This is a genomic window from Streptomyces sp. NPDC005423 (assembly GCF_040606415.1).
Taxonomy (GTDB): Bacteria; Actinomycetota; Actinomycetes; order Streptomycetales; family Streptomycetaceae; genus Streptomyces.
On the sequence record NZ_JBEXET010000026.1, the window covers coordinates 56,314 to 111,736 of the forward strand.

56 protein-coding genes and 1 pseudogene (1 of these 57 cut by a window edge) are annotated in these 55,423 nt (G+C 73.0%); 28 read left to right on the top strand and 29 right to left on the bottom strand.

The features are described 5' to 3' along the window. Positions 1–57: 57 nt before the first annotated feature. From ABZT12_RS25125 to ABZT12_RS25140, 4 genes are all read right to left on the bottom strand, one after another. Entirely contained in the window at positions 58–933 is an 876-nt protein-coding gene (locus tag ABZT12_RS25125) for a PhzF family phenazine biosynthesis isomerase (RefSeq protein ID WP_356388534.1), read from the bottom strand. Positions 934–1,051: 118 nt separating this feature from the next. Then, on the bottom strand, positions 1,052–2,059 hold the full coding sequence (locus tag ABZT12_RS25130; RefSeq protein ID WP_356388536.1) for a pentapeptide repeat-containing protein: 1,008 nt from the start codon (positions 2,057–2,059) through the stop codon (positions 1,052–1,054). Positions 2,060–2,081: 22 nt separating this feature from the next. Continuing rightward, positions 2,082–2,387, bottom strand: coding sequence for a hypothetical protein (locus ABZT12_RS25135; protein ID WP_356388538.1), 306 nt, complete (start codon positions 2,385–2,387; stop codon positions 2,082–2,084). Continuing rightward, positions 2,384–2,815, bottom strand: a complete 432-nt coding sequence (locus ABZT12_RS25140; protein WP_356388540.1) for a DUF6313 family protein — start codon at positions 2,813–2,815, stop codon at positions 2,384–2,386. The genes ABZT12_RS25135 and ABZT12_RS25140 overlap by 4 nt, the downstream gene beginning before the upstream one ends. Positions 2,816–3,380: 565 nt before the next feature. Between ABZT12_RS25140 and ABZT12_RS25145 the strand changes: the two genes are divergently transcribed. From ABZT12_RS25145 to ABZT12_RS25170, 6 genes are all read left to right on the top strand, one after another. After that, positions 3,381–4,133 (top strand): HipA family kinase, encoded by a 753-nt coding sequence (locus ABZT12_RS25145; RefSeq protein ID WP_356388542.1) that lies wholly within the window; start codon positions 3,381–3,383, stop codon positions 4,131–4,133. Then, on the top strand, positions 4,130–4,546 hold the full coding sequence (locus tag ABZT12_RS25150) for a DUF3037 domain-containing protein (RefSeq protein ID WP_356388544.1): 417 nt from the start codon (positions 4,130–4,132) through the stop codon (positions 4,544–4,546). Before ABZT12_RS25145 ends, ABZT12_RS25150 begins: the two co-directional genes overlap by 4 nt. 127 nt (positions 4,547–4,673) lie before the next feature. Continuing rightward, positions 4,674–5,435: a 3-oxoacyl-ACP reductase FabG gene (gene fabG / locus ABZT12_RS25155; protein WP_356388546.1), complete on the top strand. Its 762-nt coding sequence runs from the start codon at positions 4,674–4,676 to the stop codon at positions 5,433–5,435. An 11-nt stretch (positions 5,436–5,446) separates the two neighbouring features. Next, a complete protein-coding gene (locus ABZT12_RS25160; protein WP_356388548.1) occupies positions 5,447–6,208 on the top strand; it encodes an SDR family oxidoreductase in 762 nt (253 codons plus the stop codon). Between the two features lie 174 nt (positions 6,209–6,382). Beyond that, the gene (gene ung, locus ABZT12_RS25165) at positions 6,383–7,066 is read left to right on the top strand and encodes a uracil-DNA glycosylase (protein WP_356388550.1); all 684 of its coding nucleotides are present in this window, start codon (positions 6,383–6,385) and stop codon (positions 7,064–7,066) included. Positions 7,067–7,184: 118 nt separating this feature from the next. Continuing rightward, positions 7,185–7,718: a hypothetical protein gene (locus ABZT12_RS25170; protein WP_356388552.1), complete on the top strand. Its 534-nt coding sequence runs from the start codon at positions 7,185–7,187 to the stop codon at positions 7,716–7,718. 16 nt (positions 7,719–7,734) lie between these two features. On the opposite strand, the gene ABZT12_RS25175 is transcribed toward ABZT12_RS25170, so the two are convergent. Then, on the bottom strand, positions 7,735–8,169 hold the full coding sequence (locus ABZT12_RS25175; RefSeq protein WP_356388554.1) for a hypothetical protein: 435 nt from the start codon (positions 8,167–8,169) through the stop codon (positions 7,735–7,737). A gap of 113 nt (positions 8,170–8,282) precedes the next feature. After that, positions 8,283–8,795: a DinB family protein gene (locus ABZT12_RS25180; protein WP_356388556.1), complete on the bottom strand. Its 513-nt coding sequence runs from the start codon at positions 8,793–8,795 to the stop codon at positions 8,283–8,285. Between the two features lie 140 nt (positions 8,796–8,935). Between ABZT12_RS25180 and ABZT12_RS25185 the strand changes: the two genes are divergently transcribed. Continuing rightward, positions 8,936–9,847 (top strand): Gfo/Idh/MocA family oxidoreductase, encoded by a 912-nt coding sequence (locus tag ABZT12_RS25185; protein ID WP_356388558.1) that lies wholly within the window; start codon positions 8,936–8,938, stop codon positions 9,845–9,847. On the opposite strand, the gene lnt is transcribed toward ABZT12_RS25185, so the two are convergent. Next, complete coding sequence (gene lnt / locus ABZT12_RS25190; RefSeq protein WP_356388560.1) at positions 9,765–11,339, bottom strand: apolipoprotein N-acyltransferase; 1,575 nt, start codon at positions 11,337–11,339, stop codon at positions 9,765–9,767. The genes ABZT12_RS25185 and lnt overlap by 83 nt on opposite strands. A 70-nt stretch (positions 11,340–11,409) precedes the next feature. Beyond that, complete coding sequence (locus tag ABZT12_RS25195) at positions 11,410–11,904, bottom strand: nuclear transport factor 2 family protein (protein ID WP_356388562.1); 495 nt, start codon at positions 11,902–11,904, stop codon at positions 11,410–11,412. Positions 11,905–12,093: 189 nt separating this feature from the next. Here ABZT12_RS25195 and ABZT12_RS25200 point away from each other — a divergent pair, with 189 nt between their 5' ends. Then, a complete protein-coding gene (locus tag ABZT12_RS25200; protein ID WP_356388564.1) occupies positions 12,094–12,834 on the top strand; it encodes an SDR family oxidoreductase in 741 nt (246 codons plus the stop codon). Positions 12,835–12,941: 107 nt separating this feature from the next. Here ABZT12_RS25200 and ABZT12_RS25205 read toward each other — a convergent pair whose 3' ends face one another. The 4 genes from ABZT12_RS25205 to ABZT12_RS25220 all read right to left on the bottom strand — a co-directional run bounded on the left by ABZT12_RS25205 (position 12,942) and on the right by ABZT12_RS25220 (position 17,289). After that, on the bottom strand, positions 12,942–13,511 hold the full coding sequence (locus ABZT12_RS25205) for an AAA family ATPase (RefSeq protein WP_356388566.1): 570 nt from the start codon (positions 13,509–13,511) through the stop codon (positions 12,942–12,944). Between the two features lie 38 nt (positions 13,512–13,549). Then, a complete protein-coding gene (locus tag ABZT12_RS25210) occupies positions 13,550–13,729 on the bottom strand; it encodes a hypothetical protein (protein ID WP_356388568.1) in 180 nt (59 codons plus the stop codon). 423 nt (positions 13,730–14,152) lie between these two features. Beyond that, positions 14,153–15,586, bottom strand: a complete 1,434-nt coding sequence (locus ABZT12_RS25215; protein WP_356388570.1) for a hypothetical protein — start codon at positions 15,584–15,586, stop codon at positions 14,153–14,155. A gap of 827 nt (positions 15,587–16,413) precedes the next feature. Continuing rightward, a complete protein-coding gene (locus ABZT12_RS25220) occupies positions 16,414–17,289 on the bottom strand; it encodes an undecaprenyl-diphosphate phosphatase (RefSeq protein ID WP_356388572.1) in 876 nt (291 codons plus the stop codon). A gap of 240 nt (positions 17,290–17,529) precedes the next feature. On the opposite strand from ABZT12_RS25220, the gene ABZT12_RS25225 reads away from it, so the two are divergent. Genes ABZT12_RS25225 through ABZT12_RS25235 form a run of 3 tightly spaced genes read left to right on the top strand, consistent with a single transcriptional unit; the run spans position 17,530 to position 20,347 of the window. Continuing rightward, the gene (locus ABZT12_RS25225; RefSeq protein ID WP_356388574.1) at positions 17,530–18,708 is read left to right on the top strand and encodes a Gfo/Idh/MocA family oxidoreductase; all 1,179 of its coding nucleotides are present in this window, start codon (positions 17,530–17,532) and stop codon (positions 18,706–18,708) included. Then, on the top strand, positions 18,705–19,631 hold the full coding sequence (locus ABZT12_RS25230) for a PmoA family protein (protein ID WP_356388576.1): 927 nt from the start codon (positions 18,705–18,707) through the stop codon (positions 19,629–19,631). Before ABZT12_RS25225 ends, ABZT12_RS25230 begins: the two co-directional genes overlap by 4 nt. Continuing rightward, positions 19,625–20,347, top strand: a complete 723-nt coding sequence (locus ABZT12_RS25235) for a cupin domain-containing protein (protein ID WP_356388578.1) — start codon at positions 19,625–19,627, stop codon at positions 20,345–20,347. Before ABZT12_RS25230 ends, ABZT12_RS25235 begins: the two co-directional genes overlap by 7 nt. A gap of 53 nt (positions 20,348–20,400) precedes the next feature. On the opposite strand, the gene ABZT12_RS25240 is transcribed toward ABZT12_RS25235, so the two are convergent. Then, positions 20,401–21,195, bottom strand: a complete 795-nt coding sequence (locus tag ABZT12_RS25240) for a TVP38/TMEM64 family protein (protein ID WP_356388580.1) — start codon at positions 21,193–21,195, stop codon at positions 20,401–20,403. A 319-nt stretch (positions 21,196–21,514) separates the two neighbouring features. On the opposite strand from ABZT12_RS25240, the gene tuf reads away from it, so the two are divergent. From tuf to ABZT12_RS25255, 3 genes are all read left to right on the top strand, one after another. Further along, the gene (gene tuf, locus ABZT12_RS25245; RefSeq protein WP_356388582.1) at positions 21,515–22,696 is read left to right on the top strand and encodes an elongation factor Tu; all 1,182 of its coding nucleotides are present in this window, start codon (positions 21,515–21,517) and stop codon (positions 22,694–22,696) included. A 121-nt stretch (positions 22,697–22,817) separates the two neighbouring features. Beyond that, complete coding sequence (locus ABZT12_RS25250; protein ID WP_356388584.1) at positions 22,818–23,657, top strand: patatin-like phospholipase family protein; 840 nt, start codon at positions 22,818–22,820, stop codon at positions 23,655–23,657. Between the two features lie 92 nt (positions 23,658–23,749). Continuing rightward, on the top strand, positions 23,750–24,598 hold the full coding sequence (locus ABZT12_RS25255) for a fused MFS/spermidine synthase (RefSeq protein WP_356388586.1): 849 nt from the start codon (positions 23,750–23,752) through the stop codon (positions 24,596–24,598). 33 nt (positions 24,599–24,631) lie between these two features. Here the strand turns inward: ABZT12_RS25255 and ABZT12_RS25260 are convergent, their stop codons facing one another. Next, positions 24,632–25,648, bottom strand: coding sequence for a hypothetical protein (locus tag ABZT12_RS25260; RefSeq protein ID WP_356388588.1), 1,017 nt, complete (start codon positions 25,646–25,648; stop codon positions 24,632–24,634). Between the two features lie 216 nt (positions 25,649–25,864). On the opposite strand from ABZT12_RS25260, the gene ABZT12_RS25265 reads away from it, so the two are divergent. Next, complete coding sequence (locus ABZT12_RS25265; RefSeq protein WP_356388650.1) at positions 25,865–26,302, top strand: DUF4442 domain-containing protein; 438 nt, start codon at positions 25,865–25,867, stop codon at positions 26,300–26,302. Between the two features lie 28 nt (positions 26,303–26,330). On the opposite strand, the gene galU is transcribed toward ABZT12_RS25265, so the two are convergent. Both galU and ABZT12_RS25275 read right to left on the bottom strand, forming a co-directional pair. Further along, the gene (gene galU / locus ABZT12_RS25270; RefSeq protein WP_356388590.1) at positions 26,331–27,338 is read right to left on the bottom strand and encodes a UTP--glucose-1-phosphate uridylyltransferase GalU; all 1,008 of its coding nucleotides are present in this window, start codon (positions 27,336–27,338) and stop codon (positions 26,331–26,333) included. Positions 27,339–27,390: 52 nt separating this feature from the next. After that, positions 27,391–27,588, bottom strand: a complete 198-nt coding sequence (locus tag ABZT12_RS25275) for a hypothetical protein (RefSeq protein ID WP_356388592.1) — start codon at positions 27,586–27,588, stop codon at positions 27,391–27,393. A gap of 10 nt (positions 27,589–27,598) precedes the next feature. Here ABZT12_RS25275 and ABZT12_RS25280 point away from each other — a divergent pair, with 10 nt between their 5' ends. Next, positions 27,599–27,736: a hypothetical protein gene (locus ABZT12_RS25280; RefSeq protein WP_356388594.1), complete on the top strand. Its 138-nt coding sequence runs from the start codon at positions 27,599–27,601 to the stop codon at positions 27,734–27,736. Between the two features lie 172 nt (positions 27,737–27,908). Continuing rightward, on the top strand, positions 27,909–28,559 hold the full coding sequence (locus tag ABZT12_RS25285; RefSeq protein ID WP_356388596.1) for a DedA family protein: 651 nt from the start codon (positions 27,909–27,911) through the stop codon (positions 28,557–28,559). On the opposite strand, the gene ABZT12_RS25290 is transcribed toward ABZT12_RS25285, so the two are convergent. Continuing rightward, the gene (locus ABZT12_RS25290) at positions 28,486–29,433 is read right to left on the bottom strand and encodes a helix-turn-helix transcriptional regulator (protein WP_356388598.1); all 948 of its coding nucleotides are present in this window, start codon (positions 29,431–29,433) and stop codon (positions 28,486–28,488) included. The two genes, ABZT12_RS25285 and ABZT12_RS25290, sit on opposite strands and share 74 nt — an antisense overlap. 139 nt (positions 29,434–29,572) lie before the next feature. On the opposite strand from ABZT12_RS25290, the gene ABZT12_RS25295 reads away from it, so the two are divergent. Next, positions 29,573–30,298, top strand: coding sequence for an alpha/beta hydrolase family protein (locus ABZT12_RS25295; protein WP_356388600.1), 726 nt, complete (start codon positions 29,573–29,575; stop codon positions 30,296–30,298). A 30-nt stretch (positions 30,299–30,328) separates the two neighbouring features. Here the strand turns inward: ABZT12_RS25295 and ABZT12_RS25300 are convergent, their stop codons facing one another. Then, entirely contained in the window at positions 30,329–30,856 is a 528-nt protein-coding gene (locus ABZT12_RS25300; protein ID WP_356388602.1) for a gamma carbonic anhydrase family protein, read from the bottom strand. 82 nt (positions 30,857–30,938) lie between these two features. Between ABZT12_RS25300 and ABZT12_RS25305 the strand changes: the two genes are divergently transcribed. Then, a complete protein-coding gene (locus ABZT12_RS25305; RefSeq protein ID WP_356388604.1) occupies positions 30,939–31,760 on the top strand; it encodes an acyltransferase in 822 nt (273 codons plus the stop codon). Between the two features lie 33 nt (positions 31,761–31,793). Here ABZT12_RS25305 and ABZT12_RS25310 read toward each other — a convergent pair whose 3' ends face one another. Continuing rightward, complete coding sequence (locus ABZT12_RS25310) at positions 31,794–32,651, bottom strand: DMT family transporter (RefSeq protein ID WP_356388606.1); 858 nt, start codon at positions 32,649–32,651, stop codon at positions 31,794–31,796. A 136-nt stretch (positions 32,652–32,787) separates the two neighbouring features. Between ABZT12_RS25310 and ABZT12_RS25315 the strand changes: the two genes are divergently transcribed. Both ABZT12_RS25315 and ABZT12_RS25320 read left to right on the top strand, forming a co-directional pair. Further along, positions 32,788–33,372 (top strand): XRE family transcriptional regulator, encoded by a 585-nt coding sequence (locus tag ABZT12_RS25315; RefSeq protein WP_356388607.1) that lies wholly within the window; start codon positions 32,788–32,790, stop codon positions 33,370–33,372. A 31-nt stretch (positions 33,373–33,403) separates the two neighbouring features. Further along, positions 33,404–33,961 carry a YbaK/EbsC family protein gene (locus tag ABZT12_RS25320; RefSeq protein ID WP_356388608.1) on the top strand — a complete coding sequence of 186 codons (558 nt, stop codon included), beginning with the start codon at positions 33,404–33,406 and terminating at the stop codon, positions 33,959–33,961. Positions 33,962–34,004: 43 nt separating this feature from the next. Here ABZT12_RS25320 and ABZT12_RS25325 read toward each other — a convergent pair. From ABZT12_RS25325 to ABZT12_RS25335, 3 genes and pseudogenes are all read right to left on the bottom strand, one after another. Then, a pseudogene (locus ABZT12_RS25325) lies at positions 34,005–35,103 on the bottom strand (4-hydroxybenzoate 3-monooxygenase). A gap of 175 nt (positions 35,104–35,278) precedes the next feature. Beyond that, entirely contained in the window at positions 35,279–36,916 is a 1,638-nt protein-coding gene (locus tag ABZT12_RS25330) for an APC family permease (protein WP_356388609.1), read from the bottom strand. 139 nt (positions 36,917–37,055) lie between these two features. Continuing rightward, positions 37,056–37,475, bottom strand: a complete 420-nt coding sequence (locus ABZT12_RS25335) for a CoA-binding protein (protein WP_356388610.1) — start codon at positions 37,473–37,475, stop codon at positions 37,056–37,058. Between the two features lie 298 nt (positions 37,476–37,773). On the opposite strand from ABZT12_RS25335, the gene ABZT12_RS25340 reads away from it, so the two are divergent. Further along, positions 37,774–38,499 carry a hypothetical protein gene (locus tag ABZT12_RS25340; RefSeq protein WP_356388612.1) on the top strand — a complete coding sequence of 242 codons (726 nt, stop codon included), beginning with the start codon at positions 37,774–37,776 and terminating at the stop codon, positions 38,497–38,499. Next, the gene (locus ABZT12_RS25345) at positions 38,496–39,035 is read left to right on the top strand and encodes a histidine phosphatase family protein (RefSeq protein ID WP_356388614.1); all 540 of its coding nucleotides are present in this window, start codon (positions 38,496–38,498) and stop codon (positions 39,033–39,035) included. The genes ABZT12_RS25340 and ABZT12_RS25345 overlap by 4 nt, the downstream gene beginning before the upstream one ends. Before the next feature lie 13 nt (positions 39,036–39,048). Here the strand turns inward: ABZT12_RS25345 and ABZT12_RS25350 are convergent, their stop codons facing one another. Next, positions 39,049–41,037, bottom strand: a complete 1,989-nt coding sequence (locus tag ABZT12_RS25350) for an amino acid transporter (RefSeq protein WP_356388616.1) — start codon at positions 41,035–41,037, stop codon at positions 39,049–39,051. Positions 41,038–41,162: 125 nt separating this feature from the next. Between ABZT12_RS25350 and ABZT12_RS25355 the strand changes: the two genes are divergently transcribed. The 3 genes from ABZT12_RS25355 to ABZT12_RS25365 all read left to right on the top strand — a co-directional run bounded on the left by ABZT12_RS25355 (position 41,163) and on the right by ABZT12_RS25365 (position 46,131). Beyond that, complete coding sequence (locus ABZT12_RS25355; protein WP_356388618.1) at positions 41,163–41,789, top strand: YigZ family protein; 627 nt, start codon at positions 41,163–41,165, stop codon at positions 41,787–41,789. A gap of 108 nt (positions 41,790–41,897) precedes the next feature. Then, positions 41,898–43,061 (top strand): exonuclease SbcCD subunit D, encoded by a 1,164-nt coding sequence (locus tag ABZT12_RS25360; RefSeq protein WP_356388620.1) that lies wholly within the window; start codon positions 41,898–41,900, stop codon positions 43,059–43,061. A 31-nt stretch (positions 43,062–43,092) separates the two neighbouring features. Further along, positions 43,093–46,131 carry an SMC family ATPase gene (locus ABZT12_RS25365; protein WP_356388622.1) on the top strand — a complete coding sequence of 1,013 codons (3,039 nt, stop codon included), beginning with the start codon at positions 43,093–43,095 and terminating at the stop codon, positions 46,129–46,131. Here the strand turns inward: ABZT12_RS25365 and ABZT12_RS25370 are convergent. Continuing rightward, a complete protein-coding gene (locus ABZT12_RS25370; protein WP_356388624.1) occupies positions 46,092–46,538 on the bottom strand; it encodes an Lrp/AsnC family transcriptional regulator in 447 nt (148 codons plus the stop codon). The genes ABZT12_RS25365 and ABZT12_RS25370 overlap by 40 nt on opposite strands. A 122-nt stretch (positions 46,539–46,660) precedes the next feature. On the opposite strand from ABZT12_RS25370, the gene ABZT12_RS25375 reads away from it, so the two are divergent. Beyond that, entirely contained in the window at positions 46,661–47,143 is a 483-nt protein-coding gene (locus ABZT12_RS25375; protein WP_356388626.1) for a rhodanese-like domain-containing protein, read from the top strand. Between the two features lie 166 nt (positions 47,144–47,309). On the opposite strand, the gene ABZT12_RS25380 is transcribed toward ABZT12_RS25375, so the two are convergent. After that, complete coding sequence (locus ABZT12_RS25380) at positions 47,310–49,001, bottom strand: DUF885 domain-containing protein (RefSeq protein WP_356388628.1); 1,692 nt, start codon at positions 48,999–49,001, stop codon at positions 47,310–47,312. A gap of 32 nt (positions 49,002–49,033) precedes the next feature. Next, positions 49,034–49,528, bottom strand: coding sequence for an Lrp/AsnC family transcriptional regulator (locus tag ABZT12_RS25385; RefSeq protein WP_356388630.1), 495 nt, complete (start codon positions 49,526–49,528; stop codon positions 49,034–49,036). Between the two features lie 68 nt (positions 49,529–49,596). Between ABZT12_RS25385 and ABZT12_RS25390 the strand changes: the two genes are divergently transcribed. Continuing rightward, entirely contained in the window at positions 49,597–50,835 is a 1,239-nt protein-coding gene (locus ABZT12_RS25390) for a PLP-dependent transferase (protein WP_356388632.1), read from the top strand. Between the two features lie 175 nt (positions 50,836–51,010). On the opposite strand, the gene ABZT12_RS25395 is transcribed toward ABZT12_RS25390, so the two are convergent. The 3 genes from ABZT12_RS25395 to ABZT12_RS25405 all read right to left on the bottom strand — a co-directional run. Beyond that, complete coding sequence (locus tag ABZT12_RS25395) at positions 51,011–52,444, bottom strand: GNAT family N-acetyltransferase (RefSeq protein WP_356388634.1); 1,434 nt, start codon at positions 52,442–52,444, stop codon at positions 51,011–51,013. Positions 52,445–52,662: 218 nt separating this feature from the next. After that, positions 52,663–55,299, bottom strand: coding sequence for a DUF6493 family protein (locus ABZT12_RS25400; protein WP_356388636.1), 2,637 nt, complete (start codon positions 55,297–55,299; stop codon positions 52,663–52,665). Further along, on the bottom strand, positions 55,296–55,423 hold the 3' portion of the coding sequence (locus ABZT12_RS25405; RefSeq protein ID WP_356388638.1) for an SWIM zinc finger family protein. It continues 1,282 nt past the right edge of the window; only the last 128 of its 1,410 coding nucleotides appear in the window; its start codon lies off the right edge, out of view — the gene reads right to left on this strand; its stop codon occupies positions 55,296–55,298. The genes ABZT12_RS25400 and ABZT12_RS25405 overlap by 4 nt, the downstream gene beginning before the upstream one ends.

Here is a 55,423-nt window from a genome sequence, read left to right on the forward strand (position 1 = left end):
GCGATGCTCGGTGTCACCCAAGACCCGTGCCCGCACTGTCTGCCATCTGGTTGCGCTTCAGCCGATGCGCGCTCCTGTGCCGCTGACGCGGACGCGTGGGTCACCCGCGCGCAACGTCACCGTGAGCTCGCCCGGGCGGCCCAGGTCGGCGCCCTGGTGCAGGGTGAGGACGGCGTCCTCGGGGACCAGGCCGAGGTGACGGGCGTAAGCACCGAACGCGGCGGCTGCGGCGCCGGTCGCTGGGTCCTCGACGACGCCGCCGACGGGGAACGGGTCACGGACGTGGAAGACGCCGGCCGACTCTCGCCACACCAGCTGCACCGTGGTCAGGTCCAAGCGGTGCATCAGGGCTTCGAGGCGCGCGAAGTCGTACGCGAGGTCCGCGAGGCGGGCGCGGGTCGCCGCCGCGAGAACGAGATGGCGGGCGCCGGCGAAGGCGATCCGGGGCGGGAAGGCCGGGTCGAGATCGGCGGCCGGCCAGCCGAGTGCGGCGAGCGCCTCCGCGAGGTCGGCGTCGGCGATCTCCTCGATGTGCGGCTCGACGCTGGTGAGTGTCGCCCGGAGCGTCCCACCCTCGTCGGCCACCTCCACCGGCACGGTGCCGGCGCGTGTCGCGAACACCAGCTTTCCGGGGCCTGTCCGTTCGGCGAGCGCAACGGCGGTCGCGATGGTGGCGTGTCCGCAGAACGGCACCTCGGCCTTGGGGCTGAAGTAGCGGATGCTGTACGCCCGTTCCTCCTGGTCGCCCAGGCCCTCCGGGGGCGGGGTCAGGAACGCGGACTCCGAGTATCCGAGGTCGGCGGCGATGGCCAGCATGTCGCTGTCGTCCAGGGTGGTGGCGTCCAGCACGACACCGGCGGGGTTTCCGCCGTCGGGGTCGCTGGAGAAGGCGGTGTAGCGCAGCACCTCGGGCCTCGGCGTAATCGTCGTCATGTTCGTGGCAACGCGAGCTGGGGCCGTGGCGTTCCCGGACACGGGTGGAGGTGGGAGCCGAGCGCCTGCATCGAAGCCGTATCGAGGTCGGCCCACCCCGCCCTTCCCGCCGGGCTCGTCACACTCCGACGGTGCTCCTGTCCGGACACTGCCCGCCGCGCACCCGGTAGACGCCCGGACTCACCTCGTCGGACCGCTCGACGACGACCGAGGCCAAGTCGTCCGGCCACCTTGTGAGCGCATCCCATGTCGCTCCTGCCGGCAGACGCATGTTCACGACACCTGTGAACCGCGCGGATTTCAGGTTCGCGTCGGTCAGGTCCGCATCCCTCAGGTCCGCTCCGGGCAAGTTCACGGGGTACAGATCCGCGCCCGAGTCCGTGCCGAGGTCCGCACCGGTCATGTCCGCGCCGATGAGGGTCGCGCCGGTCAGGATCGCCCCGCTCAGCTTCGCGCGGGTCAGGTTCGCGCCCGTCAGGCGCGCGCCGAACAGCTTCGCGCGGGTCAGGTTCGCGCCGATCAGGCGCGCACCGCTCAGGTCCGCGCCCATCAGGTTGGCGCGCGTCAGGTCCGCCCCGCTGAGGTCCGCACCCATCAGGGCGGCGCGGATCAGGCTCGCGTCGACCAGGCTTGCTTCGACCAGGCTCGCGTCGGTCAGGTGCGCTTCGACCAGGTTCGTGTCGGTCAGGCGCGCACCGATCAGGTCGGCGCGAATCAGGCGCGCGCCGCTCAGATCCGCGCTGACCAGGCGTGCGTCGGACAGGTTCGTGTCGGACAGGTCGGCGCCGGACAGTGTCGCGCCGGTCAGGTCCGCGACAGCCAGGTTCGCGCCGGTCAGGTTCGCACCGGTCAGCTTCGCTCCGGTCAGGTCCGCTCTGTTCAGGTCCGCGCCGACCAGGTCAGCGCCGGACAGGTCCGCGCCGCTCAGGTTCAACTGGTTCGTAATCGGGATGGGTTGGTTGAGCTGAGCGGCTTGGGGGACCGACTCCTGTGGCGTTTCCTCCGAGTGCTCAGCGATGGCTTCCGCGGTCGCGATGATGGCGGCGGCGGGGGCGTCTGGGCAGGCGAGGTAGAGCAGTCCGCGCAGGCGGGCCGCGTGCTCGGCTCGTTCGGCGTCCGTCACCACGTCTCCAGGGTAGGCCGGTGGCTCACAGCGGTGGCCGTTGCCGCTTGACGCAGATGGGACAGCGGTAGTGGGGCTGGTTGTTGACAGCCAGGAGCAGGTTGATGGCTGCGTTCTCGGTCTGGCGCACGGTGGCCGCGGCGCCGGTCTTCGGGGGTGTCGCCAGTCCCATGATGGTCTCAATCAGGTAGGTGAAGTGCTTCTCTGCCCTTTTCCAGTCCGGTTCGGTGTCCGGCCCGGCACCGTCGCGGAGGTGGCGGGCGCCGAAGGCCAGGACCGCGGCCTTGACGGCCTCGCTGCCCTGTTCGTGCACCTCGTGCAGGGTGATCACGAGCCGCTCCCGGGTGGCGGGGGCGGCCCCGGGGGTTCGGCCAGGCGGCGCAGTTCATCGAGGACATCGCCCAGTTCACGCGCGTGGTGGGCCTGGATCTGCTCGGTGATGACGTAGCCCGCGGCGGCTCCCACGACGGCGGGGATCGCTGCCCAGCCGATCAGGGACAGCGGCCAGGCGCACCACTGAGGGCGGACGGCCGCCGGCGAGGTGATGCCGGTCAGCACGGTGTAGGCGTTCGCCCAGCCGACAACGAACCCGTTGAGCACGAACAGGGCCCCACACACCGCCAGCACGAAGGCGCCCCGGCTGAGCAGCCAGTAGCCGAACCGGGGCAGGGCGTGCCGGTCGGCCCAGCGCGCCCGCAGCCGCTGCCGTCGGCCGGGCGGCGGGGGCCCGCCTGGTGAGGGTGCGGGTGGGTGGGACACATCGCCCACGGTAGGGGGTGCCTCACCTCCCGGGCAGGTGAACGGCCGCCTCCGCGGCGGGAATTGGCGTGTACGCCCGGCGCACGGTGGCGCGGCCGGAACCGGCGGGGACGGACACCACGGCGCCGCGGCGCACGGCGCGCACGGTGCGGCCGGCAGGGCGGCAGGGCGGCAGGGCGGCAGGGCGGCAGAACCTCCCCCCAGAGCCGGGGGCGGGCCGCCGGTCGGTCGGCTCACCGGTTGGCCGGCCCGCACCGGCCGGGGCGGACGCGGAGGTTGACCGAGCAACCTCTGCCACCCGGCCCCGGGCCACCCCGCCCTCGTGGTCGTTTTCCGCGGGTCCGCGCCACGAGCCCGAAGTCCGTGGTGGTGACGGGGCGTTCCGGCGCGTACGTCCGGCAGCGCGACACCGTTCGGCGGCGGCTCCGTAGGACGGCTTTCACGTGCCGCGGCACACCTGCGTGTCCTCGGCGCGGTGGCGCTGGCACTCCTCGCGCGATCACCCTTGGTTACTATGCTCACTTCATGCCGGAGGGCCGGAAGCAAGGGGTGAACCGCCATCGAGTTGCAAGAGGTCACCGCGACCCGCTACATCACCCCCCTGCGGGAGGGCGGTTCGCTGCCGGGACTGGTCGAGGGCGACGACCTGGGGACGTACGTCCTGAAGTTCACCGGCGCCGGGCAGGGCCGTAAGACGTTGGTCGCGGAGGTCGTCTGCGGGGAACTCGCGCGCCGGCTGGGCTTCCGCGTGCCCCGGCTGGTGACCGTGGAGCTGGACCCCGTGCTCGGGCTGGGCGAGCCCGACCAGCAGGTCCAGGAGCTGCTCAGGTCCAGCGGCGGCACCAACCTCGGCATGGAGTTCCTGTCCGGCGCGCTCGGTTTCGACCCGCTCGCCTTCGGCGTCGACGCGCGGGAGGCCGGGCGGATCGTCTGGTTCGACGCGCTCGTCAACAACGTCGACCGGTCCTGGCGCAACCCCAACCTGCTGGTCCTCCGCGGCGACCTGTGGCTCATCGACCACGGCGCCACCATGATCTGGCACCACAACTGGCCCGGCGCCGAAACCTCCGCCGGCCGCCCCTACGACGTCGCCGAGCACGCCCTCGCGTCGTTCGGGCCGGACACCGCCACGGCCGCCGCCGAGCTGGCGCCGCTGGTCACCGAGGAACTCCTCGCCGAGGTCACCGCCGCCGTCCCGGACGTGTGGCTCTCCGGCGAACCCGGCTTCGACACCCCGGACGATCTCCGGCGGGCCTACGCGGCACCCCTTCTCGCCCGCGCCGCCGTCATCCACGAGCGGATCGGAGGGATCCGGTGAGCGAGCGCCACATCATCCGGCCCAGCGAGGCGAACGACCGCGACGTCTACGAGTACGCCCTGCTGCGCGTCGTGCCCCGGGCCGAGCGCGGCGAGCGCATCAACGCGGGCGTGCTCGTGTACTGCCGGGCCCACGCCTACGTCGGCGCCCGCACCCACCTCGACGAGGCCAGGCTGCTCGCCCTCGACCCGGCGGCCGACGTGGCCGGCATCAGGGCCGCGCTCGGGGCGGTGGAGCGGGTCTGCGCCGGGGGAGCGGCGGCCGGACAGGCCGCGCCCGACGACGCCGGACGGCGTTTCCGCTGGCTGATCGCGCCCCGCTCCACCGTGGTCAGGCCCGGACCGGTGCACACCGGGCTCACCGTCGATCCGGCGGCCGAGACGGAGCGGTTGCTCGACCTCCTGGTGAGGTAATGGATCACACCCTCCTCGTGTGGCGTTGACACCGCGTGCCAGGGCTTCTAGCGTCTCGTCTGCCGAAGGTACTAAGCGGTCGCTCACCAGTCGGCCGCAGTTTCTCAAGGGCGAGGAGAACCAGCACATGTCCAGCACTGAGCAGCGGGTCGCGGTAGTCACCGGCGGGGCACGGGGGATCGGCGCCGCCACCGCCGTACGACTGGCGGCCGAGGGCCGTGCGGTCGCCGTGATCGACCTCGACGAGGCCGCCTGCAAGGAGACCGTGGAGAAGATCACCGCGGCCGGTGGCAAGGCCCTCGCGGTCGGCGCCGACGTCTCCGACGAGGCCCAGGTCGAGGCCGCGATCGCGCGTATCGTCGCGGAGCTGGGCGCCCCGACGATCCTCGTCAACAACGCGGGCGTGCTCCGCGACAACCTGCTCTTCAAGATGAGCGTCTCCGACTGGGACACCGTCCTCAACGTCCATCTGCGCGGCTCGTTCCTGATGACCAAGGCCGTCCAGAAGCACATGGTCGACGCGGGCTTCGGCCGGATCGTCAACCTCTCCTCGTCCTCCGCCCTCGGCAACCGCGGCCAGGCCAACTACTCCGCCGCCAAGGCCGGTCTGCAGGGCTTCACCAAGACCCTCGCCATCGAGCTCGGCAAGTTCGGTGTCACCGCCAACGCCGTCGCCCCCGGCTTCATCGCCACCGACATGACCGCCGCGACCGCCGCCCGGGTCGGCATGGGCTTCGACGACTTCAAGGCCGCCGCCGCCACGCAGATCCCGGTGCAGCGCGTCGGCGAGCCCGACGACATCGCCAACGCGGTCGCCTTCTTCACCGACGAGGCCGCCGGCTTCGTCTCCGGCCAGGTGCTGTACGTCGCCGGCGGACCGCTCAACTAGGGATCACGGACATGACTGAACTGCCTGAACTCTCCGGCAAGGTCGCCCTCGTCACCGGCGCCAGCCGCGGTATCGGCTACGGCGTCGCCGAGGCGCTGCTCGCCCGCGGCGACCGGGTCTGCATCACCGGACGCAACGAGGACGCCCTCAAGGAGGCCGTCGACTCGCTCGGCGCCGACCGGGTCATCGGTGTCGCGGGCAAGGCCCACGACGAGGCCCACCAGGCCGTCGCCGTCGAGCGCACCATGGAGGCCTTCGGCCGCGTCGACTTCCTGGTCAACAACGCCGGTACCAACCCGGTGTTCGGACCGATCGCCGACCTCGACCTGAACGTGGCGCGCAAGGTCTTCGAGACCAACGTCGTCTCGGCGCTCGGCTTCGCCCAGCGGACCTGGCACGCCTGGCAGAAGGAGAACGGCGGCGCGATCGTCAACATCGCCTCCGTAGCGGGCGTCTCCGCCTCGCCCTTCATCGGCGCGTACGGCGTCAGCAAGGCCGCGATGATCAACCTGACCCTGCAACTGGCGCACGAGTTCGCGCCCGGCGTGCGGGTCAACGCCATCGCCCCGGCCGTCGTGAAGACCAAGTTCGCGCAGGCCCTCTACGAAGGCCGGGAGGCGGAGGCGGCGGCGGCCTACCCGCTGGGCCGGCTCGGCGTCCCCTCCGACATCGGAGGCACCGCCGCGTTCCTGACGTCCGACCAGTCCGACTGGATCACGGGCCAGACGCTCGTCGTCGACGGCGGCATCTTCCTGAACGCCGGAGTGGCCTGACCGGGGCGCCGCCGCCCTCGCCGTCCGTCGCGACGGAGGCGGCGCCCGAACGGCCGGAGTTCCGGTGTGCGGGACCGACTGTCAGTGGCCGCCTGTAGGTTCTGAGGCCTGGACGCGACCGTACGACAGCGGTCGGGTCACAGCGCAGTGTCCGCACACCGTAAGGAAGTTGACGTGACCGACATCGCCATGCTGCCCGAGTCCTGGCGCGGAGTCCTGGGCGACGAGCTTCAGCAGCCCTACTTCAAGGAGCTGACCGAGTTCGTCGAGGAGGAGCGAGCGAAGGGTCCCGTCTACCCTCCGCGCGAGGAGGTCTTCGCGGCGCTGGACGCGACGCCGTACGACCGGGTGAAGGTGCTGATCCTCGGCCAGGACCCGTACCACGGCGAGGGTCAGGGCCACGGCCTGTGCTTCTCGGTCCGGCCGGGCGTGAAGACCCCGCCCTCCCTGCGGAACATATACAAGGAGATGAAGGAGGAGCTGGGCCACCCGGTGCCCGACAACGGCTATCTCCTGCCATGGGCCCGACAGGGCGTCCTCCTGCTCAACGCGGTGCTCACCGTCCGCTCCGGCGAGGCCAACTCGCACAAGGGCCGCGGCTGGGAGAAGTTCACGGACGCGGTGATCCGCGCCGTCGCCGACCGCCCCGACCCCGCGGTCTTCGTGCTGTGGGGCAACTACGCGCAGAAGAAGCTCCCGCTGATCGACGAGGAGCGGCACGCGGTGGTCAAGGGCGCGCACCCCTCCCCGCTGTCGGCCAAGAAGTTCTTCGGCTCCCGCCCCTTCACCCAGATCGACGAGGCGGTCGCCCGCCAGGGCCACGAGCCGATCGACTGGCGCATCCCGGACCTGGGCTGACCGGCCGCGGGCCGGCCCGGCACCGGGCCGGCCCGCGCGGTGCGGGGCCGCCTGACGGCGATTGTCAGTGCCTGCCGTTAGCGTCGACACCGGACAGCCGACGAGTGCGGAGGACACGGTGGCGGAGCGACAGGGGCAGGCGGCGCCGGACGCCCTGCTGACGCGGATCGGGCAGACCGTCATGCTGCACCACGGCGGCGACCGCGAGGAGGCCCGGGACCGTCTGCTGAACCTCTGGACGGAGCTGGGCGAGGACGGCGACCCGTTGCACCGCTGCACGCTCGCGCACTACCTGGCCGACACCCAGGACGATCCGGCCGACGAACTGGCCTGGGATCTGCGGGCGTTGTCGGCGGCGGACGAACTGGCGGGCGCCCACGGCGAGGGGCCGGACACGGCCGCCGAGCGTGCGCTCGCCGTCCGCGCCTTCTACCCGTCCCTGCATCTCAACCTCGCCGCCGACTACGTGAAGCTCGGCCGCGCCGACGCCGCCCGCAGCCATCTCCGCCGCGCCCGCCGCGCCTGCACGGTCCTGGCCGACGACGGTTACGGCAACGGCGTACGCGCGGCGATCGGCCGCCTGGAACTCGGCCTGGCCGAGGAAGGCCCCACCGACGCCCCGCCCTGGGGACCGCCGCGCCAGCGGCCGTAGCGCCGCGGTGCCGGTGTCAACTCCCGTACGTCTTGCGGCAGATGACGGCCTGCGGGCTGTCCGGGCGCCAGCCGCCGAACTGTCGGCCGAGGGCGCACATGTCGGGCGTGGGCACCGCGGCCGGCAGGCCCGGGAGCTGTGCGTGCGGCCGGCGGGGCCGCGGGGGCTCGGGGCGGGCGCGCGGCGCCGTCGGCCGGGGCGGGGCGAGGCCGGGCGCCGGCGGGCGCTGGGGGACCGGCGGGGCGGCCGGTCTCGGATGGCGGGAGGGGCCGGTCAGCGCCTCGCGGGCCGGTGCCTGGCCGGCCTGCGACGCCGTACTGCCGTCCGGCCGGGGCAGTGACGGCCGCGAAGACGTTTCGGAGGCGGGCGGACCCTGGACCGCCACGCAGCCGGTGAGGGCCGAGACGGCCACGGTGACCAGAAGCGCTGCGGTGGTCGACGTTCGATGCACCCGGGCAACCTTGCCGCGCTCCTGCCCTCGGGGGCACGGCGGACGAGCGGATGATGCCCCACACGGGTGATCTCCGGCCCCTTACGGAGGGTCCGGGTCCGCCGGGGTGACGGTCAGGAGCCGGTGGCACCGTCGATGCGCTCACGGAGCAGATCGGCGTGCCCGTTGTGCCGCGCGTACTCCTCGATCATGTGCGTGTAGATCCAGCGCAGGCTGAACGGTTCGTCGGTGGAGTGGTGCTGCCCCCGTGACAGGTCGTCCAGCGCGAAACCGGCCGCCGCCCGCCGCGCGGCTTCGATCTCGCCCTGCCAGGTGGCGTACGCCGCCTCCCAAGTGTCCGCCTCGGTGACATGGAACTCGCCGTCCGGGTCCGCGTCGCCGGAGTACAGCGGCCCCTGCCCGTCACCCGCCAGGACCCGGCGGAACCAGCCCCGCTCCACGTCCGCCATGTGCCGCACCAGCCCCAGCAGGGTCAGTTCGGACGGCGCCGCCGAGGCGGTCCTGAGCTGCTCGTCGTCCAGCCCCTCGCACTTCACGGCGAGGGTGGCCCGGTGGTAGTCCAGCCACCCCTCCAGCATGGTGCGCTCGTCGGCGGTGCCTGCGGGTTCACTGCGCTCGGTCGTCATCCCCGCATCCTCGCCCACGCCCACCGCGGCCCACCAGCGGTTTTCCGCACCCCGGTACGCATCGCACCGGCTGCCCGCCCGTACGACGGCCGTATGCTTCGCGGGACGCACCGTCGGGCCGTGACTGCGAGGAGACTTCCGTGAAGGTCGGCTGCATCGGACTCGGGGACATCGCCGAGAAGGCCTATCTGCCCGTGCTCGGCGCCCTGCCCGGAGTCGACCTGCATCTGCAGACCCGCACCCCCGCGACCCTCGCCCGCGTCGCCGACCGCCTCCACCTGCCGGCCGGACAGCGGCACCCGGATCTCGACGCGTTGCTCGCCCAGGATCTCGACGCGGCCTTCGTGCACGCCCCCACCCCCGTGCACCCGGAGATCGTCACCCGGCTTCTCCGAGCGGGCGTCCCGACCTACGTCGACAAGCCGCTCGCCTACCAACTCGCCGACTCCCGGCGGCTGGTGGAGCTGGCGGAGCAGCGCGAGGTCTCCCTCGCCGTCGGCTTCAACCGGCGCCACGCCCCCGGGTACGCGCAGTGCGCCGAGCACCCGCGCGAGCTGATCCTGATGCAGAAGAACCGCGTCGGACTCCCCGAACACCCCCGCACGATGATCCTCGACGACTTCATCCACGTCGTGGACACCCTGCGCTTCCTGGTGCCCGGCCCGGTCGACGACGTGACCGTGCGCGCCCGCACCGAGTCCGGACTGCTCCACCACGTCGTCCTCCAGCTCGCCGGGGACGGCTTCACCGCGCTCGGTGTGATGAACCGGCTCAGCGGCTCGGCCGAGGAGATCCTGGAGATCTCCGGCCAGGACACCAAACGGCAGGTCCGCAACCTCTCCGAAGTCGTCGACCACAAGGGCCAGCCCACCCTGCGGCGGCGCGGCGACTGGGTTCCGGTCGCCCGCCAGCGCGGCATCGAACAGGCCGCACTGGCCTTCCTCGACGCGGTCCGCGCGGGCAAGGTGCTCAGCGCCCGGGACGCGCTGGCGACTCACGAACTGTGCGAGCGAGTGGTGGCAGCGGTCGAGGACGGACCCCGCGCGGCCTGACCGCCCGTACCCCTTCGCCGACGCACACCGCCGCGAGCGCCAGCAGGGCCGCGTGCACCGGCCAGTCGCCGTAGCGGACGTAGGGCGTGACACCGTGCGCGAGCGGTATGTCGTAGACCTCGGTGGTGTCGGCCGAGGTGCCGAGCCAGCGGCCGACGCGGGCGCCGCTGGGGCCGTAGACGGCGGAGACGCCGGTGAGGGTGGCGTGCACCACCGGGCGTCCCGTCTCGGCGGCGCGCAGGGCGGCGAGGGTGGCGTGCTGCTCGGGGGCCCAGCTGTGCTGGAACGACGAGGTCGAGGACTGGGCGACGAGCACGTCGGCGCCGTCCCGCGCGAGATGCCGGCTCATGTCGGGGAAGGCGCTCTCGAAGCAGACCAACGGGCCGATCCGCAGGCCGTGTCCGACCTTCATCACCACCTGCTCGGTGCCGCGCCTGCGGTCGACCCCCGCCGCCTTGCCGACCGAGGTGGCCCAGCCGAGCAGCGACCGGGCGGGTATGTACTCGCCGAACGGCACCAGCCGCATCTTGTCGTAGCGGTCACCGGTCGGGCCGTCCGGACCGACCAGGATCGAACTCTTGTAGATGCCGGGCCTGTCCGAGCGCTCCGCGTCCACGTTGACCAGGATGTCCGCCTTGGTCAGCCGGGCCAGCGCCGCCAGCCGCCGGGCGAGGTCGGGTCGTCCGGCGAGGTCGAAGCCGACACTGCTCTCGCCCCACACCACCAGGTCGGGACGGTCTCCGGCCAGCCCGCGGGTCAGCTGTTCCTCGCGGTCGAAGCGCCGGTCGGCGCTGTCGTCCCCGGCCACGATCCCCGGCTGGACGACGGCGATCCGGACCCGGCCGTCGACGTCGGGCCGCGGCGACCACACCCACGCCGCGGAGGTGACAGCGGCCGTCGCCAGCAGCGCGGCGACGGCCGGCGGCCGGGCCTCCCGCACCCCCACCAGGACGGCGACCGCCACGTTGACGGCCACCACCAGGAAGCTCAGCAGCCACACCCCGCCGACGGACGCGAGCCGCAGCGCCGGTCCCACCTGCCACTGGGTGGAGCCGAGCACTCCCCACGGGCCGCCCAACCCCTGCCAGGAGCGCACGAGTTCGACCATCAGCCAGCCCGACGGCAGCACGAGCAGCGCGGTCGCGCCCCGCCGCCACGACGGCACCCCGCCGAGGTAGCGGCGCACGAGCCAGCCCCACGGCGCCCAGAGCGCGCCCAGCAGCCCCGCGATCAGCAGGATGAAGACGTGCAGGCTCGGCAGCAGCCAGCTGTGCACCACCAGCAGGAAGCCGAACCCCCCGGCCCAGCCGTCGTACAGGGCCCGCCGCCCGGTCGGCGCGGAGCGCGCCAGCAGGATCCAGGGCACCAGAGCCGCGTACGCGAACCACCACAACGACGGCGCGGGGAACGCGAACACGGGGAGCCCGCCCGCGAGTACGGCGAGCAGCGAACGACGCCAGGGGGAGACGAGCCAGTCGCCGAAGGTCTTCATAGAGCACCCCCCTACCCCGAGAAGGCCCGAGTGTGCGCGCCGCGGACGATCAACGACGGGGGCGACCGCGTCAGTTCACCACGGCCGCCGGCCGCCGCTCCGCCGACCGCCGCCACTTCTCGTGTACGACGACCTCGCGCAACCGCCAGCCCTCGCGCGTCCGCAGCAGCTCGAACGCGTACCGGCCGCCGCACACGAAGTCGGGAGCGGTGGAGCCGCCGCCGGTCCGCCCCCCGGCCGCGAAGCGCATCGGATTGACGTAGTCGGCCTGGACGCTCGCGCTGTCACCGGTGTCCTGATCGAGAACCCCGAAGCGGATCCGCCGGTTGACGATCAGATGCTGCCGCATCGGGAAGAGGTCCATGGTCCGCGCGAGCCATCCGGCGATCTCCCCGGCGTCCCCCTCGATCCCGCCCGCGGACCGGTAGTCCGCCCGTCCGTCCGGCGCGAACAGGGCCCGGTACGCCTCCCAGTCGCCGTCGTCCACCGCCACCGCGTACTCGGTGATCACTCCGTCGACGGCCAGCCGGTCCATCACGGCGGCGAGCTCCACACGCTGCGTCATCGGCTCAGTGTTGGCCACGGAGGGTGTCCAGCCAAGGGGTGTGCGGTGACAACCTGGCCTGGATTCGCGGCTGTTCGGACAGCTGTACGCCCCACCGCGGTCAGCGGCGGGCCGGGTGGTGACTCGCGGCGGCGGACGCGCATAGTTCACGTGGTCCGGGTGGCACGCAAGTTCCAGCAGGGAGTACTCATGAAGCGTCTTGTGACGGTCGTCACCGGCGGCAGCCGGGGGATCGGCGCCGCCACCTGTCTGCGGCTCGCGCAGGACGGGCACGACGTGGTGGTGGGCTATGTGCGGGACGCCGAGGCGGCCGAACGCGTGGCGGCCGGGGTGCGCGACGCCGGGGCCCGGTCCGTCACCGCGCGGGTGGACACCTCCGTCGAGGCGGACGTGGAGCGGCTCTTCGCGGTCGCGGAGAAGCGGCTCGGGCCCGTCACCGGGCTGGTGAACAACGCGGCCGTGACCGGACCCCTGGGGCGGCTCGTCGACACCGACCCCGCCGTGCTGCGCCGGGTCGTCGACGTCAACCTCGTGGGCACGCTGCTCTGTTCGCGCCGCGCGGCCCGGACGATGACGGCCGCCGGCCACGGTGTCATCGTGAACGTGTCGTCGGCCGCCGCCACGCTCGGCAGCCCCGGGGAGTACGTCCACTACGCCGCGACCAAGGCCGCCGTGGACGCCCTGACGCTGGGCCTCGCCAAGGAACTCGGCCCGGACGGCGTCCGCGTCAACGCCGTCGCCCCTGGCGTGATCGACACGGAGATGCACACGACGATGGGTGCCCCCGACCGCGCCGAGCGCGCGGCCCCCTCGATCCCGCTCCGCCGCCCCGGCCGGGCCGAGGAGATCGCCGCCGCCGTCGCCTGGCTGATGTCGCCGGACGCGTCGTACGCGACGGGCGCGGTGCTGCGGGTGTCGGGCGGCCGTTGAGCGGCGGGGCGGGCGGGGCGCGGGAGACAGGCGGGCAGGGCGCCGGGAGCGGCCCCGCCGCGCTCAACGCCCGTGCCGGACAGCTGAATTGGCGGAGAAGGAACGGCTCAAACCGAGTCCCGCAGCCGCTCGAACGCCGTCGGTCTCGGCCGGTCCGGCAGGAAGTCCCTGATGCGCCGGGCGCACTCGCCCGCGTCCGCGCTCCCGGTGTCGCATTCGATGTCGTAGAGGCCGTGCGCGTGCACCCGCGCCACCTGGCGGGCGGCGAGGCCGGGCGGCCGGTCGGGGCGCGCTCGCTCGCGCCGCTCCAACTCCTCGGCGGGGCAGTGCACCCCGACGAACACGACGTCCTGCGGGACGAGGAGCGAGAGGCAGTCCCGCAGCCGCCACTCGGCGCTCAGGACATGGTCCACGACGACGTGGTTGCCGGCCGAGGCCATCCCGGCGACCGCGCGGTGGAAGCCCCGCCAGGTCCGGTGCAGCACGGTGTCCAGCTGGTCCGGCGGGACGGGGACGGGCGAGCGCATCGCGTGGAACGCGTCGACCGGCAGGTGGAAGTACGGCTCGTCGAGGATCCGCAGCAGCTCCGCCGCGATGCTCGACTTGCCCGAACTGGACGTGCCGTTCAAGAAGATGACCACACCGCGGCGCGGCGGCACGCTGCTCAGATGCTGCACGCGATGATCGTAGGCCGTGCCCTGTCGGGCCGCCCGGCTCAGGCCGCCTGGATGATCTCGTCGCGGATCGCGGCGGCCCACTCCACCACCAGCAGCTCGTACTCCACACGCTCCTGGGACGAGAGCGAGCCTCTCGCCCGCAGCCACAGTGCCCGGATCTGCTCGTTCACTTCGGCAGCAGACCGCACGGAACCACGGGTCACGGAATCGGGGGACATGGGTGACAGCCTAGGCGCAAGGACTGACACTGCGCTACCGGGCGGCTACTGATCCGGTATGGGGTTGGTCACGACCGACGCGGACCAGGCGGGGGCCGCCGCGCCGTCCGCGCGGTGTCAGCCCGCCGACTCGAACTGCTCGTTGGCCGCTGGACCGGCCGCACCAGCATCCTCGATACCTTTACCCGCGCCGACCTTCAGCCTGTGGGCCGCCGCTCGTGGCGATAGGGCAGTAACACCGAGAAACGAGAGCCGAACCGACATCGCCTCCAGCGAAGACGACCCAGCCCGGAGCCGCCTGGCGGCCTGGTGGCGATGCTGTAGGAGGAACACCCGGGCGCGCGCAGCCGAGCGGACCCGCAGGGTGTATTCAGGCGCGACACAGCACGGTGCTGCCGGACGGATGGACGTGGGCGGTCCACGTCAGTGGTCGACGACCAGAACCGCGCTGTTGCCGGGAACGTCGACCACCACGGTCTTGCCGCCCGTCACCTTGACCGGCAGGGGGGACGGGCTGAACGCTCCGCTTCCGTTCACTCCGGATCCGGCGACGGTGATCGCCGTCGAATCGAGGGAAGGCGCCGTCAAGAGGTACTCACTGGCATGGCCGGCCGCCGAGCGAAGCGTGATGGTGGTCCTGAACGGCGTTGCGCCCTTGTTGTTCACGAACACGTTGTTGCCGATGCCCCAGGCCGTGATGCCGGTGCCGCCGGAGATCGAGGCCGTGTGGAACGCGCCTGTGCCGCCGAGCGCCCAGAGCAGTTCACCGTAGTAGACGCCTTGCACGCCGGTCGGGCTGAGCCCGTCGTACGCGATCGGCGAGTAGTTCAACGAAAACTGCGTCGAGGTGCCGCCGTGGAAGTTCACGCCGGCGCCCCCATGGCCGGCGACGCCTGCCATGAAGTCCAAAGACCACAGCGAGGCTGCCTCCACGTTGCTCACCCCCAGGGTGCCGCCGTGGTAGAACGAGTTGGCTTCGGTCATCCGCCAGGTGGGGATTCCGTTGGTCGAGCGGGCACTGTCCATCGCGCTCTCGGCGTTCGGGAGCCTGCCGGAACTGTTGGAGGCGAGCATCGCGGGAATCGTGCCGGTGGTGTTCTTGCCGATGTAGAGGTGCGTCGACAGAATGGCGAGGCTGTTGTTCTTCTCGTCCGACGCGAACGAACCGGCCCAGGCCGTCGAATCGCCCCCGCCGGGACCGTCGAAGACCGCGCCCGGAACCTGCGCCCTGATCGCGCTGACATAGCTGTTGTACGAGGCCTCGTAGCCGCTTTCGGTCGTGTAGAAGTTGGGTTCGTTGCCGATCTCGAACGCGCGCAGGTTGCTGCCCAGTGTCTTGGCCACGAATCGGGCTTCGGAAGCCGCGTTGGCCGCGGTGTTGGTCTTGAGGTTGATGCCGTAGATGACCTTCCAGCCGGTCGCGCGCAGGAATGCCGAGAGTCTCACCACGTCGGCCGGGGCGATCTCGGTCGGCGACCCGCCGGCGCCGCTCGCGTTCCAGTTGACGATATCGCCGAGATTGCCGCCAACTCGCAGCGAACTCGGACCGAGTCGCTTGAACAGGTGCACCAGTGCGCTGTCGGCCGCGTCGAACAGACCGGCGCCGATGCGGTCCTTCTCGTAGCTGAAGCCAGCGAAATCGGGACCGACCTTTCCGGAGCCGGCGGCGGTCACCACGACGTCCACGGGGGTGGCGGCGGCCCGGCCGGACAGCAGCGTGACCGGCGCGAGGGTCTGGGCGGACTGCGGCTCGGCACGGGCGGCCGGCGTGGGACTCAGCAGCAGGGCGGCCATTCCCGCGATGGTCAGCAGGGCGAGGCGCGGCCGGACGCGGAAGGAGATCAGAGCCTCAGACATGGACACTCCGGTGTCGTTGTTGGGCGACCGTCAGCCCCCGTGCGCAGGAGCGGTAACAGGGCGCCTGGATCTGGTGGTGGAGGAGCGTATGCCCGGCGGACCGTGCCGTCGCGTTGGACCGGGGCCGCAGGCCGTTCACGTAGATGAACTATGTTCATATAGAAGTCCAGACGAGGGGACTCTAGGGCGGTGCCCTGCACACGTCAATGGCTTGGCCGCAAACCTGTGCGGCGGACGCAGGAAGTCCACGACGCAGCCCGGTTCGGACCGGGATCGGATCGCGCGCACTGGCGGGGCCCGCTGTGCGCCCATGAGCGCTCACGTCGGCCGGCCAGAGGATCAAAATCATCCATCAGCAGCCGTGCGGGTGCCGTCTGTTGCGGCCGGTGCCCTTGCCGGCGGCTGGGTCCCATCGGTTCGGGGACCACGACCGGCGCCCTCAACGCGGGCGCCAACACCCTTCGGTTCGGCAATGCGAACGGTAGGGCTCCTGACTTCGAATGGATTGTGGGGTCATGTGGGCAGACCCCGACGGCAGTTGGGTGCGGGCTCCGGGGGGCGGGTCAGCGACCCCCGGAGCCGATGGATTCACCGATCTGGCTTGTAGGTGGGTAGCGGGTTCTGGCACAGATCTTGGGGAGCGGTCGCGGAGCGTTACTTCGACGTTCGATTGCGAGGAGCCGGTTCGTCCTGCGGCAGTCGTAAGTGACGCTCCCTCAGATGTCTGCCGACGGCTGCCGTCGTCGGTTGTGGACGGTGATGGTGCTGGTCATGCAGACCGATGCGCCGTTCTGGGACTCGCTGGTCTGTCGCTCGGAAGACCTCGCTCAGCCCGCCGACTCGGCCGCGTGCGGGCTCAGGACACCCGCCGTCACCAGCGCGAGGATGACGATGCCGAGGGCGATCCGGTACCAGACGAACGGCATGAAACTGCGGTGGGAGATGAACTTCATGAACCACGCGATGACGGCGTAGCCGACCAGGAACGCGATGCCCGTCGCGAACAGCGTGGGGCCCCAGGCGACATGCCCTTCCGCCGCCGCGTCCTTGACCTCGAAGACGCCCGAGGCGAGGACGGCCGGCATGGCGAGCAGGAAGGAGTAACGGGCCGCCGCCGCACGGGTGTAGCCCATGAAGAGGCCGCCGCTGATCGTGGCGCCGGACCGGGAGACTCCGGGGACCAGCGCCATCGCCTGGCAGACGCCGTAGAGCAGGCCGTCCTTGGTGCCGAGGTGCTCAAGTGTCTTGCGCTGCTTGGGTGCCCGGTGCCGGCCGCCGGTCTCGTCGCGGGCGGCGAGGCGGTCGGCGACGCCGATGACGATGCCCAGCACGATCAACATCGTGGCGGTGACCCGCAGATCGCGGAACGGCCCCTCGATCTGGTCCTTGAGCGTCAGGCCCAGGACGCCGATCGGCAGGGAGCCGACGATCACCAGCCAGCCCAGCTGGGCGTCGTGGTCGCGCCGCATCTCCTTGCTGACCAGTGAGCGGAACCAGGCGGAGAGGATGCGGCCCACGTCCTCGCGGAAGTAGATGAGGACCGCGGCCTCCGTACCCAGCTGGGTGATCGCGGTGAAGGCCGCTCCCGGGTCCTTCCAGCCGGAGAAGGCCGCGGTCAGCCGCAGATGCGCGCTGGAGGAGACGGGAAGGAACTCGGTCAGCCCCTGGACGAGTCCGAGGACGAGGGATTCAAACCAAGACATGGAGTTACGGCGTCCAAGTGCTGCTCGTGAAGGGGCGTCGGGCACACCGGCGCCAACAGGCGCGGAACTCGGGTGTGTTGAGGGCAGCCTAACCCGCGGGTGGGACGGGCCGGACGCGGGGGTTTCGCGGGCACCCCGGTGGCCACCGCTTTCCCGGTGTTGACCCGCGGTGGGGCCGGAGCTTACGTTGCAGCCGAGGGGAAAGCGCTTGCTGTCGTCGGAGGAGTGCTGATCACGTCCATGTCCACACCCGCCACCCACCCCGGCACTCCGCCCGGCCCCGCCGCCCCGCTCGCCGGGCGCCGCGTCAGGGCCGCCGTCGTCGGCGCCGGTGCCATCGGCCGGGGGTCCCATCTGCCCGCGCTGGCCCGGCTCGCCGAGGAGGGCGACGTCGAGGTCGTCGCCGTTGTGGACATCGATGCCACCGCCGCCGAAACCCTCCGCGCGGAGGCCGGCGTTCCGCACGCACACACCGACCTCGACCGGATGCTCCGCGAGCAGCGGCCCGACCTGGTCACCATCTGCACCCCGCCGACGCTCCACCGCGCGCAGACCGTCGCCGCGCTGCGCGCCGGGGCCTGGGTGTGGTGCGAGAAGCCGCCGGTGCCGTCCCTGGCCGACTACGACGCCGTGGAGTCCGCGGAGGGCGAGGACGGCGGTCCCTACGCCTCGATCGTCTTCCAGCACCGTTTCGGCTCCGGGGCGCGGCACGTCCGCCGGCTGCTCACCACCGGGGCCCTGGGCCGGCCTCTCGTCGCGCACTGCCAGACCACCTGGTACCGCGGCTCCGCCTACTACGCGGTGCCCTGGCGCGGACGCTGGGCCACCGAGGGCGGCGGCCCCGCCATGGGACACGGCATCCACCAGATGGACCTGCTGCTCGACCTGCTCGGACCGTGGAGCGAGGTGCGCGGCATGGCGGCCCGGCTCGTGCACGACGTGGAGACCGAGGACGTCTCGACCGCCCTAGTCCGCTTCGCGAACGGGGCGCTGGCGACCGTGGTGAACAGCGTCCTCAGCCCCGACGAGGTCAGCCGCATCCGCGTCGACTGCGAGCGCGCCACCGTCGAACTCACCCATCTGTACGGGTACGGCAACGCGGACTGGCGCATCACACCGGCCCCCGACGTGCCGGCCGAGGAGGCCGCCGACTGGCGGAACTTCGGCCCGGACGAGCCCAGTTCACACCTCGCCCAACTGCGTGAACTCCTCGCGAGCATGCGGGCCGGCCAACGGCCGCGCAGCAGCGGCGCGGACGGCCGCACCAGCCTGGAACTGATCTCCGCGCTCTACAAGTCGGCGTTCACCGGCACGACCGTACGGTCCGGCGAGATCGGCCCGGGCGACCCGTACTACACGGCCCTGCACGGAGACGCGCCCGGCTGGGCCCCCGCCGCGCGCGACGGGGCGTCGGCATGACCGGCCTGCGGATCGTGCACACGCACGGCGACCGGATCACGGTGACCGAACCGGCCACCGGCGTCGAGCTGTTCAGCTACGTCTACCGTCCGGAGGCGGCCTGGGAGGCGTCCAAGCCGTACCTCCATCCCCTGCGGACGCTCGCCGGTGACGTGGTCACCGACTACCGGCCCAACGACCACCGCTGGCACAAGGGCCTCTCCCTGACCGCCTCGCACCTGTCCGGGGCCAACCTGTGGGGCGGCAACTCCTACGTCCACGGACAGGGCTATCTCGAACTGCCCGAGCGGGTCGGCTCGATGGCCCATGTCGCCTTCGACGAGATCTCCGCCGACGCCGGCCGTCTCGTCCTCGCCGAGCGGCTGACCTGGCACCCCCACACCGGGCAGCTGTGGGCGGACGAGCGGCGCCGCGTCGAGGTGCACGACGTCGATCCGAAGGACGGCTCCTGGGCACTTACTTGGACGACCGCGGTGACCAACCGCCGTGCGGAGCCCCTGCTGTTCGGCAGCCCGACCACCGCCGGACGCGAACAGGCGGGCTACACCGGCCTGTTCTGGCGCGGCCCGCGCGCCTTCCGGGACGGCCGGATCATCGGGCCGCACGGCGAGGGGCCGGAGCTCATGGGCACCCAGGCACCCTGGCTCGCGCTCTCCGGCGAGCACGACGGCGCCGACGGCCACGCCACGATCGTCTTCGCCCACGCCCCCGAGAACGACCACACCGGTGCCCAAGGCGCCCACCCCGCCCACTGGTTCGTCCGCAACGACCCCTTCGCGGGGATCGCCCCCTCCTGGGCCTTCCACGACGAACTGGAACTCGCGCCCGGCGCCACCCTCACCCGCCGCTACCGCGTGGTCGTGGCCGACGGGGCGTGGCAGCGGGAGCGGATCGCCGCCTACCTGGAGGAGCACCCGTGGTGAGCGCGACGAGCTTCGCCGGACTGCCCGGCGCGGTGGGCCTCTCCCACCTGTCGGTCTACGACTGGCCGGCCGCCGACGGCGTCCGCGGCGGAACACCCCATATGCACCTGGTCTGTTCGGAGGGGTACGTGGTCACCGGCGGGCGCGGCGCGGTGCAGACGCTCACGGCCTCCGGATACCGGCGCACGCCCCTGACGCCCGGCACGGTCGCCTGGTTCACCCCCGGCACCGTCCACCGGCTCGTCAACGAGGGCGGTCTGCGCATCACCGTCCTCATGCAGAACAGCGGGCTGCCCGAGGCGGGCGACGCGGTGCTCACGCTGCCGCCCGAGTACCTGGCCGACCCGGAGACGTACGCCGCCGCCACCACGATCCCGGCCGACGCGCCCGAGGCGGAGCGGGAGCGGGCCGCCCGCGCCCGGCGCGACCTCGCCGTGCGGGGCTACCGAGCGCTGCGCGCGGCCGGGGACCCCGAGCCGCTCGCCGCCTTCCACCGGGCCGCCGCCGCGCTCGTACGGCCCCGGCTCACGGAGTGGCGCGAGCGCTGGCGGAACGGCGCCGAGGCGGCCGCCGCCGCCACGGGGGAGCAGCTCGACCGGCTCGGACAGGGCGACCTCTCCCACCTCGCCGACGCGGTCGTGCACGACGAACAGCCGTCCGCGTACGGGGCGTTCGGGATGTGCGGGCGGCTGGACGTCTACCGGGGAACGGTCTGACACCGGGCACCTCGTCCGCGGCCGTCAGACAGCCGTCCGACCCGGGTGCCGGTTCAGTGCTCCCGCAGCTGGTGACGCTTGCGCCAGGCCACCACCGCGCCGACCAGCGCGGGCAGCGCGATGCAGGCCATCGCGAGCAGGAAGGCGGGCGACGTCGGCTTCGAGGCACGGGCGCCGGCGACGACGTAGGCGGCGGTGTTCGGGATCGAGCCGAGCGCCGTCGCGAGGAGGAACGCGCCCCAGCCCATCCGGGAGACCGCGGCGCAGTAGTTCGCCGCCCAGAACGGCACGCCGGGGAACAGCCGCGCCGCCATCATCGAGCGGAAGCCGTGCCGGCTGAGCTGGCCGTCCGCGGCCTTCAGCCACCGGCCGCGCAGCAGCGGGCGCAGCGCGTCCTGGCCCAGGGCCCGGCCCAGTCCGAACGCGATCCCGGCGCCGAGCACCGTGCCCGCCAGTGCCGAGGCGGTGCCCCACGGCGAGCCGAAGAGCGCGCCGGCCGCGAGGTTCAGCAGCGGGCGCGGCACGAACGCCACGGTGCACACCCCGTACGCCAGCGCGAACAGCAGCACCGCCGCCGCACCGCTCAGCTGGGGCGGCCAGCCGTCGGCGAGCAGCTTCTGCGGCTGGAGGAGCAGCACGCTCGACGCGGCCCCGGCGAGCAGCACCAGCAGCAGGGAGAGGCGCGACCACGGGGAGAGCAGCACTCTCGTACAACGCGCGGAGAAGCCCGTCGGATCGACGGCGACGGGCACGGACGCGGATGCGGACACGGGGACGGCTGCGGCGAGCTCCGTGACGACGGCCCGGGGAGAGGCCGTGACGGTGCCCCCAGAGCGGGTGGTGGGCATCCGGTGACACTAACCGACCCAGGTGTGTGATCGCCGTATGGTCCGGCTCACGCGGCCTCGGTCCCGAACTGCCCCGCCGCCGATAATCGTTCGACGCGCGGAAGTCCGTCGGCGATGATCGGTGCCATGTTCCGGTACGCCCTCCCGCTCGCAGCACCCGCCGTCGCGGGTGCCACGAAGGCTGCCGTTCCCGTTCTCCTCGCCGCCGTCGACGGCGCCCGAAGCTGACCCTCCCCGGATCGTCCGGCGGACCCCGCAGGGGGAGGGTCGGCACGTCCTCGGGGTCCCCGCACCAGCCACTCAGCTTCGAGGGATCACCATGCCCAAGACGGCATACGTCCGCACCAAACCGCATCTGAACATCGGCACCATGGGCCACGTCGACCACGGCAAGACCACCCTGACGGCCGCCATCACCAAGGTGCTCGCCGAGCGCGGCAGCTCCGCCTTCGTACCGTTCGACCGGATCGACCGGGCGCCGGAGGAGGCCGCGCGCGGCATCACCATCAACATCGCGCACGTCGAGTACGAGACCGACACCCGGCACTACGCGCACGTGGACATGCCAGGCCATGCCGACTACGTGAAGAACATGGTCACCGGGGCCGCGCAGCTCGACGGGGCGATCCTGGTCGTCTCGGCGCTCGACGGGATCATGCCGCAGACCGCCGAACACGTGCTGCTCGCCCGGCAGGTGGGCGTCGACCACATCGTGGTCGCGCTCAACAAGGCCGACACCTTCGACGACGGGGAGGACACCGAGCTCATCGACCTCGTCGAGCTGGAGGTCAGGGAGCTGCTCACGGCGAACGGCTACGGCGGCGACGCCGTGCCCGTCGTACGGGTCTCGGGTCTCAAGGCCCTTGCGGGGGATCCCCGTTGGACGGCGTCGATCGAGGCGCTGCTCGACGCGGTGGACACCTATGTGCCGCTGCCCGAGCGGTATCTCGACGCGCCGTTCCTGCTGCCGGTGGAGAACGTGCTGACGATCACCGGCCGCGGCACCGTGGTCACCGGCGCGATCGAGCGCGGCACGGTCCGGGTGGGCGACCGGGTCGAGGTGCCGGGGGCCGCCGTGGAGACGGTGGTCACCGGCCTGGAGACCTTCGGCAAGCCGATGGCCGAGGCGCAGGCCGGGGACAACGTGGCCCTGCTGCTGCGCGGTGTGCCGCGGGACGCGGTCCGTCGCGGGCACGTCGTGGCGGCGCCCGGCAGTGTCGTGCCCAGCCGCCGGTTCTCGGCGCGGGTGTACGTCCTGTCGGCGCGCGAGGGCGGCCGAACGACGGCCGTGTCGAGCGGCTACCGGCCGCAGTTCTACATCCGCACCGCGGACGTGGTCGGTGACATCGACCTCGTCCGGACCGCGGTCGCGCGGCCCGGCGACACCGTCACGATGTCGGTCGAGCTGGGCCGTGACCTGCCGTTGGAGCCGGGGCTCGGCTTCGCGATCCGCGAGGGCGGCCGGACGGTCGGCGCGGGCACGATCACCGCGGTCGGCTGAAGGAGAACGGGTGCCCGTCCCCCCAGGGAAGGGGGGGCGGGCACCCTTCCGCCCAATGTCAGTGCCGTACGCGAGACTTGACGGCGACGGCGGAGGGCGATCGAGGAGAGGCGGGGACACCATGGCAGGCAGGGCACTGGTGCTCGGTGGCGGCGGCAGCAGCGGGATCGGCTGGCTGTCCGGGCTGCTGTACGGGCTGAGCGAGGCGGGCGTGCGGCTCGACGCCGCCGACGTCGTGATCGGCACCTCCGCGGGTTCGTCCGTCGGCGCCCAACTGTCGGCGGGCACCACCCAGCAGCTCTACGAGCGTCAACTCGCCGCGCCCACGGGCGAGATCCCCGGCCGGCTCGGTCGCGCACTGATGCTCCGCTACGTCCTGACCGCGCTGACCTCACGCACCCCCGAGGCCTACGGCCGCCGGATGGGCCGGATGGCGCTCGCGGCGAGGACACCCGACGAGGAGACCCGGCGGGCGGCCATCGGATCCCGTCTGGTCGCCGCGGAGTGGCCCGCCCGCGACCTGCTCGTACCCGCCGTCGACACCGCCACCGGTGAACTCCGGGTCTTCGGCCGGGACAGCGGGGTCTCCCTGCTCGACGCGGTCGGGGCGAGCTGCGCGGTGCCGGGTGTCTGGCCGCCGGTCACCATCGAGGGCCGCCGCTTCATCGACGGCGGTGTCCACTCGACCACCAACGCCCACCTCGCCGAGGGGTACGACCGGGTCGTCGTCCTCGCTCCGATGCCCCGGGGCGGCGGTCCCCTCGCCTCGGCGTCCGACCAGGCCCGGCGCCTCGCCGAGCGCGGTGCCCGCACGCTCGTCGTCGCGCCGTCCGAGGAGGCGAGGCGCTCCTTCGGCAGCAATCCCCTCGACCCGGCGGTGCGGGCGGCCGCGGCCCGGGCGGGACGCGAGCAGGCGCGGGCACACGTGGCGGCGGTGGGGGAGGTGTGGGGGTCGCACTGACGGACCGGACCGACGGGCCGGCGTCCGGCAGGCCGGGCCGCCTGCGGCAGCCGTGGGCGCCGCGCCCCCAGGCGCCCGGCACAATGGACCCCGTGAACGAGCCGATACCCGTGATCCGCGCCGTCGATCACGGGACCGCCAAGCTGATGCCCGACGTCGACCGGGAGCGGGCCTGGCTGCTGACCGTCGACGGGGCGCCGCAGTCCTACGTGGACCTGGACGAGCCGACCCACCTGGAGTTCGAGTACACCCGGCGGCTCGGGCACGTCCTGGACACCCTCGCGGAGCCGGGGTGCCCGCTGGACGTACTGCACCTCGGCGGGGGCGCGCTCACCCTGCCCCGCTACGTGGCGGCGACCCGCCCCGGCTCCCGGCAGGACGTCGTCGAGGCCGATCACGGACTGCTGGAGCTGGTCGCCCAATACCTTCCGCTGCCGGCGGACCCGCCCGGCATCGCCGTGCACGGAGCCGACGCCCGGGCCTGGCTGGAGACGGCCCCCGACGACTCGGCGGACGTACTGATCGCCGACGTCTTCGGCGGCACCCAGGTCCCGGCGCACCTGGCCTCGGCCGCCTACGCCCGCGAGGCCGAGCGCGTCCTGCGGGACGGCGGTGTCTATCTCGCCAACCTCGCCGACGCCGCGCCCTTCGGCTTCCTCCGGGCCCAACTGGCCAATCTCGCTACGGCCTTCGAGGAGCTGGCGCTGATCGCGGAGCCGGGTGTGCTGCGCGGACGCCGGTTCGGCAACGCGATACTCGTCGCCGCCCACCACCCGGTCGACACGCGGGCCGTCGCCCGGCTCACCGCCTCGGACGCCTTCCCGGCACGCGTCGAACACGGGCCGGCGCTACGGGAGTTCATCGGCGCCGCGCGTCCGGTGGGCGACGCGGACGCCGTACCGTCACCCGAGCCGCCGGACGGCGCCTTCGGCATCGGCTGACGGCCGGGCGGTGCCGGGCCCGGCGGCCGGGGGTCAGGAGGTGCCCGTCGGATCCCCGTGCAGCCGTACCGTGCCGAGGATCTTCCGCACGGTCGCGTCCGGGATCTCCTCGCTGACGCCCTTGGCGCCGTAGAGGGTCCAGGAGACGAAGTCGCCCGCGGAGTTCTTGAAGGCGAACGTCGTCGCCTTGCCGTCGCTGTCGCACTTGCCGGTCTTCGGGACGCCGGAGGTGTACGAGGTGGCGACGCTGCCCGCGACCCCGGACGTCGTCGTGTACGGCTTGGCCGCGCCGATCTTCAGGTACTTCTTGGACGCGTCCTTCTGGTCCGTGTAGCCGCCGAAGGCGAACGAGGCGGCGTCACCGCGTGCCGTGCTCGCGGTGTCCTTCGCACCGTCCTCGCCCTTGGTGCCGCTCGACGCCAGCGACGAGGTCTCCTTGGTGCCGTCCTTGTTGTCGTCGGTGGAGCACCAGTTCTGCTTCAGGTACGCGGGCGCTGAGAAGCCGATGTACGGCGAGCCGTCGCCCTTCTTCTCGTCCTCGAAGTAGGAGAAGACGCCCGGTGCGGCGACCTCCCAGTCGGCGGGGACGTCGAAGGCGGTGCCGTACTTCTGGTTGACGACGACCTTCCACCCGGCGATGGTCGGCTTCTCGGTCTCGGTGCCGCGCGGGTTGTCACCGGACGCCGACGCGGAGTCGCTCGGGTCGGCGGGGGCCGAGGGCGACGGACTCGTCTTCTTCTTGTCCTTGCCGTCCGCCGTGTCGTCCTTGCCGCCCCCGAGCACCACGGCCGCGGTCACCCCGGCGGCCACCACCACGGCGAGGGCCGCGATGATCGCGACCAGTTTCGTCCGGTTCCCGCCGCCTCCGCCCTGCGGCGGCCGCGGAGTGCCCGCCGGACCGGGCGCACCCCACTGAGGCTGCTGCCCATAGGCGTTGGGCTGTTGGTACCCCGGCTGCTGGTACGGGTTCGGCTGTTGGTACCCCGGCTGCTGGTACGGGTTGTCCTGCGGGTTCTGCTCGCCCCCGGGCGGCTGCTGTCCTGGCCACATGGGCAGCCACACTAGTGCTGTCCAGGACACGAATGGGTCACTGCCCCTTGTCAGAGACGTAGCAACTTGGGGCCGTCTCCCGGGGGCCGTCCCTCCGCCGGACGTGGCAGGGGCCGCAAGAGGAGAAACGATACGGCGAACCTGGAAGGCGAACGACGCACCGATCTGGTCAGAGTTACTACCGGTGGGTAACATGACGGCATGAGCACTGACCAGATGTCGATAGGCGAGTTGCTCGCCGCCACGGTGCCGATGGTTCGCACCCTGAACCTCGAATACCTGGAGACCACGCCCGAGCGGGCCGTACTCGCCCTGCCGGACCAGGGCGAGTACCGCAACCACGTCGGCGGGCCGCACGCCGGGGCGATGTTCACCCTCGGCGAGTCGGCGAGCGGGGCGATCGTCCTGGCGGCCTTCGGCGACCAGCTCTCGCGGGCCGTGCCGCTGCCGGTCAACGCCGAGATCGCGTTCAAGAAGATCGCCCTCGGACCGGTCACGGCCACCGCGACGCTCGGCCGCCCGGCCGCCGACGTCGTCGCCGAACTCGACGAAGGCAAGCGTCCCGAGTTCCCCGTGACCGTCGAAATTCGCCGCGAGGACGGCGCGGTGACGACCGAGATGACGGTCATCTGGACGCTCAGGCCCAACGGCTGAGGCCGGAGGCCGACCTGCGCGCCGAGCCTCACGCGGCGGCCGACTCGCCCTCCTGGCCGCGCTCGCCCTCCGTGCTCGGCTCGCTTCCCTCGCCGCGCTGGCCCTCCTCGCCCCGCCTGTTCTCCAGTCCGGCCACGAACTCCTTGAGCCAGGCGGTGAATTCGGGGCCGAGATCGGGCCGGTCGCAGGCCAGCCGGACGACGGTGCGCAGATAGTCGGCCTTGTCGCCGGTGTCGTAGCGGAGGCCCTCGAAGATCACTCCGTGGACCGTGCCGGCGGCGGCCAACTCCTGGAGGGCGTCGGTCAGTTGGATCTCGCCGCCACGGCCGGGCGGGGTGCGCTCCAGGGTCGCGAAGACGGCGGGGTCCAGGACGTAGCGGCCGATGACGGCGAAGCGGCTCGGCGCCTCCTCGCGGGAGGGCTTCTCCACCAGGCCGGTGACGCGGACCACCCCGTCCTCGCCGGTCGGCTCCACGGCGGCGCAACCGTAGAGGTGCACCTGCTCCGGGTCCACCTCCATCAGGGCGACGACGCTGCCGGCGTACCGTTCGCGGACGTCGAGCATCTGGCTGAGCAGGGTCTCGCGCGAGTCGATGAGGTCGTCGCCGAGGAGGACGGCGAAGGGCTGGTCGCCGACGTGGTTGCGGGCGCACAGCACCGCGTGGCCCAGGCCGAGCGGGTCGCCCTGGCGGATGTGGTGGATGTCGGCCAGGCGCGCCGGATCGCGCACGGCGTCCAGGCGCACCGTGTCGCCCTTGGCCGCCAGGGCCTGTTCCAGCTCGAAGGCGTGGTCGAAGTGGTCCTCGATGGCCCGCTTGTGGCGGCCGGTGACCATCAGGATGTCGTCCAGCCCGGCCGCGGCGGCCTCCTCGACGACGTACTGGATCGCGGGCTTGTCGACGACCGGGAGCATCTCCTTCGGCGTCGCCTTCGTCGCGGGCAGGAACCGCGTGCCGAGCCCGGCGGCCGGCACGACCGCCTTGCGGACCGGCCGCCGGGCGGCGGCGGGAGTGGCTGAAGAGTGGGGGGCGCTCATGCGGAGCAGCGTGCCGTACGGCGATGAGAGCCCGCCGAGAGAAACCTCGGAGTCAGCTGTGCCGGACCGGGGCCGGTGCCCGTGCCGAACCGGCGGTTCGCGCGACCCGACCGCCGGTTCTCAGCAGTGGTCGTACGGCCAGGACGCAGTGGCGCGCGGCGGCGCGGATCCGCGGCCCTGCCTCGCCGCCGACCGCGACGCCCGTACGGTCCGGGTCGCCGACTGCCTGCCGCACGTCGGCGGCCGGCATCCGCGGCACGGTGATCGCGCGGACGGCCGGCACCGTGGCGGGCGTCCTCGGCCCGGGAGGCGCCCAGGGGGCGGCGGTGACCCGGGATGAGCTCCAACTCGTCCAGCTGGTGCGGGCGTTGGTGCGCCGTCGGCGACTCGTACCGTGAGCCGGGTGAGCGGTCCCGGTCCGGCCGGTGTTCCCGGATGCTGGGGAGTCGTCCGGTGGTTGCCGTATCGGCCGCGGATCCGGTCGGCAACGCCCGAGCGGTACCCTTCCCAGGGTGTGCCCTCAACGGCGCGCGCACCCGGAACGCAGGAAACAGATGGGGAGGACCGGCGTTGCACGTCCAGGAATGGCTCGACACGGTACCCGCGGTCGCGGTCTACGCCGTGGTGGCGCTGGTCATCGGGGTGGAGAGCCTGGGCATCCCGCTGCCGGGCGAGATCGTCCTGGTCTCTGCGGCGCTGCTCTCCTCCCAGCACTCGGGCATCAACCCCGTCCTCCTCGGTGCCTGCGCCAGCCTCGGCGCCGTCGTCGGCGACTCGATCGGCTACGCCATCGGCCGCAAGGGCGGACGGCCCCTGCTGGCCTGGCTGGGGAACAAGTTCCCCAGGCACTTCAGCGAGGGGCACATCGCCACCGCCGAGCGGTCCTTCGAGAAGTGGGGCATGTGGGCCGTCTTCGTCGGCCGCTTCGTCGCCCTGCTGCGCATCTTCGCCGGCCCGCTCGCGGGCGTCCTGCGCATGCCGTACTGGAAGTTCCTGATCGCCAACGTCCTCGGCGGGGTCATCTGGGCGGGCGGCACCACGGCGGTCGTCTACTACGTCGGTGTCGTCGCGGAGGCGTGGCTCAAGCGCTTCTCCTACCTGGGCCTGGCGGCGGCCGTCCTCTTCGGCGTCGCCTCGATGCTGGTCGTCAGGCGCAAGGCGCAGCGGATGTCGGCGGAGAAGGCGGAGTCCGAGCCGGAGCCGGTCCCGGCGGGGGAGTAGGTCGCGCGCCGGACCCGCCGGTGCCGGACCCGCCGTCGGCGGCGGCCGGGGTCGCGGTGTCGGCCGCGGCGGCGAGGAGCGCCAGTTTCCCGGCGGTGTCGGTGCCCGGTTCGGGGTGGTAGACGACCAGTGTCTGTCCCGCTGTGCCGTCGATGCCGAGCCGTTCCCGGTGCAGCCGCAGCTCACCGACCCGAGGATGCTCGATGTGCTTGGGCGTGCCGGGGCACGCCCGCACGTCGTGCCGGGCCCACAGGCGGCTGAAGTGGGCGCTGGCCAGGGTGAGTTCGCCGACGAGCTCGACGAAGCGGGGGTCGTCCGTGTCGGTGCCCGCGGACTCGCGGAACCCGGCGACCATGCCCGCGGCCGCGTTCTCCCAGTCCGGGTGGAGGGCCTGTTCGGCGGGGTCGAGGAAGAGGTCCCGCAGCCGGTTGGCACCCTGAGTCAGACGCGGTGACAGCGCGGTGGCGAGGGCGTTGGTGGCGAGGACGTCGAAGTGGCGGCCCTCCACCAGGGCGGGCAGCGGCAGAGCCGCGACGAGCTGGGCGATGCTCGCCGGAACGGTCTCCGCGCGGGCCCGGCCCCGGAGCCGTCGCGGCCGGTCGGCGCCGAGACTCAGCAGATACTCCGTCGCCGCCTCGTCGAGCAGGAGCACCCGCGCCAGGGACGCCAGGACCTGTGCGGAGGGGTTCCGGTCGCGGCCCTGTTCCAGGCGCAGGTAGTAGTCGGCGCTGATGCCGGCGAGCAGCGCGACCTCCTCCCGGCGCAGACCCGGCACCCGCCGCACCCCCATGACGGGGATCCCGGCCTGCTCGGGAGTGACCTGCTCACGGCGGGCGCGGACGTAGTCGCCCAGCGGGTTCGGTCCGGCACTCATCCACCCACTGTAAGCCGGGCGGCTCCCCGCCTGCCTGGCCCTGTCACCCCCAGGACCGGAGGGGCCCTGGCTGGGCGCGGGCCCGGACGGCAGCGTGAGCGGTGCCCCGACGAGTACGGCGAGGAACGAGGAAAGAACCATGTCGACCTATCTACTGGTGCACGGTGCCTGGCACAGCGGAGCCTGCTGGGAGAGGGTGGTCCCCCTGCTGACGGCGGCCGGGCACCGGGTGTTCACGCCGTCCCTGACCGGCTACGGCGACCGGGCGCATCTGCTCGGCCCCGGGGTGGGCCTCGACGACCATGTCGACGACGTGGTCCGGCTGATCGTCGAGGAGGACCTCACCGAGGTGGTGCTGGTGGGACACAGCTACGCCGGTCTCGTCGTCTCCGCCGCGGCCAACGCGGTCCCGGACCGGATCGCGCGCCTGGTCTACCTCGACGCGATGGTCCCGCGGGACGGTGAGAGCGCGGTCGACGTCCAGCCCATGTCGCAGGCGCTGATCGACCTCGCGTTGCGGTCCGACAGCGGCTGGCGGGTCCCGCCGCTGCCCGAACTGCCGCCGCCGATGGGGCTGTTCGGGGTCACCGATCCGGCGGACGTGGCCTGGCTGCGGTCGACGCTCTCGGACCAGCCGGTGCGCTGCCTCCAGCAGCCGGTCCGGCTGGACAACCCGGCCCTGGACACGATCCCCCGCACCCACATCCACTGCCTCGCCGGTGTGCCCGAAGGCATCGTCCGGCGGCCCGTCCCCGCGATCCAGCCCAACGGCGACCGGGCCGACGTACGGTCGCTGCCCACCGGCCACGACTGCATGATCACCATGCCGCGTGAACTGGCCGGTCTGCTGGCCGAGTTGGGATGACCGGCCGGGCAGGGTCCCGCTCGGGTCGCCCTAGTCGTGCACCGCGCGGTGGGCCCTCGCCAGCTCCGCGTAGAGGGTGCCGTTCAGGGTGATGCCCTCGCGCTCCTCGGCGGTGAGTTCGCGGCGGACCTTGGCGGGTACGCCCGCGACGAGTGAGCCCGGGGGCACCCGCATCCCCTGCGGTACGAGGGCCTGCGCCGCGACCAGCGAACCGGCCCCGATCACCGCGCCGTTGAGGACGGTGGCGCCCATGCCGATCAGGCAGTCGTCCTCGACGGTCGCGCCGTGCACCACGGCGTTGTGCCCGACGGAGACCCGCTCCCCGATGGTGACCGGGAAGCCGGGGTCGGCGTGGAGCGTGCAGTTGTCCTGGATGTTGCTGTGCGCTCCGACGTCGATCCGCTCCACGTCGGCCCGGACGACCGCGCCGTACCAGACGCTCGCCCCGGCTCCGAGGGAGGCGTCGCCGATCAGCACGGACGTCGGCGCGGTGAACGCCTCCGCGTCCACCCGCGGCACCTTGCCGCCGATGCCCGTGATCAACGCCTGGTGCGTCATCGCCACTCCGTGAGGTCGAGGTCTCGTCGTCGCAGGCACCGTACGTCATCCGTTGGGGCGAAGATCACAGCGGCCGGACCTCATGGCCCCGGCCCGCGCTGAGTACGGTGAACGGGTGCCCAAGCGCAAGAACACGTTCTCATCATGGCGGCGCCGCATCGCGCAGCGGGCCGTCCACGCGGGCTGGGCCTGGGCACAGCGCACGGGTTCCGTCACCGCCGACCACCCCGGGCGGCTGCGCTTCGGCGCGATGGGAACAGGTACCAGGCTCGCCTTCCCGCTCGGGACGGTCTTCGGTGAACCGTGGATCCATCTCGGCGCGCACTGCATCGTCGGCGAACAGGTCACCCTCACCGCCGGCCTGATGCCCGACCTCGACCTCGGCCCCGAACCCATCCTCCGCCTGGGCGACGGCGTCGTCCTCGGCCGCGGCAGCCACGTCATCGCCGACACGACGGTCACCATCGGCAGCGACTGCTACTTCGGGCCGTACGTCTACGTCACCTCCACCAACCACTCCTACGACGACCCGCACCAGCCGATCGGCAAGCAGTGGCCGCGGATGGAGCCCGTCGAGATCGGTCCGGGCTGCTGGATCGGCACCGGTGCGGTGATCCTGCCGGGCGCGCGGATCGGCCGGAACGTCGTGGTCGCCGCCGGCGCGGTGGTCCGCGGCACGGTGCCCGACCACGCCGTCGTCGCGGGCGCCCCGGCCCGGATCGTACGGCGCTGGACCGCGGCCGAGGGCTGGCAGCCGCCGTTGCGGACCCCGGCCCCGGTGCCGATCCCGGCGGACGTCACGCCGGACCAGTTGCGCGCGTTGGCCGGACTGGACGAGGCAAGTGCGGCCCGGCTGGCGGCACTTGATGAGGAGGCCGTGGCACGGCTCGCGGAGTCGGAGTAGACCCGCTCGCGTGCGGCAAGGGTGACCGTCGCGTCACCCCGTGGCCAGCAGCACCGTGCCCACCAGCGCGAGGCCCGCGCCCGCCGCCTGGACCGCGCGCAGGCGTTCGCCGAGGAGACCGCGGGCGGAGAGGGCGGTCACCACCGGGTAGAGGGAGGCCAGCACGGCGGCGACGGTGACCGGACCGTGCTGGGCGGCCACCGCGTACGTGCCGTTGGCGGCGACGTCGGCGAGGCCGACGAAGGCGAGGGCCGGCAGGGTGGCCCAGGCGAAGCCGGTCCCGGGCAGGGCGGCGGTGCCCCGGCGCGCGGAGACGTAGAGCCCGGCCCCGCCCGCGAGCACGCTCGTCAGCCGTTGGACGAAGAGGGCGAGGAAGAGGCCGGTGACGTCGGTCGACGCCTCCGTGATCAGGGCGAACACCGTGCCGAAGCCCGCCGCCGAGACCAGCGTCAGCAGGATCGCCCGTCGCTGTACCGGCGCGCCCCGCAGCTGCGGACCGCCCGCGAGGACGACCCCGGTGACGGCGACCGCGATGCCGGCGACCTGTACCGGCCCCGGCCGCTCGCCGAGGAAGATCCCGACGCCGATGGGCACGGCGACGCTCAGCGTGGCGAGCGGGGAGACCACGCCCATCGGGCCCAGTGCGAGCGCCTTGTAGAAGGAGAGCAACGCCACCGGCCCCACCAGCCCCGCCGCGAGGGCGAACCACAGCCGGGGTCCCCCCTCGCTCCAGCCGCCGGTGGCGACCACGATCGCGCCCAGTACGGCCGCCGCGATGCCCTGCGACACCACGACCACCGTCAGCGCCGGGCACCGCCGGGTCAGCAGCCCGCCGCCGAAGTCGGCCAGGCCCCACAGCAGGCTGGTGGCCAGGGCGAGAAGTGCTGTCATGGCCTGCCTCGCAGTACAGTTCGGTGGACGAAGGGTGCAACACACCGTAGTTCAGTGTGCTGGACTCTGTCATCCACAATATTGGACCGCGATTCCCGTAGGCGTCGCCGTGGGCATCGCAGACATTGGACGGAACGTGTCGGACCTCGACCTGCTGACCCAGTCCCTGGCGCGCAACGTCAGACACTGGCGCTCGGTACGCGGCTTCACCCTGGACGTGCTCGCCGCCCGCGCCGCCGTCAGCCGGGGCATGCTCATCCAGATCGAGCAGGCCCGCACCAACCCCAGCATCGGCACCGTCGTCAAGATCGGTGACGCCCTGGGCGTCAGCATCACCACCCTGCTCGACTACGAACAGGGCCCGAAGGTCCGCATCGTCCCCGCCGAACGGGCCGTGCGGCTGTGGCACACCGAAGCCGGCAGCTACAACAAGCTCCTCGCCGGCACCGAGGCGCCCGGCCCGCTGGAGATGTGGGAGTGGCGGCTGATGCCGGGCGAGAGCAGCTCCTCCGAGCCGCATCCCGGCGGCACCGTCGAACTGGTCCATGTCACCACGGGCGAACTGACCCTCACCGTGGACGGCGAGGACCACCTCGTCCCGGCCGGCGCGAGCGCCACCTTCGAGGCCAACACCGCGCACACCTACGGCAACCGGGGTGCGGTACCGATGGAGCTGGTGATGGCCGTGTCGGTCCCGCCGGTCCATCGGGACACCCCGTAGGGCCGCCCGGCGGGACTGTCAGCGTGCCGGCATGCGCGCACCCATCGGGCGTTTCGACCACGCCACCCCCACCCCCGACTGCCTCGACGAACTGATCCGCCCGGTAGCCGCCGCCCTGCGCGACTGGCGGGGCAGCGTCCCCGCCGACCGGATCCTCTGCGTCGACACCGACCCGGAGTGGGCCGACACCGCCGTCTTCGTCGAGCACTACGGCCGCGAACTCCTGGAGCGGTCCGCGAACTGTGTGGTGGTGGCCGGCGAGCGCGGCGGCGACACCACCCTCGCCGCGTGCGTCGCCCTCTCCACCACCCGGGTCGATGTGAACGGCGTGGTGCGTCGCCAACTCGGCGCCCGGAAGGCCTCGTTCGCGTCGACGGAGACCGCGACGGGCGAGACCGGCATGGAGTACGGCGGCATCACACCTGTCGGACTACCCAGCCCCTGGCCCCTGTTGGTCGACTCCGCCGTCCTCGACCTCCCCTACGTCCTGGTGGGCAGTGGCTGTCGGCGCGGCAAACTCTCGCTCCCCGGCAAGGCGTTCGCCGAGCTGCCCGGCGCGGTGGTGCTGGAGGGGCTCGGAGTCGCCTGACGCCAGGCCGGGTTGGGGCCGACCGCCCCGGGGACGGTCCGGTTCAGCTGCCGGGGTCCTGGCCGAGGTACTGCTCGGCGAACGAGCCCGCGGCGGCGGGGGAGTCGAACAGCCGGCGCAGCCGGGCCAGCGTGATGCCCGCCCGGTACGGGTCGCCCGACGAGGCGCCGTGGTACACCTCGGAGAGCCACTGGGAGAACTCCTGGTACTCCCACACGCGCCCGAGGCACGCCCGCGAGTAGCCGTTCAGGCCGTCGCCGTCGCCCCGCGTCAGAGAGGCGACGAGCGCGTCGCCGAGCAGGAACGCGTCGTGCAGGGCCAGGTTCATGCCCTTCGCGGCGATCGGCGCGGTGAGGTGAGCCGCGTCGCCCGCGAGGAAGAGCCGGCCGAACGCCATCGGCTCGACGACGTAGTTGTGCAGGTCGAGCACCCGTTTCTCGATCAGTCGGCCCTCGGTCGGCGGCGGGGCGCCGGTCGCGGCGAGGCGGTGCCGCAACTCCGACCAGACGCGGTCGTGCGGCCAGTTGCCGGGGTCGTCGCCGGGCGGGCACTCCAGGTAGTAGCGGGTCACTTCGGGGCTGCGGGCCATGTGCCCGGCGAAGCCGCTCGGATGGATGCCGAACACGACGCGGTCCGCGGCCGGCGGTGCCTCGGCGAGCAGCGCCAGCCAGCCGACCCCGTAGTCGTGCCGCGCGATCCGGACCCGCTCCGGCGGCAGCGAGGCCCGCGTCACGCCGCGCGCCCCGTCGCAGCCCGCGACGAACTCGCAGTGCACCAGCCGCCGTTGGCCCGTCTCGGGGCAGACGTACGACACCGAGGGTCGGTCACCGTCCAGGTCGTGCAGCCGGACGTCCCGCACCCCGAACCGGATCTCGCCGCCGCGCACGTCCGCGTACTCGCGCACCAGGTCCGTCACGAGCAACGGCTGCGGATAGACGTAGTGGTGACGGCCCGTCAACTCGGTGTAGGGCAGGCGGTGGCGGCGTCCGCCGAAGCGGAACTCGCACTCGGTGTGCGGCTGGGCGCGCTGCGACAGGCCGTCGGCCAGGCCGCGTCGGCGCAGTCCGTGGACGGCCCACTCCTCGATGACACCGGCCCGGGGCCGCTCCTCCGACGGTGAGTCCGGCGGGGCCCGCGCCCACGACGACGACCGGGAAGCGGCCGCCGGGAGGGGAGCCGGCGGGAGGGGAGGCGTGGGGGGAGGTGGACGTCACCCCCACATTATGACGGTGTGCAGCCAACCGAGGACCGGCCACCTGAGGGGTGGCCGGTCCGGGTGCGGCGGGTGCATACGCGGCGCCGCGTGGGGTGTCAGTGTCAGTGGGCGGGCGCGTCCGTGACGACGACCTCGTCGATGCTGCGCTCGATCTCCTCGGTCGGCGACGCCGACGCCGTGGCCCAGTAGTAGATACCGAGGGAGAAGACGGCGATGACGGCGATGTCCCACCACAGGCCGATGTGGCCCTGGCCGCCGAACCCGCCCTGCCAGGAGATGACGCCCAGGCCCAGCAGGTAGACCGGCAGCCACTGGGCCGCCTTCCAGTCCATCCGGGGCGCGTCCGGCAGCTCCTTGGCCGTGGCGTACCAGGCGTAGGCGCCGAGCAGGACGTAGCCGAGCACGATGGCGATGCCGAGCCGCCACAGGGTGTCCCAGCCGGCCCAGTAGATGATGAGGTTGGCCACCACGAAGGACAGCGGCGACAGCACCTTGCCCGCGGGCAGCCGGTAGGGGCGCTCCAGTTGCGGCAGCCGGTCGGCGAAGACGCCGTAGGCCAGCGGGGCGCCGGCGTACATCAGGACGCTCGCCGAGGTGATGAAGCTGACCAGCTCCTGCCAGCTCGGGAACGGCAGGAAGCAGAACACGCCGGTCACGAACGAGATGATCAGGCCGAACCACGGCACGCCCCGCCGGTCGGTGTGGGCGAAGACCTTGGGCGCGTAACCGTTCTTGGACAGGCCGTAGGAGACGCGCGAGGTGGCGGTGGTGTAGATCAGGCCGGTGCCGCCGGGGGAGATCACGGCGTCGAGGTAGAGCACCACGCTCAGCCAGCCGAGGCCCACCAGCGTCGCCAGGCCGGCCCAAGGTCCGCTGATCCCGGCGTAATCGAGCTTGGCCCAGCCGTGGGCGAAGGTGCTGCCCGGGAGGGCGCCGATGAAGACGACCTGGAGCAGTACGTAGATGACCGCGCCGATGGCCACGGAGCCGAGGGTGGCGCGCGGCAGGTCCCGCTTCGGGTTGCGGCTCTCGCCCGCGAGCTGGATGGCCTGCTCGAAACCGAGCAGCGCGAAGATGATGCCGCTGGAGCTGATCGCGCTGAGGATGCCCTTGGCGCCGAACGGCGCGAAGCCGTGCGAGGTGAAGTTGCCGGGGTGGAAGTTGCCCACCGCGATGATGAAGATGGCGGCCAGCGGTACGGCGATCTTCCACCAGGTGGCGGCGCTGTTGGTGTGCGCCAGGACCCGGACGCCGAGGAAGTTGACCACGACGAAGACGGCCATGAGCAGGACCGCGACGAGGATGCCGCTCGGCGTCAGCGTCCCGTTGGTGTGCTGGAAGCCCGTCGCCCAGGACCAGTGACCGGCGTACCCGATCATCGCCTCGACCTCGATCGGCGCCACGGTCGCCGCCTGGAGCCAGGAGAACCAGCCGAAGGACATGCCGGCGAGGCCGCCGAAGGCGTAGTGCGGGTAGCGGGCCGTGCCGCCGGCGACCGGGAACATGCCGCCCAGTTCCGCGTGCACCAGCGCCAGCAGCACGATCGCGACCGCGCCGATGAGCCACGAGATGGTCGCGGCGGGGCCGGCGACGACCACGGCCTTCTGGGCGCCGTACAGCCAGCCGGAACCGATGATGGAGCCGACGGAGGCCCACATCAGCCCGATCAGTCCGACGTCCCGGCGGAGGCCGCCCGGACCGCTGGTGGCCTCCAGTGCGGCCTTTTCAACGCTCACCATGTCAAGGGACCCTCCGAGGTCTGCGTGCATGCTTTGAGATCTGGAGGGCTCAGGCTAGGAATGAATGGATATTTTCATAAGCTCGTTGCCTGAAATTTGACTTGCTGTGGAAGCTTCTTTTACAGAGTATGCGCGCAGGTCAGCGGGGGTTGACGCCGAGAACCGGAATCTCGATCGCGGGGCAGCGGTCCATGACCATGTCGAGCCCCGCCGCCCGCGTCCGGGCGTAGGCGTCCTCGTCGACGACCCCCAGCTGGAACCAGACGGCCCGGGCACCGATGGCAGCGGCCTCGTCGGCGACCGGTCCGGCCAGATCGCTGTTGACGAACACGTCGACGACGTCGACGTCGAAGGGGATCGCCGCCAGCGAGTGGTAGCCCCGCTCGCCGTGGACGGTCTCGGCCTTCGGGTGCACCGGCACCACGCGTTTGCCGAAGCGCCGCAGGACGGCGGCGACGCCGTAGGCCGCGCGCCGTTCGTTCGACGACAGCCCCACGACGGCCCAGGTGTCGCCGAGTTCGGTGAGGATCTTGCGGATCGTCGCTGGGTCGCCGTACATGGCGGGTCTCCTCGATGTTCGGGCACGCATGGGCGGAGGCTGGTGCGCGGCACAACAGCGGAGGGCGCGCGGTCATTCCTGCTGGGGTCGTCCCCCGGACGTCATGGCCGGACGTCATGGCCGGACGCGGACGGGCGACAGCCGGCTGTTCCCCTGCCACCCGGCGGGCCGCGGACGGCACTCACGGCCCCCAACACCCAGGCTTCGAAGCCGAATTGCCCCACCTTCCCACCGCCGCCGCGCCCGGAACAGCGCGAACCTGCACGCGTACGGCCCTCCACCCGCCTACGCTCACTGCGTGCTGCGCATCAAGGACGCCCGAACCGGTCTGCCCGTCGACCCCGCTCCGGCCCGCCGGGGGCTGACCAGGGTCCAGGTCCACGTACCGGGCTACGACACCACGGCGCTGCGCGTGCTGCTCGTCGCCGACCTGCTCGCCCGCGCCCTCGAACTGGGCCGTACGCCCGTGTGGTCGCTGCTGACCGCACCGCGCGGACGGCCCGAACTCCTCGCCGGAGCGGCGGCCCTGGGCATCCGCCCCTTCGAGGACAGCCGCGACCTGGGGCCGGGACCGGGCCAGGCGCAGACCATCCACGTGGCGGGCGAGGGCACCTCCGCACCCGACGGCGTCCTGGTCGCGGTGGCGCCCGTCGAGTCGCCCGCGAGCGCACCGCCGGACGTGCCCGACCCGGCCGTCCTGCGGCTGGCCCTGCTCGACCGGCCCCGCGACCTGCCGGTCCGGCTCGACGCCGACGTACTGGACGCCGCCGCCAACACCCTCGCGCACTGGCGCCGGGCCGTCGCCGACTGGGCACGGCGGCCCTCGCGGCCGATCCCGGACGCGGTCGGGACGCGGTTGCGTGCCGCCTGGGAGGACGATCTGGACGCGGGCGAGGTGCTGGCGGTGCTGCGCTGGGTGGCGGAAGCCCCGGACGTACCCGACGGCGCGCGCTTCGAGACGTACGCCCACGCGGACCGGCTGCTCGGTCTCGAACTCACCCGCGACCTCGGGGCGCCGTCGTGAACTTGCCCGCCGACCCCCTCCCGCCGCGTCGCCTCGTCGTGCTGCGGCACGCCAAGTCCGCCTGGCCGCAGAGCGTGCCCGACCCCCTGCGACCGCTCGCGCCGCGCGGACGCAGGGACGCGCCGGTCGCGGGGGCCGCCCTCGCCGACGCGGACTGCCTGCCCGATCTCGCCCTCTGCTCGACGGCCGTACGGGCCCGTCAGACCTGGGAACTCGCCTCTGCCGAGTGGGGCGCCCCGCCTCCGGTGCGGTACGAGCCGCGCCTGTTCGCGGCCGGGGTGCCCGAACTGCTCGACATCGTCCACGAGGTGGAGCCCGCGGTCCGGACGCTGCTGCTGATCGGGCACAACCCGGGCCTGGAGGAACTGGTCCTGGCACTCGCCGGTGACGCGCGCGGCGACACCCGGGACCGGGTCCGCGCGAAGTTCCCCACCTCGGCGATCGCCGTCCTGGCCTGGCACGGCGCCACCTGGCGCTCCCTCACCCCCGGCACGGCCCTGCTGACCTCCATGACCGTGCCGCGCGGCCGGAAGTGACCCCGGACACCTCTCAGCCCACGTGCACCCGGGGGCGCCGCTCCGGGTCCGGCTCCGCGCGGCGGAGCACCTCCCGGGTGACCGGGGCCACCTCGCCGTCGCCGAAGACCAGGAAACGGGCGAGATGGCTCACGGGGTTGCCCTCGGTCCAGTCGAAGTAGGCGTGCGGCACCTCGCCGGTGCGGTCGCGCAGGGCGAGCAGGACCGCGGCGATGGCGTTGGGGACCGTGGGGCCCTCCACCCGAAGCCGGCGCACCCCGTACTTGTCGTCGCCGCGCACGTCGATGTCGGCGGTGAAGTCGGAGGAGTCGCGCACCAGCACCTCCACGAAGAGCACCGGGCCGCCGTCCGGGATGTGGGTGTGCTCGCGCTGGCTGTACTCCTTGGCGCGGTACTCCTTCCTGCTGTGCTCCTGCGGCTCGTTGGCGATCAGCCGCAGCGGGCCGCTGCGCGCCGCCTCCGTCACGAACCGGGCCGCGCGGTCGTCGAAGGTGACCTCGGCGGCGCGCAGTTCGAAGGCCCGGTGCACCCGTGAGCTGAACGAGGTGGTCAGGATCAGCACGATGAAGATCCCCGCGATCTTGATGCCGTCGGGCCGCTCGATCACATTGGTGACCAGGGTGTACGCGAAGACGGCGGTGATCGTCCCGAAGCCGAGCGCCGCCGCCCGGTGGCCCCGCCTGTGCACGGCGACCGTGGAGGCGAACGCCGCCGACAGCATCAGCACCAGCACACCCGTCGCGTACGCGCCGCTCTGCGCGTCCACGCTGGCGTGGAACCAGAGCGTGATCAGGACGGCCGAGACCATGAACACCAGCACCAGGGGACGCACCGCCCGGGTCCACTCCGGCGCCATGCCGTAGCGCGGCAGATAGCGCGGGACCAGGTTCAGCAGCCCGGCCAGCGCCGAGGCACCCGCGAACCACAGGATGGCGATGGTCGAGACGTCGTACACCGTGCCGAAGACCTGGCCGAGATGCTCGTGCGCGAGGTAGGCGAGGGCGCGCCCGTTCGCCGGGCCGCCCGTCTTGAACGCCGACTGCGGGATGAGGATCGTCGTCGCCAGACTGGACAGCAGCAGGAAGCAGCTCATGATCACGGCGGCCGTGGTGAGCAGCTTGCGGGTGTCCCGGATCCGGCCCGCCGGCTTCGCGTACGTGTCGTCCGGGTCGCCCTTGACCTGCGGCATCACCGCCACGCCCGTCTCGAAGCCGGACATGCCGAGGGCCAGCTTCGGGAAGACGAGCAGCGCCACCCCGACCATCGCCAGCGGCGAGGAGTGCGCGGCCGTCATCGCGTCCGTCCAGTCCCCGATCTTCACCGGGTGGCTCAGCACCTCCCAGGCGGAGACTGCGAGCACCACGAGGTTGAGCGTGAGGTAGAGGCCCACGAGGACGACCGCGATCCCCATCGCCTCACGGAACCCCTTGAGGAAGACCGCGCCGAGCGCGGCGACGAGCAGCAGCGTGATCCAGGTGTTCCCGCCGTGCATCCACCCCGGGGAGAACGGGTTCTCCACCACGTGCGCGGCGGCGTCCGCGGCCGACAGGGTGACCGTGATCATGAAGTCGGTCGCCGCGAAGCCCAGCAGCACCAGGACGAGGATCTTCCCCGACCACCACGGCAGCAGCCGCTCCAGCATGGCGATCGACCCCTCGCCGTGCGGACTCTCGTGCGCCACCCGCCGGTACACCGGGAGCGCCCCGAGGAGCGTCAGCGCGATCAGGACGATCGTGGCGAGCGGCGACAGCAGCCCGGCCGCGAGCGCGGCGATACCCGGCTGGTAACCCAGCGTGGAGAAGTAGTCGACGCCGGTGAGGCACATGACCCGCCACCACGCGTGCCCCTCCTGCTCGGGCTGCGGGGTGGCGTGCGGGCCCGGGTGCCGGGCGCTCTGCTCGCTCAGCCCCTCCAGCAGCCAGGCACGGCAACGGGCCCCGGCGGAAGCACCGGGCCCGCTCGTCCCGGCGGTGTCCGTACGCTCCACCTGCGCGCCGGTCATGATGACGACTCCCTGTGATCGAACGAGTGTGCCCGGGGCCCGGGCGACGAGGAGCGAGTATCCACCACATCGTCACCCGCGCCCGGACCGGGGGCGACCTCGGACCGGGCGCATAGGCTGGCCGGATGCAGGACGAGTACCGCACAGTGGCCCACGCGCGCGTGCACGAGACCGAGGTCAACCGCTCCCGCTTCCTGTGCGCCCTCGCCCCGGCGGCCACCGAAGAGGAGGCCCAGAACTTCATTGCCCGCGTTCGCAGGGAGCACACGGACGCTACCCACAACTGTTTCGCCTACGTCATCGGCGCCGACGCCGCGATCCAGAAGGCGAGCGACGACGGCGAGCCCGGCGGCACCGCCGGCGTCCCCATGCTCCAGATGCTGCTCCGCCGCGACATGCGCTACGTCGTCGCCGTCGTCACCCGCTACTACGGCGGCGTGAAGCTCGGCGCGGGCGGCCTCATCAGGGCGTACGGCGGCTCGGTCGGCGAGGCGCTCGACGCCGTCGGCACCCTCACCCGCCGCCGCTTCCGGCTCGCCACCGTGACCGTCGACCACCAGCGGGCCGGCCGGATCGAGAACGACCTGCGCTCGACCGGCCGCGCGGTGCGGGACGTCCGCTACGGCGAGGCCGTCACGATGGAGATCGGCCTGCCGGACGCCGAGGTGGACGCCTTCCGCGGCTGGCTGGCCGACGCCACCGCCGGAACGGCGCGCCTGGAACTGGGCGGAGAGGCGTACGGAGACGTGTGACGGATCGGGCGAACGGCCCATAAGGGACGGCCGCCCATGCGGTCGTGACGGACCGATACGGGAGCAACCGCCCGTGCTGTCGGACCCGGCCGTTACGCTTCGGGGATCATGAGACTGCTGCACACCTCCGACTGGCACCTGGGCCGGGCCTTCCATCGCGTGAACATGCTCGGCGCCCAGGCCGACTTCGTCGGCCACCTGGTCGCCACCGTGCGTGAGCGCGAGGTGGACGCCCTGGTCGTCTCGGGGGACGTGTACGACCGGGCGGTGCCCCCGCTCGCCGCGGTCGAGCTGTTCGACGACACCCTGCACCGGCTCGCCGACCTGGGCGTGCCCACGGTGATGATCTCCGGCAACCACGACTCCGCGCGCCGCCTCGGCGTCGGCGCGGGCCTCATCGACCGCGCCGGCATCCATCTGCGGACCGAGCCGTCGGGCTGCGGCACCCCGGTGGTGCTGGCCGACGCTTCCGGGGACGTGGCCTTCTACGGGCTGCCCTACCTCGAACCTGCCCTGGTCCGGGACGAGTTCGGGGTGGAGAAGGCCGGCCACGAGACCGTGCTCGCGGCCGCCATGGACCGGGTCCGCGCCGATCTCGCCACCCGGGCGCCGGGCACCCGTTCCGTCGTCCTCGCGCATGCCTTCGTCACCGGCGGTGCGGCCAGCGACAGCGAGCGGGACATCACCGTCGGCGGGGTGGCCGCCGTGCCGTCCGGCGTCTTCGACGGCGTCGACTACGTGGCGCTCGGCCATCTGCACGGCTGCCAGACCATCACCGAGCGGGTGCGGTACTCCGGCTCACCCCTGCCGTACTCCTTCTCCGAGGCCGAGCACCGCAAGAGCATGTGGCTCGTCGACCTGGACGCCGGGGGGACCGTCACCGCCGAACGCCTCGACTGCCCGGTGCCCCGTCGACTGGCCCGTGTCCGAGGGACGTTGGCGGAGCTGCTCGACGATCCCGGCCTGGCGCGGCACGCGGAGTCATGGGTCGAGGCCACACTCACCGACACCGTCCGCCCGGCCGACCCGATGGTCCGGCTCACCGAGCGCTTCCCGCACACGCTGAGCCTCGTCTTCGCACCGGAGCGGGGCGCCGACGACCCGGACCTGTCCTATGCGAGGCGGCTCGCGGGCCGCGGTGAGCGGGAGATCGCGGAGGACTTCGTGACCCATGTGCGCGGCGCCGGACCCGACGAGCAGGAACGGGCCGTGCTCCAGCAGGCGTTCGACGCCGTGCGCGCCGACGAGACCGTACGGGAGGTGGCCCGGTGACCGCGCGCCGCGGCGGCGAGAGGAGCGACCGGTGAGGCTGCACCGCCTCGACATCACCGCCTTCGGGCCGTTCGGCTCCGCGCAGACGGTCGACTTCGACGACCTGTCGACGGCCGGTCTCTTCCTGCTCCACGGCCCGACCGGCGCCGGCAAGACCTCGGTCCTGGACGCCGTGTGCTACGCGCTCTACGGCTCGGTCCCCGGCGCCCGCCAGAACGGCCAGGGCATCACCCTGCGCAGCGACCACGCCCCCGCCGGTACGCGTACCGAGGTCTGTCTCGAACTGACCGTCGCCGGACGCCGGTTGGAGCTGACTCGGCAGCCCCCCTGGGAGCGCCCCAAGAAGCGCGGCACCGGCAGCACCCTGGACAAGGCCCAGAGCCTGCTGCGCGAGTACGACCCGGCGGCCGGCGCCTGGAAGGACCTCAGTCGCTCGCACCAGGAGATCGGCGAGGAGGTCACCCAGCTCCTCGGCATGAGCCGCGAACAGTTCTGCCAGGTGGTCCTGTTGCCCCAGGGCGACTTCGCGCGCTTCCTGCGGGCCGACGCCGAGGCCCGGGGCAAGCTGCTGGGCCGCCTCTTCGACACCCACCGCTTCGCCGAGGTCGAGAAGCGCCTCGCGGAGCGGCGCAAGGCGACCGAGGCCCAAGTGCGCGCCGGTGACGCCGCGTTGCTGGCCGACGCGCACCGGATGCAGCAGGCCGCCGGGGACGCCATGGAGCTGCCGGAGCTCACCCCTGGCGAACCCGGCCTGGCCGACGCGGTGCTGGCCGCCGCCGCCGTCGCGCGCAGCACCGCGCGCGAACAGCTGGCCGTCGCCCACAGCCGCCTCGCCGCCGCCGAGTCCGCCCAGGCCACCGCCGACCGCACCCTGGCCGACGTACGCGAACTGGCGCGTCTTCAGGGGCGGTTCGCGCAGGCCCGGGAGCGGGCCGCGGGCATGGAGGAGCGGGCCGAGGGGTACCGGCAGGCGCGGACCCGGATGGACCGGTCCCGCAAGGCCGAGGCGGTGGCACCGGCGCTGGAGCTGCGGGAGGCCGCCGAGACCGAGCACCGGCGGGCGGCCGAAGCCGACAGGCACGCCCGGGCGCTGCTGCCGGAGACCCGCGCGGGCGCGGGCGCGGCCGGGCTCGCCGCCGCCGCCCGCCGGGCGGCCGAAGAGCTGGGCGGCCTGGAGTCGGCTCGGCGCGCCGAGCAGCGGATGACCGAACTCCTCGACGAGCGCGACGAGTTGGACCGGCAGGAGCGCGCCGACGAGGAGGACCGTCAGGAGGCCGAGGGCTGGCTCGCCGAGTGGGAAGCCACCCGCTCCGGACTCCAGTCGCGGATCGACGCGGCCCAGGAAGCCGCCGCCCTGGCCGAACAGCTCGCCGTCCAGCGCGACCCCGCCCGGCGCCGGCTCGCCGCGGCCCGGCAGCGCGACCGGTTCGCCGGTGAGACGGACGACGCCGAGCGCCAGGTCCTCGCCTCCGCCGAGCGCGCCGTAGCGGCCCGCACCCACTGGCTGGACCTGAGGGAACAGCGGCTGAACGGCATCGCCGCCGAACTCGCCGCCCACCTCACCGACGGCGAGCCCTGCGCCGTCTGCGGAGCCACCGAACACCCCGCCCCCGCCCGCAAAGCCGCGGGCCACGTCGACCGCACGGCGGAGGAGCGGGCCCTCGCCGGCCTCCAGCGCGCCGAGGAGGCGCGCTCTCAGGAGGAGCGACGGCTGGGTCTCGGCAGGGAGGCCCTCGCCGCCGCCACCGCCGAGGCCGGCTCCACCCCGACCGATCAACTCGCGGCCGAAGTAGCGGAGTTGGAGCAGCGCTACGAGAGCGCGCGCCGGGACGCCTCCCGGCTGCACCCGGCCAAAGAGGAGTTGCGCCGCGCCGGGCAGGAGTACGAGCGGCGGACCGAGATCCAGCAGCAGGCCGCGCTCCGGGCCGCCTCCCGAGCTACCCGCCGGGACCTGCTGGACAGCGAAAGGGCCGCACTGGAACAGGAGTTGACGCTCGCCCGGGGCGCCGCCGACAGCGTCGCCGCGCGCGCCGCGGAGTTGGAGCTGCGGGCCGCCCGGCTCACCGACGCCGCCGACGCGGCGCGCGCCGCCGAGGACACCGCCCAGCGGCTCAAGGACGCCGACGCCCGTCTCGCCGACGCCGCGTTCCGGGCCGGCTTCGACACACCGCAGGCCGCGGCCGACGCACTCCTCGACTCCGACGCCCACCGCGCGCTCCAACACCGCCTGGACGCCTGGCAGAACGAGGAGGCCGCCGTACGGGCCGTCCTCGCCGAGGCCGAGACGGTGGCCGCCGCCCAACTGCCGCCCGCCGACCAGGAGGCGGCGGAGCTGACCGCGTCCGGCGCGGGCCGCCGCACCCGGGACGCCGCGTCCGCGCGCGACGCGGCCGACCGCCGCCGCGCCGAACTCGACCGGCTCTCCGCCCGCTCGGAGACGGAGGCACGCCGACTGGCGCCGCTGCGCGAGGAGTACGACCGGGTGGCCCGGCTCGCCGCCCTCACCGCGGGCACCTCCGCCGACAACGAGCGCCGGATGCGCCTGGAGTCGTACGTCCTCGCCGCCCGGCTGGAGCAGGTGGCGGCCGCCGCGACCGCGCGGCTGCGGCGCATGTCGTCCGGCCGCTACACCCTCGTCCACTCCGCCGACCGGGCGGGGCGCGGGCGCAGCGGCCTGGGCCTGCATGTCGTCGACGCCTGGACCGGGCGGGAGCGGGACACGGCGACGCTCTCCGGCGGGGAGACGTTCTTCGCGTCGCTGGCGCTCGCGCTGGGGCTCGCGGACGTCGTCACCGACGAGGCCGGCGGGGTCCGGCTGGACACGCTCTTCATCGACGAGGGCTTCGGCAGCCTCGACGAGCAGACCCTCGACGAGGTCCTCGACGTGCTGGACTCCCTGCGCGAACGCGACCGCAGCGTGGGCATCGTCAGCCATGTCGGCGACCTGCGGCGGCGCATCCACGCCCAGTTGGAGGTCGTCAAGGGCCGGGAGGGGTCGACGGTACGGCAGCGGGGCAGCGCCGGCGGGGGTCAGCGGCCCAGTGGACGGCGGGGGAGCGGCGAGGAGTAGACGACGCTCGTCGTCACCGAGCCGAGTGCGCCGATCTTCCCCGACACCTCCTCCAGATGCTTCATGGAGCGGGCGACGACCTTGAGCACGAAGCAGTCGTCGCCCGTGACATGGTGCGCCTCCAGTATCTCGGGCGTCACGGCGACCAGGTCGTGGAAGGGCTTGTAGTTGCCGTTCGGATAGCGCAGCCGCACGAACGCCATGATCGACAGGCCGAGCCGCTCCGGATCCACGACGGCCGCGTACCCCTGGATGACACCCGCCTCCTCCAGCCGGCGTACGCGCTCGGTGACCGCGCTCGCGGACATCGAAACGGCACGGGCCAGCTCGGCGAAGCCGGCCCGGCCCTGGCGCTGGAGGACATCGAGGATGCGCCAGTCGGTGGCGTCCGGGGAATACACGGTCATCTGCGAGGAGTAGCAGGTGAATCCCCGGCGAGGCAAGGGGAACGCCGGGAGAAGTCCCTTCAGGGCCGCGGCTGCCGACCGTAGATTCCTGGTCAGACGTTCCGTCGCGAAAGGGTCCGACCATGAACAGCACCTCGACCGCAGCCCACCCCGTCCTGGGTGTCGCCCCGGCCGCCCCGGCGGTGGCCGCCGCCCACTTCCGGGCGAGCCTCGCCTTCCACGCGGACGTGTCCGACGTGGCCGCCGCGCTCGCGGCCGACGGCGACCCGGGGTTCGTGGTGGTCGACGTCCGGTCCACCGCGTCCTGGGACCAGGGCCATGTGCCCGGCGCCGTCCACCTGCCCACCGCCCTCGTCACCGAGCAGGCCGGGCGGCTCCTCGACCGGGCGGTGCCGGTCGTCACGTACTGCTGGGGACCCGGCTGCAACGGCGCCACCCGTGCGGCCCTCGCCCTCGCCGAACTCGGCTACCGGGTCAAGGAGATGCTCGGCGGCTTCGAGTACTGGGTGCGCGAGGGCTTCGCGTTCGAGACCTGGGAGGGCCAACAGCGGCGCACCGCCGACCCGTTGACCGCGCCGGCGGACGCGGCGGACTGCGGTTGCTGAGGAGGCTGGGGGCGCCGGGCTGTCTGAAGAAGGCGGAGAAGGCGGAGAAGGCGGAGAAGGCGGAGAAGGCGGAGAAGGCGGAGAAGGCGGAGAAGGCGGAGAAGGCGGAGTGGGGGCCGCGGGCCCGGCGGCGGCCGGACCCCGGAGCCGGCCGCCGCCGCGCGGATCAGAGCTGCGACAGCTCGTCCACCAGGTCGTCGAGTCCCAGCGAGCCGAGCGACAGCGCGGCCATGTGCCAGGACTTGAGGTCGAAGGAGTCACCGTGGCGCTGTTCGGCGTTGGCACGGCCGAGCAGCCAGGCACGCTGCCCCAGTTTGTAGCCGATCGCCTGTCCCGGGATCGTCAGATAGCGGGTCAGCTCGCTCTCCACGAAGTCGGCGGGGCGGCTGCTGTGCGCCCCGAAGAACTCCTGCGCCAGCTCGGGCGTCCACCGCTCACCCGGGTGGAACGGCGAGTCCGCGGGAATCTCCAGCTCCAGGTGCATGCCGATGTCGACGATGACCCGGGTGGCGCGCATCATCTGCGCGTCGAGATAGCCGAGCCGCTCCTCCGCGTCCGTCAGGAAGCCCAGCTCGTCCATCAACTGCTCCGCGTAGAGCGCCCAGCCCTCCGCGTTGGCGCTGACCATGCCGACGGAGGCCTGGTAGCGGGAGAGGTTCTCCGCGATGTGCGCCCACTGGGCGAGCTGGAGGTGATGGCCGGGGACGCCCTCGTGGTACCAGGTCGAGACGAGGTCGTAGACGGGGAAGCGGGTCTGGCCCATCGTCGGCAGCCAGGTGCGGCCCGGGCGGGAGAAGTCCTCCGAGGGGGGCGTGTAGTACGGCGCCGCCGCGCTGCCCGCGGGGGCGATGCGGGACTCGACCCGCCGTACCCGCTCGGCGAGTTCGAAGTGTGTGCCGTCCAGTTCCTTGATCGCCTTGTCCATCAGGCCCTGGAGCCAGTCGCGGACCTCGTCGACGCCCTCGATGTGCCGGCCGTGCTCGTCGAGGTGCGCGAGCGCCACCCAGGGGGTCCCGGCGCCGGGCAGGATTTTCTCGGCCTCCTGCTTCATCTCGCCGAGCAGTCGCCGGTATTCGGACCAGCCGTACGCGTACGCCTCGTCCAGGTCGAGGTCCGTCCCGTTGAAGTAGCGCGACCAGCGCGCGTACCGCTCGCGGCCCACCGTGTTCGAGGCGCCCTCGACGGTCGGCGCGTACACGTCGCGCATCCAGTCCCGCAGCTCCACCACGGCGGCGCCGGCCGCGCGGGCGGCCTCGTCCAGTTCGGCGCGGAGCGCCTCCGGCCCGGCCGCGGCGAAGTCCTCGAACCAGCCGCGGCCCTGGCCGTCGGTGTCCGACCACTCGGTGAGCTGGCCGACGAAGGTGGCGGTCGGGCGCGGTCCCGCGAACAGCTTGCGGTCCAGGCCGAGCGCGAGGGACTCGCGGTAACCGGCGAGGGCGGTCGGCACCGCGCGCAGCCGCTCGGCGATCGCGGCCCAGTCCTCGTCGGTCTCGGCCGGCGTCACCGTGAACACCTCGCGCACCGAGTGCGCCGGGGTCGCCATGTTGCCGACCGCGCGCAGGCCCTCGTCCGCGTCGTGCACCCCGAGTTCGGCGGTGAGCCGCTCCCGCAGCAGCCGGGCGCAGCGCCGCTCGATGTCACTGTCGGCGCCGGGACGGCGCTCGGCCTCGTCGAGCTTGGCGAGGGTCGCCCGCTGAAGCTCCGCGAGGGCGCGTCCGCCGGCCGGTGAGAGGTCGGGCAGGCGGCTCGAACTCTCCCGCACGCCGAGGTACGTACCGGTGACCGGGTCGAGGGCGATGAGGTCGTCGACGTAGGCGTCGGCGACCTGCCGGGGCAGCGGAGTGAGGGTCTGCGACATGAGGCCCATCCTCATACGGGGACGGCGCCGCGTCACCCCGATTCAGCTGTGGGCGTGGCCGGTGGCAGCAGCGGCCCGCACTCCCACTGCTGGAAGATCAACCGGGTCTCCACCCGCGCCACCTCGCGCCGTGCCGTGAACTCGTCCAGCACCAGCCGCTGGAGGTCCGTCATGTCGGCGACCGCCACATGGACGAGGTAGTCGTCGGCGCCGGTCAGGTGGAAGACCGTCCGCGACTCGGGCAGCGCCCTGATCCGCTCCACGAAGGGGCCCACCAACTCCCGCCGGTGCGGCCTCACTTGAACCGAGAGGAGGGCTTCGAGGCCGCGTCCCAGCTTCGCCGGATCCAGCCTGAGCCGATGCCCGAGGATGACCCCGGACCGGCGCAGCCGGGCCACCCGGTCCAGACAGGTCGAGGGCGCGACACCGACCCGCGCCGCGAGATCGCGGTACGTCGTCCGGGCGTCGTTCTGCAGGAGGCGCAGCAGGTGCAGATCGACCGGATCCAGTACGACAGACTCAGCCATCGGCCGAACGTAACACGGTGCGGAAACCCCTCTCCCCGCCCGGTGTTCAGTCTTCTCCTATGAACGTCATGGACACACCAAACCTGGGCCCCACCCCGCACGGCCACGGCCACGGGCACGGACGGGCCCGCACCGCACCGAGGGCACTGGCCACCGAGGCCGTGCACGCCGGCCGGGACGATCTCGCCGGTCAGGGCCTGCACGCCCCGCCGATCGATCTGTCCACCACCTATCCCTCGTACGACAGCCGGGGGGAGGCCGCGCGGATCGACACCTTCGCCGCCACCGGCGCCGAACCGGACGGCCCGCCCGTCTACGGCCGGCTCGGCAACCCGACCGTCGCCCGCTTCGAGACCGCGCTGGCCCGCCTCGAAGGCACCGACAGCGCGGTCGCGTTCGCCAGCGGAATGGCGGCGCTGACCGCCGTGCTCCTCGTCCGCGCCTCGACGGGTCTGCGGCACGCCGTGGCCGTACGGCCCCTGTACGGCTGTAGCGACCATCTGCTCACCGCCGGGCTGCTGGGCACGGAGGTGACCTGGACCGATCCGGCTGGGATCGCCGACGCGCTGCGCCCCGACACCGGACTGGTGATCGTCGAGACACCGGCCAACCCGACGCTCACCGAGATCGACCTGCGGGCCGTCGCGCACTCATGCGGCTCCGTACCGCTGCTCGTGGACAACACCTTCGCGACGCCCGTACTGCAACGCCCCGCCGAGCACGGCGCCCGGCTCGTGCTGCACAGCGCCACGAAGTACCTCGGCGGCCACGGCGATGTGATGGCGGGCGTGGTGGCCTGCGACGAGGAGTTCGCGGGGCGGCTGCGCCAGGTGCGCTTCGCCACCGGAGGGGTGCTCCATCCGCTGGCCGGCTATCTGCTGCTGCGCGGTCTGTCGACCCTGCCCGTACGGGTCCGCGCCGCGTCCGCCACGGCCGCCGGACTCGCCCGCCGCCTCACCGCCGATCCGCGCGTCAGCCGCGTCCGCTATCCGCGGATCGGCGGCGCGATGATCGCCTTCGAGGTCTACGGCGACCCGCACGAAGTGATCGCCGGCGTACGGCTGATCACCCCGGCGGTGAGCCTCGGCAGCGTCGACACCCTCATCCAGCACCCGGCGTCCATCAGCCACCGCATCGTCGACGCGGCGGACCGCCGGGGCGCCGGAGTGAACGACCGGCTGCTGCGGCTGTCGGTCGGCCTGGAGGACATCGAGGATCTGTGGACGGACCTGGACGGCGCGCTGGGGGCCGCGGAGGCTGCCCCGGCAGGGCAGGCGCGGCGACCGCCGGCGGTCCACGACGCCTGACAACGGGCGCGGTCCGGCGGACGCTTCCGCCGGACCGCTCATCAACACCCCCGACCGGCGAGCGACTCGGCAGTCGCCTGCCGGACCGCTCACCAACACCGCGGAACGGCCCGCGACGTGGCGGTCGTCTGCCGGTCCCGGCCCTCGTCCTCGCTGGAGTTCCGCCGCCTCCTCGCTACTCCCGCGCGCTCCACTCGCCCTGCTCGCACTCCACGTCGTACGGCATCCGTGAGGTGACCGGGGTGGCGTCCAGGCGGGCCGTGATGACCAGCGTGCCCTCCTCGATCTGGTAGTCGAGCGGAAGGCCGAGGCCGCGCATCGCGGCGACCATGGCGGTGTTGGACGCCTGTGTCACGGCGTACACGCTCTCGCACTTCGCCTCGACCGCCATCGACACCAGCCGGCCCAGCAACTCGCCCCCGATGCCGCGCCGTTGCCAGTCGTCCTCGACGAGCAGCGCGACCTCCGTCTCGTCCCCGTCCCACAGCAGGTGGCCGAGTCCGACGATGCGGCCCGACGCGGTCTCCACCGCGAGCGTCCGGCCGAAGCGCGGGCTGAGCAGGTGGTTCAGATAGCGGTCCGCGTCACCGACCGGCCCGTGGTAGCGCAGGCGGAGGGTGCCCGTCGAGCAGCGTTCGTGCATGGCGCGTGCCGCGTCCAGATCCTGGGTGTCGGCGCGCCGTACGGTGATCGGCTCGCCCTCGGCGAGCGTCACCACGTCCTGGCCGCGCGGGATGCGCGGACCCAGCCGGGCGTCCAGCTCGACCAGCGCCCGCGCCCGCGCGAACTCGGTCGGCGTGAACGGCAGATACGGCCGCTCCACGGTGACCACTCCGCCCTCCGGCGCCCGCAGGCGCATGACCGTCTCCTCCAACGCCCCTTCCACCGGCAGCGCGTCCGTGCCGTGCGCCCGGCCGGCCGGTGCGGCAGGCAGCGAGCGGATGGTGCACCGCCCCAGCAACTGCCGCAGCGCCAAGGGTAGTTCGGCCGCGTCCAGCGCCGTGCGGGTGGCCAGGCCCAGGACCCGGGTCGGCGCGTCCACCAGATCGTGGGCGTCGGCGCGCTCGATCCAGGTCTTCGCGCCGCCCGCCCGGGACACCGCCCGGGTGATCTCGGCCGCCGTGACCTCGCCCGGCGCCCGCAGCAGGAACTCGTCCACCGTGCCCTCGGCCAGTGGATGTGCCTGGAGGCTGAGGATGTCGACCTGCCGGGTGGCCAGCGCCGTGCACAACGCCGCCAGTGAGCCCGGCTCGTCCCGCACCGTCGTCCGCATCCGCCACAGCGCGGCGGCGCCGGACGCCTCGTCGGGTGCCGACCGCGGCGGGTCGGAGTGCCCGGCCCGGCCCGCCGGGGCGGGCGGCCGGGCACCGGTATCGTCCGGGGGCGGGGCGTGACCGTGGCGCCGTGACCACCATGTGTGGAAGCCCGTCGTGGCGACCAGGGCGAGCGCGGAGATCACCAGCAGCGCGGGGCCGCCGGGGCCGTGCCCCACCAGATCCGCCACGACGTCCGCCACCGCCACCGCCGTGAACAGCGCCGCCAGTTCGATCACATCCCGTCGCCAGTGGTGCACAGGACGCCCGTGCCGTGCACGGGTCACATCAGACATGTCTCGACTCATGCACTCACTGTGAAGGAACGGTGTTGCGTGATCACGAACTCCCTGTGACTCCTCGGTAAAAGGTCGTTTTGTACCTTTCATTGTTCTTTTGTCATTCCCTTTACCCGCACGGGCGGGCGGGTGCCCGAGCGCAAGCCGCGCAGGACACGTGCCGGTGCCGACCGAGGCGGCGGGCCGGGGGACTGGGATCGGCCGGGCGGGCTACGTCAGGCGGCCACCCCCTCCGTCAGCGCACTGCGCAGCCTGCGTGCCTGGGCGACCAGCCGGGACGAGCCACGCCGGCCCGCCGTCCGCGCCAGATGCGGCAGCTCCCCCCGCGCACCGCACCGCTCCGCGCACTCGGCGGCCACGGCCAGCAACTCACCGAGCCCCCGGGCCGGCGCGGCCGTCTCCTCGGTCGCCAGATCGCCGAGGAGCACCGGCAGGGTGTGGCGGAGTATCTCCCACAGGGTCGCGTTCGCACCCGTCGACGCCGCCGTCCGCACCGACTCGGCGAGCCGCGACGGCTTCACGGCCCCGCCCCGCACCAACTGGGCGAGATCCCCGCCGAGCCGCGCCCCGTCGAGCTGTCCGCGGGCCGCCAGCACCAGCAGCGCGTCCACGGCGGCGAGCCGGTCCTCGGGATGCCGGGCCCCGAGCCCGTACGCCACACAGAGGTGCGTGGCGTCGCCGGCCGGACCGCCGGACTCGGCGAGCGACGGCAGGGCGGCGGTGACCCCCCGGGTGTCGTCCAGGGCGGCGGTCGACACATCGCGCAGGATCCGCGCCGCCACCGCCTCACGGTTCTCGGGGAGGACCGCCAGCCAGTGGTGGCGGACGGTGGCGTCCCAGTGGTAGCACTGCCAGCGCCCCTCGGGGGCGGTGATCGCCGCGCCGAGTCTCCGGAACCCGGCCGGGAACGCCGCTCCCGGCTCCGCCGACTCACCGAACTCGACCAGGATCCGCGGCCCGGCGGTGCGCCGCGGGGCGGGCGGTCTCACCGGGTCCTTGGTGAGCCACTCGGCGAGCCAGAAGCCTTCCGGGGTGCCCAGGGCCGACGCCCGTTCCGCCGCCGCGACCGCCGCACCACGGTCCTCGCGACCCACTCGCAGCAGCGCCTGCGCGAAGTCGGCCGCCGGGACCCGGGCGCCGAGACGGGCGAACTCGGCCAGCCGGTCGACCAGTTCGGCCGGGTCGAGCAGCCCCGTGCGCCAGGTGGGGGTCGCCAGCAGGCACGGAAGCGGATCCGTGCGGATCCGGTACGCCACCTCGGCCAGCCGGGCGGCCATCGGGTCCAGCAGTGCGCCGTGCACACAGGCGGAGCCCCGCGGCCCGCGCACGGCCAGAGTGTGCAAAACCGCCGTGCTCACCTCGCCCGCCACGGTCGCGAGGACGAGGTCCAGGGTGAGCGGGGTCCGGCCGAAGAAGTCGTCCTTGCGGGCCCGGTCGTACCGGGCGTCGGACCACCAGCGGCGGGCCAGCACCGGCCGCAGCGCCCGCGCCACTCCGTCCCGGTCCCGGTAGGCGTGCCGGACCAGCCCGTCCAGCGTGCGCTCGTACGCGGCCACGTCGGCCGGGGACGCCTCCAACGCACCGACCTCCTCGGCGACTTCGAAGACCGACGTGGGTGCGGGGGAGAGCCGCGACGGTTCCGGCACCGGCGGCAGGAGTTCCTCGTACACCGCCGGACCGGCGTCGGCGACCGCCGAACCGAGCGTCGCCGCCACCCGGACCCGCAGCCCGGGCACCAACTGCGCCGCCAGTTCCGCCAGTTCCGCCCGCACCTCCGGGGAGCCGGTCTTGCCGATGTGCCGTTCGACGAGCTTGACCGCCCGCTCCTGCACCTCGGAGTCCTCGTGCCCGAACGCCTGCCCGACGGCGGGGAGCAGCTCACCGGCGGTGGCGGCGTCCCCGGAGAGCGCCTTCCCGAGGAGGATCAACTGGGCCCGGACAAGCTTGCGTTCGGGGCGGAACAGCACCCCGCGGGACATCTCCGCCAACTGGCGGGCCGTCAACCCACCGTCCAGAGCCAGCTTTCCGAGCACCGACTGGGCGTACGACGCCACCACGGATCCGCCGTCCGAGGCCAGCGCCAGCCAGTCCGTCGTATGCTCCCGCTCCTCGTCCCGGGTGAGGGACAACGCACCCAACAGCGGCAGGAACACGCGCTGATCGGAGGCCGCCCCGCCCCGCAGCAGCCTCGCCACGCACGCGTCGACCGTCCGCTCACGGTCGAGGGCACCCTCGGCGGTGAGCTGGGCGAGCGCGCCGATCCAGCTGTCCGGCCCCTCGGCGGCGGACCGGCCCAGCAGGCCGCCCACGTCGTCCGTCTCGAAGAGCGCGGCCACCAGCTCACCCAGGTGCGGGTCCCTGCGCAGCCGGTCGGTCAGGGTGCCACCCACCTGCCACACCTGGGCGATGTGGCGCATCCAGCCCGTCACGTACGCGTCCGTCGTCGGCACCGGGCAGCCGGCGAGCCGCACGAGACCGGCCATCAGCTCGTACGGTACGTCGGCGGAGGGGGGACGCCCGGCGAGCCGGTGCGTCACGTCCGCCAGCCAGTCCGCGTCGCGGTCGCCCAGGAGGTGCAGCAGCACGCCGGGTGACGCGGGCGACCAGCGCAGCTCGGGCGCGGCGAGCCAGGCCGCGACGGCGGCCGCACCCGTCTGACACGCCACCCCGGCCGCGTGCAGCGCCGGATACGCGCGGCGGGACCGCGCGTCCCACGGAGCCGTCCGCAACTCCTTGCGGAGCGCCTTCAACTCCGGGAAAAGCGACCTCCGTTCGGCATCCGTCAGCTCGTCGAGCAGACTCACCACCTCGGCCGTCCGGCCCGCCCGCACCGCGTCCGTCAGCGAACTCATCGCACACCCCCGTCGACCCGCACCGTGCCCCGCTCCGTCCCGGCACCCCGCCGCACCATCCGCACCGCCAGCGCGTGCTTGCACGGCCCGCGCCCGCCCCGGTACGTCGCCCACCACACGCAGC

Bases quoted from the DNA above. Each gene is read 5' to 3' on its own strand.
- ABZT12_RS25215 (WP_356388570.1), bottom strand. From the start codon at position 15,586: ATGTCTGAGGCTCTGATCTCCTTCCGCGTCCGGCCGCGCCTCGCCCTG.
- ABZT12_RS25300 (WP_356388602.1), bottom strand. From the start codon at position 30,856: ATGACGCACCAGGCGTTGATCACGGGCATCGGCGGCAAGGTGCCGCGG.
- ABZT12_RS25260 (WP_356388588.1), bottom strand. From the start codon at position 25,648: ATGTGGCCAGGACAGCAGCCGCCCGGGGGCGAGCAGAACCCGCAGGAC.
- ABZT12_RS25250 (WP_356388584.1), top strand. From the start codon at position 22,818: ATGGCAGGCAGGGCACTGGTGCTCGGTGGCGGCGGCAGCAGCGGGATC.
- lnt (WP_356388560.1), bottom strand. From the start codon at position 11,339: ATGAAGACCTTCGGCGACTGGCTCGTCTCCCCCTGGCGTCGTTCGCTG.
- ABZT12_RS25225 (WP_356388574.1), top strand. From the start codon at position 17,530: ATGTCCACACCCGCCACCCACCCCGGCACTCCGCCCGGCCCCGCCGCC.
- ABZT12_RS25380 (WP_356388628.1), bottom strand. From the start codon at position 49,001: ATGTCGCAGACCCTCACTCCGCTGCCCCGGCAGGTCGCCGACGCCTAC.
- ABZT12_RS25370 (WP_356388624.1), bottom strand. From the start codon at position 46,538: ATGACCGTGTATTCCCCGGACGCCACCGACTGGCGCATCCTCGATGTC.
- ABZT12_RS25390 (WP_356388632.1), top strand. From the start codon at position 49,597: ATGGACACACCAAACCTGGGCCCCACCCCGCACGGCCACGGCCACGGG.
- ABZT12_RS25360 (WP_356388620.1), top strand. From the start codon at position 41,898: ATGAGACTGCTGCACACCTCCGACTGGCACCTGGGCCGGGCCTTCCAT.
- ABZT12_RS25265 (WP_356388650.1), top strand. From the start codon at position 25,865: ATGTCGATAGGCGAGTTGCTCGCCGCCACGGTGCCGATGGTTCGCACC.
- ABZT12_RS25180 (WP_356388556.1), bottom strand. From the start codon at position 8,795: ATGACGACCGAGCGCAGTGAACCCGCAGGCACCGCCGACGAGCGCACC.
- ABZT12_RS25320 (WP_356388608.1), top strand. From the start codon at position 33,404: ATGCGCGCACCCATCGGGCGTTTCGACCACGCCACCCCCACCCCCGAC.
- ABZT12_RS25295 (WP_356388600.1), top strand. From the start codon at position 29,573: ATGTCGACCTATCTACTGGTGCACGGTGCCTGGCACAGCGGAGCCTGC.
- ABZT12_RS25355 (WP_356388618.1), top strand. From the start codon at position 41,163: ATGCAGGACGAGTACCGCACAGTGGCCCACGCGCGCGTGCACGAGACC.
- ABZT12_RS25305 (WP_356388604.1), top strand. From the start codon at position 30,939: ATGGCCCCGGCCCGCGCTGAGTACGGTGAACGGGTGCCCAAGCGCAAG.
- ABZT12_RS25375 (WP_356388626.1), top strand. From the start codon at position 46,661: ATGAACAGCACCTCGACCGCAGCCCACCCCGTCCTGGGTGTCGCCCCG.
- ABZT12_RS25230 (WP_356388576.1), top strand. From the start codon at position 18,705: ATGACCGGCCTGCGGATCGTGCACACGCACGGCGACCGGATCACGGTG.
- ABZT12_RS25240 (WP_356388580.1), bottom strand. From the start codon at position 21,195: ATGCCCACCACCCGCTCTGGGGGCACCGTCACGGCCTCTCCCCGGGCC.
- ABZT12_RS25160 (WP_356388548.1), top strand. From the start codon at position 5,447: ATGACTGAACTGCCTGAACTCTCCGGCAAGGTCGCCCTCGTCACCGGC.
- ABZT12_RS25400 (WP_356388636.1), bottom strand. From the start codon at position 55,299: ATGAGTTCGCTGACGGACGCGGTGCGGGCGGGCCGGACGGCCGAGGTG.
- tuf (WP_356388582.1), top strand. From the start codon at position 21,515: ATGCCCAAGACGGCATACGTCCGCACCAAACCGCATCTGAACATCGGC.
- ABZT12_RS25330 (WP_356388609.1), bottom strand. From the start codon at position 36,916: ATGGTGAGCGTTGAAAAGGCCGCACTGGAGGCCACCAGCGGTCCGGGC.
- ABZT12_RS25195 (WP_356388562.1), bottom strand. From the start codon at position 11,904: ATGACGCAGCGTGTGGAGCTCGCCGCCGTGATGGACCGGCTGGCCGTC.
- ABZT12_RS25220 (WP_356388572.1), bottom strand. From the start codon at position 17,289: ATGTCTTGGTTTGAATCCCTCGTCCTCGGACTCGTCCAGGGGCTGACC.
- ABZT12_RS25210 (WP_356388568.1), bottom strand. From the start codon at position 13,729: ATGTCCCCCGATTCCGTGACCCGTGGTTCCGTGCGGTCTGCTGCCGAA.
- galU (WP_356388590.1), bottom strand. From the start codon at position 27,338: ATGAGCGCCCCCCACTCTTCAGCCACTCCCGCCGCCGCCCGGCGGCCG.
- ABZT12_RS25395 (WP_356388634.1), bottom strand. From the start codon at position 52,444: ATGTCTGATGTGACCCGTGCACGGCACGGGCGTCCTGTGCACCACTGG.
- ABZT12_RS25275 (WP_356388592.1), bottom strand. From the start codon at position 27,588: ATGCCGGCCGCCGACGTGCGGCAGGCAGTCGGCGACCCGGACCGTACG.
- ABZT12_RS25385 (WP_356388630.1), bottom strand. From the start codon at position 49,528: ATGGCTGAGTCTGTCGTACTGGATCCGGTCGATCTGCACCTGCTGCGC.
- ABZT12_RS25290 (WP_356388598.1), bottom strand. From the start codon at position 29,433: ATGAGTGCCGGACCGAACCCGCTGGGCGACTACGTCCGCGCCCGCCGT.
- ABZT12_RS25125 (WP_356388534.1), bottom strand. From the start codon at position 933: ATGACGACGATTACGCCGAGGCCCGAGGTGCTGCGCTACACCGCCTTC.
- fabG (WP_356388546.1), top strand. From the start codon at position 4,674: ATGTCCAGCACTGAGCAGCGGGTCGCGGTAGTCACCGGCGGGGCACGG.
- ABZT12_RS25310 (WP_356388606.1), bottom strand. From the start codon at position 32,651: ATGACAGCACTTCTCGCCCTGGCCACCAGCCTGCTGTGGGGCCTGGCC.
- ABZT12_RS25335 (WP_356388610.1), bottom strand. From the start codon at position 37,475: ATGTACGGCGACCCAGCGACGATCCGCAAGATCCTCACCGAACTCGGC.
- ABZT12_RS25200 (WP_356388564.1), top strand. From the start codon at position 12,094: ATGAAGCGTCTTGTGACGGTCGTCACCGGCGGCAGCCGGGGGATCGGC.
- ABZT12_RS25350 (WP_356388616.1), bottom strand. From the start codon at position 41,037: ATGACCGGCGCGCAGGTGGAGCGTACGGACACCGCCGGGACGAGCGGG.